This window comes from Parahoeflea olei (assembly GCF_001703635.1).
GTDB lineage: Bacteria > Pseudomonadota > Alphaproteobacteria > Rhizobiales > Rhizobiaceae > Hoeflea > Hoeflea olei.
Genome location: NZ_LQZT01000002.1, coordinates 8,898 through 63,082, shown reverse-complemented (window position 1 = coordinate 63,082; position 54,185 = coordinate 8,898). Strand labels below are relative to the sequence as shown.

Below are 54,185 nucleotides of genomic sequence, written 5' to 3'. Positions count from 1 at the left end.
GGACAGGGAGCCGCGGGGCAAAGGCCTGCGCTTCGTGATGCGGCCACACCGGACGAACCTTGATCCGGCCGCCCCACCCCCCATATCCTCCCCCATGCAGCGCCGGTCCTTCCTCAAATTCTCAGCCCTTGCCGCCGCGATCGGCGCCGGCGCAACGGGGAGCGCCATGGCCTACGCACGCACCCACAACCCATATTATTCCGGTCCGGAATCGGACCATTTCGACGGGACCCGGTTCTTCAACCCCGACGGTTCTGCGCCCAAGGGCTTTTCGGACCTGCTCAAATGGCAGTTCGGCGGCGGCCGCACGCCATGGCCGGACACGGCGAAAAGCGCGCATGCGCCGGCCAAGCCTGCCGAGCGGGTGGAGGGCGACGCGCTGACTGTGACCATGGTGGGCCATGCCACGCTGCTGATCCAGACGGCAGGCCTCAACATCCTGACCGACCCGGTGTGGTCGGCCCGCGCGAGCCCCGTTGCCTTTGCCGGACCGAAGCGCGTGACCGCGCCCGGCATTGCGTTTCAGGACCTGCCTCCGGTCGATCTCGTGCTCCTGAGCCACAATCACTACGACCATCTCGATGTCACGACGCTCAAGCGGCTGGCCCAGGCGCATGACCCGCTGATGATCACGCCGCTCGGCAATGATGCGATCGTCAAGACGGAGGCGCCGGCGATGCGGGTGATGACCGCCGACTGGGGCGAGGCGATCCGCTCCGGCCCGGCCACGATCCATTTCGAGCCCTGCCACCACTGGTCGGCACGCGGCATGAACGACCGCTCGATGGCGCTGTGGGCGGCTTTCGTGATCGAGACCCCGGGCGGCAAGATCCTGCATATCGGCGACACCGGCTTCGACAAGGGCCGGCCCTACGCCAATGCGCGGGCGCGGCACGGGGATTTTCGCCTGGCGATCCTGCCGGTCGGCGCTTACGAGCCACGCTGGTTCATGAAGGACCAGCACCAGAACCCGGCCGAGGCGATCGAGGGCTTTCTGCTGTCGGGCGCCAGCCACGCGCTCGGCCACCATTGGGGCACGTTCCGGCTGACCAACGAGGGCCGCGACGCGCCGCGCGAGGTGCTGGAAGCGGAGCTTGCGCGCCAGGGCGTGGCGCCCGAACGGTTCCTGCCGATGGAGCCGGGCCAGGTCTGGAACGCGCCCCGGCCGGCCTGAAGCCATCGCGCCTTGCGCCGCCAGCTTGAGGCCCGGGTGGCGCCCATGACGGCGCGCGAAGGTGCGCGGCACTGGTAATCGCCCGCAAATTCCGCCATATAGGCCCGGAACACAACAGGGTTGATGAGCATGGGATCGATGGTTCCCTTCGCCAAGATGAACGGGCTCGGCAACGACATCGTCGTCATCGACATGCGTGGCCGTTCCGACGCCGTGACCGCCGAGGCCGCGGTGGCGCTGGCACGTGGCGACAGGACCGGCTTCGACCAGATCATGGCGATCCACGACAGCAAGACCCAGGGCGTGGACTACCGCATCGACATCTTGAACCGCGACGGCTCCCGCGCCCAGGCCTGCGGCAACGGCACCCGCTGCGTGGTGCAGGCGCTGGCCGCCGAAACCGGGCGCAAGAGCTTCACCTTCAAGACGCTTGCGGGGATTCTCACCGCCGAGGAACATGCGGACGGGCTGGTCTCGGTCGACATGGGCCGGCCGGAATTTGCCTGGGACAAGGTGCCGCTTTCGGAAGAGTTTCACGACACCAGCCGGATCGAGCTGCAGATCGGCCCGATCGAGGCACCGGTGCTGCATTCGCCCGCGGTGATGTCGATGGGCAATCCGCATGCGATCTTCTGGGTGTCCGAAGATGTCTGGAGCTACGATCTCGAGCGCTTCGGCCCGCTGCTCGAAAACCATCCGATCTTTCCCGAGCGCGCCAATATCTCGATCGCCCGGGTGACCGGCGACGCCTCGCTCGATCTGAGAACCTGGGAGCGCGGCGCGGGCCTGACGCGCGCCTGCGGCTCGGGCGCCTGCGCGGCGGCCGTCTCCGCCGCGCGCACCGGGCGCACCGGCCGCACCGTCACGGTCACGCTGCCGGGCGGGCCGCTCCGGATCGAGTGGCGCGAGGACGACCACGTGATCATGACAGGGCCGGCGGAATGGGAATTTTCCGGCCGGGTCGACCCGGTAACCGGCGAGTGGCAGGCCGACGAGGTGGCGGCGTGAGCGGTGTGCGCGTGCTCACGCTGGGCTGCCGGCTCAACACCTTCGAATCGGAAACCATGCGCCGGGCCGCGGAAACCGCGGGCCTCAACAACGCGATCCTGGTCAACACCTGCGCAGTGACCGCCGACGCGGTCCGCCAGGCGCGCCAGACCATCCGCCGCGCGCGGCGCGACAATCCGCATGCCCGCATCGTCGTTTCCGGCTGCGCCGCGCAGGTGGAGCCCGAGACCTTCGCCGCCATGGCGGAGGTCGATGCGGTGATCGGCAATGACGGCAAGGGCCGGGCCGAGAGCTACCGGTCGCTGCCCGATTTCGGCGTGTCGGAAAGCGAGAAGATCCGCGTCAACGACATCATGGCCGTGCGCGAGACCGCGCCGCAGATGATCGAGGCCGTGGAGGGCCATGCCCGCGCCTTCGTGCAGGTGCAGAACGGCTGCGACCACCGCTGCACCTTCTGCGTGATCCCCCATGGCCGCGGCAATTCGCGCTCGGTGCCGATGGGCGCGGTGGTCGACCAGATCGCCCGCCTCGTGGGTAACGGCTACCGCGAGGCGGTGATCACCGGCGTGGACGCGACCAGCTACGGCGCCGACCTGCCGGGCAAGCCGTCGCTCGGGACGCTCGCCGCCACGATCCTGCGCCAGGTGCCGGAGCTCGAGCGCCTGCGCCTGTCCTCGATCGATTCGGTCGAGGTCGACGAGACGCTGATGGGGCTGATCGCCGACGAGCCGCGCTTCATGCCGCATCTGCACCTGTCGCTGCAGCATGGCGACGATATGATCTTGAAACGCATGAAGCGCCGCCACAGCCGCGAGGACGCGATCCGCTTTTGCGAGACGGTGCGGGCCTTGCGCCCCGGTTTTGCCTTCGGCGCCGACCTGATCGCCGGTTTTCCGACCGAGACCGAGGAGATGTTCGCCCGCTCGCTCGACATCATCGATGACTGCGGCATAGCGTTCACGCATGTGTTTCCCTATTCGCCGCGGACCGGAACGCCGGCCGCGCGCATGCCGCAGCTCGACCGCGGGCTCGTCAAGGAGCGGGCGGCGCGGCTGAGGCAAAAGGCGCGGCAGAGCCAGGACGCCCATCTCGACGCCATGGCCCGCGACGGCGGAACCCATTCGGTGCTGGTCGAGTTTTCCGGCGTGGCGCGGACGGAAAATTTCACCCCCGTGGTTGCGGCGAACGCGCCAAGGGGCCAGATGGCCCGGATCCGGGTGACCGGCCGCGACGGCGAGCGGCTGACCGGCGAGCTGGTTCACGAACCGGCGGGCGAGGCACCGGGCAAGGCGGCCTTGGGCAGCTTCGCACGGACAGGCATGACAGGATAGGCCCGCGCCCCCGGGTTGGACACGAAAAGGACGACAGGCAGGCATGGCGCTCAACTTCATCAAGAAGGTTTTCTCCTTCGGACGGCCGGCGGAAACCGCACCGGAGACCGAAACGCCGGACCAGGCAGGCGCACCCGCCCCCGGGGCACCCGTGCCGGACCCCGAAAGCGCGTCCGAAACCACCGCTGCCCGGACGGACGCCGCGCCGGCAGCCGCGGAAGAGGCCCGCGACGAGGGCGCCCCACCGGAGGAGCTGCAGGCCGATCCCGGCATTGCGCCGACGCCCGAGCCCGAGCCCACGCCTACCCCCGAAGCGGCGGATGCGGAGACCGGTGACGACGACAAGCCCGAGAGCTTCCCCGCCGACGGCGCCATGCAGTTCACGCCCGAGACCGCGCCGGACGCGGCGGCACTGACGACCCCCGAGCCCGCCGGCGAAGAGCATTCCGGCGAGCCGCTGGTGGCCGAAGAGACAGCTGCCGAAGCCGAACCGCCGCTTGACGAAGGCCTGATGCCCGACGAACTGGCCGCCGATCCCGGCATCGATGCCGTCCCCGAGGCGTCCGAGAGCGCCACCGAAGCGGAGCCGGAACCCGCCACTGCCGCGCTGGACCCCGAACCCGCAGAGGAACCGGGAGAGCCCGAGCCGGAGCCTGGCCCAAAGACCGTCGATGAGGCCGAAGCAGAGCCCGGACCAGCCATAGAGCCCGCGCAGCCTTCCTTAGCCGCGGCCGCGCCGCGCCGGCTGGTGGTGCGCGACACCGTGTCCGAGGCGGAAGCCGCGGCTGCACCGGCGCCGGCAGAAGCCGTGCGCGCCGGCTGGTGGGCGCGGCTGCGCCAGGGTCTGTCGCGCACCTCCGGCCAGCTCTCCGGCCAGATTTCCGGCATCTTCACCAAGCGCAAGCTCGACGAGGACACGCTGCAGGATCTCGAGGACGTGCTCTTGCAGGCCGATCTCGGCGTCGAGACCGCGCTCCGCGTGACCGATGCGCTGGCATCGGGCCGCTATGGCCGCGACATCTCGCCGGCCGAGGTGCAGAAGGTGATGGCCGATGAGATCGCCCGCGTGCTCACCCCGGTGGCAAAGCCGCTGGAACTCGACCTCAGCCACAAGCCGCATGTGATCCTGGTGGTCGGCGTCAACGGCACCGGCAAGACCACCACCATCGGCAAGCTCGCCGCCAAGCTGTCGGCGGGGGGGCTCAAGGTGATGCTCGCCGCCGGCGACACCTTCCGCGCCGCCGCGATCGAGCAATTGAAGATCTGGGGCGAGCGCACCGGCTCGAAAGTGGTCTCGACCAAGCTCGGCGCCGATGCGGCGGGGCTTGCCTACGAGGCCTTCGAGACCGCGCGCGCGGACGGCGCCGACGTGCTGATCATCGACACGGCCGGCCGGCTGCAGAACCGCACCGAGCTGATGGACGAACTCGCCAAGGTGGTGCGCGTGATCGGCAAGCTCGACCCGGATGCACCGCACACCGTGCTGCAGACGCTCGACGCCACCACCGGACAGAACGCGCTGAACCAGGTCGAGATCTTCAGGAACGTGGCCGGGGTCAACGGGCTGGTGATGACCAAGCTCGATGGCACCGCGCGCGGCGGCATCCTGGTTGCCATTGCCGCCAGGCACAAATTGCCGGTCTATTTCATCGGCGTGGGCGAAGGCATCGACGATCTCGAACCCTTCGAGGCGGCCGACTTTGCAGCGGCGATTGCCGGAGAGCCGAAATGAACGACCGCAAGCAGGCCGACCGTCCCGCGCCCGACGACGAAGAGCTGCAGATCTTCGAGCCCGACCCGAACGATCCGCAGCGCAAGCACATGAACCCGCTGCTCAAGCTGGTGCTCGAGCTCGGGCCGCTGCTGGTGTTCTTCTTCGCCAATTCCCGCGGCGACTGGATCGCCGGCCACGTTCCGTTTCTCGCCAATATCGGCGGGCCGATCTTCGTGGGCACGGCCTGTTTCATGATCGCCACCGCGATCGCGCTCACGGTGTCATGGATGCTGACCCGGACACTGCCGGTCATGCCGCTTCTGTCGGGCGTGATCGTCCTGGTGTTCGGCGCGCTGACGCTGTGGCTGCAGGACGAGACCTTCATCAAGGTCAAGCCCACCATCATCAACACCATGTTCGGGGTGATCCTGCTGGGCGGGCTCGCCTTTGGAAAATCCTTCCTGGGCTATGTGTTCGATTCGGCCTTCCGGCTCGACGCCGAGGGCTGGCGCAAGCTCACGCTCCGCTGGGGCCTGTTCTTCCTCGCCATGGCCGTGCTCAACGAGGTGGTGTGGCGCAATTTCTCGACAGATTTCTGGATCGCCTTCAAGGTCTGGGGCAACATGCCGCTGTCGATCGTCTTCACGCTGATGCAACTGCCGCTGATGCAGCGGCACGCCCTGCCCCCGGAAGACCAAGAGGCGGACGCGGAAAACCGGGGCTGAGTCGCCAAGCCGCCGGCACCGCGGGGCCAACCCCAGATCACACGGTCCCCCCAGTCCGCCGCCGCGGAGTCATTGTGCTGCCGTGCAGATGCTTGCGCGTCTCCCGCTCCGATTGCATACTCAGGGCGCGGGGGTGAGGCCTGTCGGCGCCGGCAACATTAAGTAAGAATAACTTATAAGTTATATTAACCTTGATTTTGGGGCATTACATGACATATGATGCATACAGGATCGTGATCGAGGATGACGGCGAATTCGACCGGGCCTTCACGACCTATGCAATGAAGCGCCCTCACGGCGCGTCGCGGCTGGTCATGCGGCTGGAAGCCTTTGCCGGCAATCCGCAGGGGCAGGGCGAATATTTGAGGGGCGCGGGCAGGCTGGCGTTTTACGTGGTGCCGCCCCGCGCCCGGCTGGACGCCGATGGCGAGGCCGGGTTTCTGGCCCGGGTCGACGACAGCGACCGTAGTGTGTGCCCGGTGCGGTTCCTGGCCCCCGACGCAAAGCGGCGGTGGAGCGAGCACGAAAGCTGGGCGGAGCGGATACTGGGCATCTGAGGCCCAGCAACACCGGAGACGGCATGAGCGACAAACCCGCACTGACCCTGGACCAGTTCACCCGCAAGGTGAGCGCGCAAGCCCCGAACTTCACCAAGGCCCTCAAGCAGGAGCAGGCCCATCTGCGCTATTGCGCAAAGATCCGCGAAGACCTCAAGCGGCTGCGCGAGGACATGGGCATGAAGCAGTCGGAGGTGGCCGAGCAACTCGAGATGTCGCAGCCCGCCGTGTCCCGGATCGAAAACGGGGAGGGCGACATCGGCCTCGTCACGCTGTGCCGCTACGCGGCTGCGCTTGGCATGGAGCCGACCATCAGTTTTGCCCCCGCCGCCTCAACCTATGGGCACAGGGACCATCTTGCCCGCACCGTGCGGGCCATCGGCAAGCTCTCCGAGACCCGGCTGGCAGCGGCCGATTCCTCGGCGCACGACCAATACCGCGAGCTTGCGGCCATCGTCGGGGGCACGGAAGCAGGCGTGCCCGGGCCGGCGATCATTCCCGGACCGGCAATCATGGGCGCGATGGCCTCGGCGATGAGCGGGGCCATCACCCAGTCCCTGTCGACCGAGATCGCCAGCATGATGTCGGCTTTCTCGGGGATGGAGGAACTGGGACCGGGGGAGGCCCCGGATCAGGGAGGTGCGCCGGAGGAGCCGTCCGATGTGGCTGCCGGCTGAGAATCTCTGCGGGCTGATCGGCTCCGGCCTTTTGCTGTTCGCGCCCGCCCGCGACCAGCTGTTGCGCCAGCTCAACTGGAAGGCGGCGCGACGCGCGCAAAAGGGCGGCGCTACCCGCAAATACTGGGACATCATCAGCTCCGGCTACGAGACCGAACGAAACGCCTGGAGCTTCTGGGATTCCGCGACAATGGCCGCCGGCGCCCTGCTGATCGGCGCGTCCTACGTGATCAACCCAGGCGGCTGAGCCATTCTTGCGGCTCGCCTGACATTCGGTCAAGCGGCTTCGGCGATACGGGCGAGCTTGCCGAGCGTCTGGTGGCCGAGTTCGACGGCGCCGAAGCCCTTGGCGGTGTCGTATTCGTCGCGGCTGGTGAACACCATGGCGAGCGTGACGCGGGTCACGGGCTTGCCGTCCGTGCTTTCCTGCTCGAACAGCGCCCAGGCCTCGGCATGGGGCGGGCCGTTTTCGCCCCAGAGCAGCGTGTAGGCAAGGCTCCGCTCGGGTTTGATCTCGCGGTAAAGGTGGTGGTTCGGATAGACCGTGCCGTCCGGGCCGATCATGTCGAACACCCATTCGCCGCCGTTTCTCAAATCAATGCGTTGTGTGCGGCAGGAGAATCCGTCCGGGCCCCACCAGCGTGGCAGCGCATCTTCATTGACCCAGGCGCCCCAGACCAGCGAGCGCGGTGCCGCGATCAGCCGGGTGAGCACCATGGTTCGCTCGGCAACCGCGGCGAGATTGGCGATTCCCGCCGCGAAGCCATCCCGGTAGCCCGCCTCCATGTCCGCGGCGAGCGACGACAGCTGCACCGTGAGCGCAATGCGGCTGCCGGTTCCGGTCCTGGAGAACCGCGCCGTCACCAGCGCCGCCGATTGCGCGACGCCGTCGCACGAGATCAGCTCGGAATTGATGCTCACCCGCTCCGGCTCGAGCGCCAGCCAGCGCACCTCGCAGGTCACGTCGGGCCGGCCCTCGACCTTGCACAGCGAGACCTCGCGCCCGCCCGGGCGCGTGTCGGCCTCGATGAATTCGACGGTGACGCCCCTATCGGGCGACGCCCAGAGCTTGCGCGCGGCCGGCGCGGTCCAGGCGGCCCAGAGTGTCGCCAGCGGCGCGGACACGTCGCGGTCGAACGTGAGCGTGGCACAGTTTTGGGCGCTCATGCGGCAAGACCTTTGGCATAGGCTTCGAGCTGGGTCGCGACCGTGCCCCAGCCGTCGAAGAAGCCCATGTCCTGGTGGGTCTTGCAGCTCTCGGGCGAGCGGTGGCGGGCGATCGCGGTGTAGAGGGTGCCGCCACCGGGCGCGTCGGACAGCAGCAGGATCGCCGTCATGAACGGCTCGGGCGCGGGCTTCCAGCCTTCGGTATAGGCATCGGTGAAGACGAGCTTCTGTTCGGGGACCACCTCGAGATAGACGCCGCGGTTCTCCATGAGATTGCCCTCGACCTCGAAGATTGTGTCGAAGCGGCCGCCGACGCGCAGGTCGATCTCGACCGATGTCACCTTGTGCGGCGCGGGCACGAAGAAATGCGGGATATGCCGGGGCTCGGTCCAGCACTGCCAGATCAGGCGGCGCGGGGCGGCGAGCGTGCGGGTGAAGCTCAGGTCGGTGGCGGGATCGAGCTGTATTTCGGGATCGGGGTGGGGGGCAGGCGTCATTCCGGTTTCTCCTCCATCAGGGTTTTCACATAGGCATCGAGCCGGTCGAGCCGCTGCTCCCAGATCCGGCGCTGCTCGGCGAGCCAGGCCTGCATCGGCTGAAGTGCCTCGGGCACGATGGCGCAGGTGCGCACGCGCCCGTCCTTGGAACTGGCAATCAACCCCGCCTCCTCGAGCACCGAAAGATGCCGCATCACCGTGGGCAGGCGGAGCCCGGTGGGTTCGGCGAGATCGCTCACGGGCGCGGGCCCGGCCGCAAGCCGCGTGAGAATCTGCCGCCGCGTCGGGTCCGCGAGCGCGTGAAACAGGGCGGAGAGATCGGTGTCATGCTTAGCCATAAGGCTAACTAACAGCAGCGGACACCGTCGTCAACAGACAGTTTGCCGATTTGCTAAGTATTGTCGCTGGTACGCCCCTTCCCCCGCCCGTCGCGGGCGGTTGCCCCGCCCGTCGCCCCGGCCGGCCACACGGCGCGGGCGCGGATACCCGGGTGGCGCGAGACAGGGGGGATTGCACCCATCGTCATTTGCTGGGATCTAGGCGGACCAATTCGACGTCGCCCGGGCGCGCCTGCCCGTCCGACCCGCACCACCGTTCCCGGAGACCGCCATGCGCATCACCCATCTCGTCACCCACTCCGGCGGGTTTCACGCCGACGAGCTTCTGTCGAGCGTGGTGCTGACCCGGCTTTATCCGCACGCGGAGATCAGACGCAGCCGCGACCGCGACTGGATCAGCCCCGCCGCCGACCGCATCGTCTTCGATGTCGGCGGCGCCTATGATGCCGAACGGCAGATCTTCGACCACCACCAGAAGCCCGGGCCTAAGCGCGCCGGCGGCGAGCCGCTCAGCTCCTTCGGGCTGATCTGGATGCATTACGGACGCGCCTATCTCGCAGCGCTTGCCGTGCCCGACGCCGACATCGAGGCGATCCATGCCGAGTTCGACGCGCGCTACGTGCTGCCGATCGACCTGCTCGACAACGGCGCGATGGAGCCCTCGGTGGCGGGGCCGCTTGCGGGGCTGACCCTGCCGGCGCTGATCGAAAGCCTCAAGCCACCGTTCGACGACCCCTCGCCCACCGCCGACGACGATGCCTTCGCCCGCGCGCTTGGTATCGCCTCGCGCTTCGTCGAGGCGCTGGTCGGCACGCTCGCCGCCAAGGTGCGCGCCGAGGGGATCGTCATCGACGCCATCGCCCGCGCGGGCTCCTCGGCCATCCTCGAACTGCCGACCGGCATGCCCTACCGCCCGGCGCTGGAAAAGGCCGGAGCCGACCACATCCTGTTCGTCGTCCACCCCCGCGGCGACGACTGGACGCTCAACGGCATCAAGCTCGCCGAGGACACTTTCGAGCAACGCGCCGACCTGCCCGCCGCCTGGGCCGGCCTCACCGACGCGGCGCTGGAAGAAGCCTCCGGCGTCAAGGGCGCCAAATTCTGCCACACCGCCCGCTTCATCGCCGTGGCGAGCTCGCGCCCGGCGATCCTAGAGATGGCGGAGATCGCGGTGCGGGAAGCGCGGGGGTGAGTCGGCTAACTTTCGCGTATTTGAAACACGGGAAAGTTAGAAATGCTTGACATCGCCGCAGATATTTCCAACTTTTGCGCAGGTCGAATACGCGAAAGTTGGAAACGTGCTCTATCTCGTCGGCGAAAACCTCGACAAGACCCGTGCCCACTATCAGGCCGAAACCGGCAGGATCGTGCAGCTGATGCGCGGCATCTATGTCGATGCCGACGCCGATGCCAATGCGGAAGTGCTCCGGCATTCCATCCGGATCGCCAACTATCTCTATCCGCGAGCCTATCTCTCGGCGGCCAGCGCGGTCCTGCTTGCCCCGACCCGCGATGGCCGGCTCTTTGTCAGCGGGCCGCGCAACCAGCGCACCCGGATCAGGACGCTGGAAATCGTCCAGAACGTTGCACCCGGTCACCCGGCCCTTGCGACCGCTACCATTGATGACGGCCTGGGAGAATTCCACGCCAATGTCTCATCCATTCGCCAGCGCTTTCTCGAAGCTTTCCGGATGCGCAGCGAACATGCGTCCTCCATCGACGAGGCGATGCGCGCCGACATCGCACAGAGGCTGATTGCAGAGTACGGCGATCCCAGGGCCGCCGCCGATGCGCTATGGGTGCTGGCCCGCGAAAACGAATGGTATCGCGAGGGCGAGCTGGCCGAGCGGTACCTGCTCCGTGAACCTGTTGAATTCGATTTTCGCAATGAAGCGGCACTCGACTTTATCGTCGCCTGGCATGGGACGACCATCGGGCATCTTTTGCATGACGGCTTTGAATGGCGCTGGAAGGCGGACACAGGTTTCGGTCTGCCGCTTATCCAACAACGCGTTCCCGGCAAGCTTCCGCCGTTTGTTCTCTCGCTCTTGCCCGAAGGGTGGCTTGAACGCATTCTCAAGCAAAGCGACGAACGCGCCATGCTGCGTTCAGGCAGGCGCTACATGTCGAACATAACCATCGGCACCACAGCCGCCGAACTTGAGGCATTGCCGGCGGACTTGCTGGTCGGTCGCCTGGCCAATTTCACAGCCGGCGGCCTGTTCACGGGCACCTATACCGGCCCGGGTCGCGGGACCTTCGAACAGAGTTTCGAGGAAAAGCTCGCGCGCCTCTATGCCAGCGCCGGCACGCCGCGCTTGTCCGGCGTGCAGATCAAGGCGCCGATGTTTTTGGGCGAGGACGGGATACTCGTGCCCGGCACCCACCTGCCTTTCACGCACATACTCAAGCCGGCGGGGACCAGCGGCTTCCAGGCGTTGCCGGTGGTCGAGTTTCTTGCCCTGGCGCTTGGCCGCCATGCCGGGCTCGACACACCACCTTCAGCATTGACAGAAATGCCGGACGGCATGGCGCCAGCCCTGATCGTCGAGCGCTTCGACATTCGCATTTCGGCTGCCGACCCGCGGCTCCTCGCGCTCGAAGATCTGTGCTCGGTTCTCGATTTGCCCCCTGAAGCCAAATATGACGGCACGATAGAGCGGATCGCCCGTGCCATCAGGCCGCTGGCGACCGATCCGGAGGCGGATTTGCTGCTTGTGCTCAAGCGGGCCTTGTTCGCCTGGCTCATTGCTGACGGAGACATGCATCTCAAAAATCTGGCGCTGCTGAAGATCGCGCGGCCGGGCACAGGCAGCTTTGAGAAGGTGGGACTCGCACCGCTCTATGACGCTGTCACCACAACCGTCTTTCCCGGTCTCGACCATGACCGCATGGCGCTGAAGATAAACGGCAAGGACAACCGCTTGCGCCGCGACGATTTCGTCAAGATGGCGGCTGTGGCAGGCCTGACGGCCAAGGCCGCGAACCAGGCAATTGAAGACCTGCTTGCAGGGCTGCGCGCGGGCCTGGATGCTCTCACAATTCCGGACATCCCCGGTCTCGACGATGAGATCGTCGGCACAGCAGAGCGGATGATCGCGACCTGTCGCCAGCGCGTCGGCGCGTTTGAATGATGCTGGACGTTTTAGGCGGGTGAACGCCCGCCTTATGCCGATCCAATCAAGCTCGAAAGCGCCCTCACTCCGGATTCCCGAACGGCCCCCGATAGCCTTTCGCCATCACCTCGCGCTCATGCTTGAGCATCCAGTGCACCGTCGGGAAGGCGATTTCGTCGGTGGGCAGGTTGTCCCAGTCGAACAGGGCGACTTCGAGGCTTTCCTCGCCGGCGCCGAACAGGGCCGTGCCCGTACCCGGAGTATTGAGTTCGGCGCGCCAGATCAGCTGCACCTGGCTTAAGTGCGGGACGGAATAGATCGCGAGCAACTCGCCGAGCGCAAGATCGGCCAGCGCTTCCTCGCGGGCCTCGCGGCGGGCGCCGTCCTCGGGGGTTTCGTGAAGTTCGAGATAGCCGGCGGGCACGGTCCAGAAGCCGCGGCGCGGCTCGATGGCGCGGCGGCACAAGAGCACCTTGCCCGCGTGGCGCACCACCGAGCCCACGACGATGCGCGGGTTTTGGTAATTGACGAAGCCGCAGGTGCGGCAGACGTCGCGCTCATGGGTGTCGCCGGTGGGAACGAGGCGGTCGAACTGCTTGGGTGTGCTCATGACCGGGACTATAGGACGGCAAACGGGCAAGGGCGAGACGGGTTGGCCGCGCAGCGCGCGAAAAATCCGGGCCGGCATGGAGCGGTGAGACCACGGGTCTCGAAAAGGAGCCGCGGGCTGGGCCGCCGGCGGATCGGCCAGGTGGCGACGGAGCGGCAAGCGGGCTGCGCAGTGGCGCAGCCGGCGCCACAGCCGGTGTCAGTCGAGCGCTCGAGCGGAGGATCGTTCGACAGCCTGGCCAGAGAACTGGCCAGTTCTCTGGCCAGCCGGTCAGTCAGTCGGCCAAGGGACCCCGACAGCCGGGCTGTCAGAGCGTCACCTGCCAGAGAGACCGGGGGCGAACCTACTTGCTGCCGCCGAGGGCGGCTTCGATGGCGGGCAATAGCTTGTCGCGCAGCGCGGCGGGCGTGAAGGGGCCGATCTGCTTGAACAGGATCTCGCCGTCCGGGGCGACCAGATAGGTCTCGGGCACGCCATAGACCCCCCAGTCGATCGCGGCCTTGCCGTTCGGGTCGATGCCGACGGCGGCGAAGGGATTGCCGAGCTCACCCAGGAAGCGAAGCGCGTTCTCGGTCTTGTCCTTGTAGTTGATGCCGACCAGCGTGATCCGCGGATCACGCGACAGCTCCAGCAGGATCGGGTGCTCCTGCCGGCAGGGTACGCACCAGGAGGCCCAGACATTGACGAGCGCCAGCTTGCCGTCGATCACTTGGTCGGTGAGCGCCGGCACGGGTTCTCCAAATTTGGTCAGGCCTTCGAGCGGGGCGAGATCGAGCGCGGGCGCTTTCGAGCCGATCAGCACCGAGGGGATCTCGCTCGCGTCCTTGCCGGAGCCGAGCTGGTAGAGAAACACGCCCGCCAGCGCCACGAACACGATCAGCGGCAGGAAGGCGAGAAGCAGCCGGCGGCCGCTCGAGGGCGCGGCCTCCTGTCCCGAGGCGGCGTCGCTTTCAGCATCACTCACGATTTGCCCCCTTGCACGGCCTGCGAGCGCCGCCTGATCCCCTGCGCCTCGAGTTCGGCGAGTTCGCGCTTGCGTGCGCGCCCGTCGGCGAGCGTGAAGGCCAGCAGGCCCAGAAGCACCGCGGCGGTGGCCGCATAGGAAATGAACACGAAGGCTTCATGGCTCATCATCAGCGTGTCTCCCCGCCACCGATTGCCCCGCCGCCGATGGCCCCGCCACCAATGGATTGCGCGGCCTGGCGGCGCATGGCCTGCACGCGGCGGCGCAGGATCTCGTTGCGCATGGCCATGAAATGCAGCGTGAAGAAGATCAGCGTGAACGAGATTGCCATCACCAGCAGCGGATAGAGCAGCGTCGGGTGGATGGTCGGGCCGTCGAGCCGCATCACGCTTGCCGGCTGGTGCAGCGTGTTCCACCAGTCGACTGAGAACTTGATGATCGGGATATTGATGAAGCCCACCAGCGTGAGCACGGCGGCGGGCCTGGCGGCACGGGCCGGATCGTCCATCGCCTTGTGCAGCGCCATCAGCCCCAGATACATCAAAAACAGCACGAACACCGAGGTAAGCCGCGCGTCCCACACCCACCAGGTGCCCCACATCGGCCGGCCCCAGAGCGAACCGGTGAGCAGCGACAGGAAGGTGAAGGCGGCGCCGATCGGCAGTGCGGACTTGGCCGCCACGTCGGCGAGCGGATGGCGCCAGACCAGCGTGCCGAGTGCCGCCACGGCCATCACCGAATAGCACATCATCGCAAGCCACGCCGCGGGCACGTGGATGAACATGATCCGGACGGTGATGCCCTGCTGGTAATCCTCAGGCGCGGCGAACGACATGTAGAGCCCGACCACGAGCGTGATCGCCGAGGCGGCGGCGAGCCAGGGCAGCAGCTTGCCGGAGAGGGCGAGGAACCGGGTCGGATTGGCGAGGCCGGTAAACCAGCCCTGGGAAACGGTGGTATCAGTCATGGGGCGTTTTCTATTCCTTGCCGGAACCTGAAACAATGCGCCAGATCAATGTGGCATGGCGATGGCCCGAGTCAAATGACCCGTGTCAAATCGCCCGTGTCAAATCGCCTGTGTCAATCGGACGCTCCCTTCAGCGCCGCGGCCGCGGCGACCGGACCCAGCGCCGCGAAAAACAGCGCGATCGCCGAGAGAATCATGAAGGGCGGGAGAAACGGATCGGGATCGGTGACCGCGGCATAGGAGGCGCTGACCCCGAAGATCAGGATCGGGATCGCCAGCGGCAGGATCAGGATCGACACCAGCAGTCCGCCGCGCGGCAGCGCCACCGCGATCGCAGCCCCCACCGCGCCGATGAAGGAGATCGCCGGCGTGCCGGCGACCAGCGTCAGCATCACCGCCCCGGTCGAGGTCGCGCTCATGTTCATGAGCAGGCCCAGCAGGGGGGCTGCCAGCACCAGCGGCAGGCCGGTGGCGAGCCAGTGCGCCAGGCACTTGACGAACACGGTGGCGACCAGCCCGAACCAGTCCTGCATCACCAGCATGTCGAGCGAGCCGTCCTCGCGGTCGGCCTGGAACAGCCGGTCGAGCCCCAGAAGCGAGGCGAGCAGCGCCCCGATCCACAGGATCGCCGGACCGATCCGTGACAGGAGGTTCAAATCCGGACCGATGCCGAAGGGAATGACGGCGACGACGGCCAAGAAGAACAGCACGCCCAGCATCGCCGCGCCGCCCGAGCGGGTGGCAATCGCCAGGTCGCGTTTGAGCAGCGCCATCATCACCACACCTCCCCGGCGCCCGTCGCGGCGCGGTGAATGCCGGTGAGTTCGAGCGGGATCACCCGGTCGAGCCCGAGCGGCTGGTGGGTGGCGGCGATCGCGAGCCCGCCTTCGGCGAGATGCGCATGCACGAGATCGGCAAACAGCCGGTCGGAGCGGCTGTCGAGGGCTGCGGTGGGCTCGTCGAGCAGCCACAGCGGCCGCCGGGCGACGAGAAGCCGGGCGAGCGCGATGCGCCGCTGCTGCCCCGCCGACAGATAGCCGAACGGCAGATGCGCCACGCCCGACAGGCCCACGGCCTCGATCGCCGCATCGACGGACAGGCCCTGGCCATCCTCGGGCCGCTGGAAGCGCTGCCAGAAGGAGAGGTTTTCCGACACGCGCAGTTCGCGCTTCATGGCGTTGCGGTGGCCGAGATAATGGGCGAACTCGGCGACCGGCAGGTCGGCGCCGTCGTCCCCCTGAAGCGTGAAGCTGCCCGAATCAGCCGCGAGCAGGCCGGCGAGCATGCGCAGCAGCGTGGATTTTCCCGCCCCGTTGGGTCCGGTCACGACCAGCGCCTCGCCCCTGCCGACGGAAAAGGAGATATCGTCGAACAGCACGCTGTCGCCGCGCCGTCCCTTGAGTTTCGTGGCTGTCGCCCGCATCCGGTCCCCGCTTCGGACCGCCAGGAAAGGCGGCGATCCGGTCCAAAACATGCCGCTCAAAAAAATGATCGATGAGCCATTGGTTGATCTGGCACGTTCTTACGAAATTATCTATAACCCCCGCAACCACGCCAGCGGTCGGCGTGAATTCAATATTGCGCCGAACATGATGCCCTTCGCGTCACGGGCGGACAGCGGAAATGACCGTACCCGCATCCTTTACGCAAAAGCGTGCAGGGGTTCGCCTTGAAACATCGGCTGAACTGATGAAAGCGGGTTGCCTGTGGCCAAATCACTCGACAGCTTCAAATGCCGTTCCACGCTCAAGGTCGGGGACACCGACTATGTCTATTACAGCCTCACCGAGGCCGAGAAGAACGGTCTGACCGGCATTGCCGCGCTCCCCTTCTCCATGAAGGTGATTCTCGAGAACCTGCTGCGCAACGAGGACGGCCGGACCGTCAAGAAGCAGGACATCGAGGCCGTCGTCGCCTGGCTCACCAACAAGGGCAAGGCCGAGGCCGAGATCGCCTATCGCCCGGCCCGCGTGCTGATGCAGGACTTCACCGGCGTGCCGGCGGTGGTCGACCTCGCCGCCATGCGCGACGCGATGGTCTCGCTCGGCGGTGATCCGCAGAAGATCAACCCGCTGGTGCCGGTCGACCTCGTCATCGACCACTCGGTGATCGTCGACGAATTCGGCACCGCCACCGCGCTCTCGCGCAATGTCGAGCACGAATACGAGCGCAACGGCGAACGCTACCGCTTCCTCAAATGGGGCCAGCAGGCGTTCAAGAACTTCCGCGTGGTGCCGCCCGGAACCGGCATCTGCCACCAGGTCAATCTCGAATATCTCGGCCAGACCGTCTGGACCCGCGAAGAGAACGGCGAAATCACCGCCTATCCCGACACCTGCGTGGGCACCGACAGCCACACCACCATGATCAACGGCCTGGGCGTTCTGGGCTGGGGCGTGGGCGGCATCGAGGCGGAAGCCGCGATGCTGGGCCAGCCGATCTCGATGCTTCTGCCGGAAGTGATCGGCTTCCGCCTGACCGGCGCGCTCAAGGAAGGCGTGACCGCCACCGACCTGGTGCTGACCGTGGTGCAGATGCTGCGCAAGAAGGGCGTGGTGTCGAAATTCGTCGAATTCTACGGCCCCGGCCTCGATTCGATGTCGCTTGCCGACCGCGCCACCATCGGCAACATGGGCCCGGAATACGGCGCCACCTGCGGCTTCTTCCCGGTCGATTCCGAGACCGTCAACTACCTGACCATGTCGGGCCGCGAGGAAGACCGCATCAAGCTGGTGGAAGCCTATTGCAAGGCGCAGGGCATGTGGCGCGAGACCGGCTCGGCCGATCCGGTGTTCACCGACACGCTCGACCTCGACCTGTCGTCGGTCGTCCCCTCGATGGCCGGTCCGAAGCGCCCCGAAGGCCGCATCCCGCTCGAAAACATCGCCTCGGGCTTCGCCAAGTCGCTCGAGGACGAGTACAAGAAGCCCGGCCAGCTTGAGAAGCGCTACCAGGTCGAAGGCGAAGGCTACGATCTCGGCCATGGCGACGTGGCGATCGCGGCGATCACGTCGTGCACCAACACCTCGAACCCGAGCGTGCTGATCGGCGCGGGCCTGCTCGCCCGCAACGCGGTTGCCAAGGGCCTGAAGACCAAGCCCTGGGTGAAGACCTCGCTGGCCCCCGGAAGCCAGGTGGTGGCGGAATATCTCGCCAAGTCGGGCCTGCAGGAAGATCTCGACAAGCTCGGCTTCAACCTGGTCGGCTTCGGCTGCACCACCTGCATCGGCAATTCCGGTCCGCTTCCCGAACCCGTGTCGAAGACCATCAACGACAAGGGCCTGATCGCCGCCGGCGTGCTGTCGGGCAACCGCAACTTCGAAGGCCGCATCTCGCCCGACGTGCAGGCCAACTACCTGGCCTCACCGCCGCTGGTGGTGGCCTATGCGCTGGCAGGCTCGGTGCAGAAGGACCTGACCTCCGAGCCGATCGGCGAGGACAAGGACGGCAACCCGGTCTATCTCAAGGACATCTGGCCCTCGTCGAAGGAGATCCAGGAGTTCATCATGAAATACGTCACCCGCGAGCTCTATGCGGCCAAATATGCCGACGTGTTCAAGGGCGACGAGAACTGGCAGGCCGTCGAGGCACCTGAAAGCCAGACCTATGCCTGGGACGACCAGTCGACCTATGTGCAGAACCCGCCCTATTTCGAGGGCATGGGCAAGAAAGGCGCGGGCATTTCCGACATCAAGGGCGCGCGCGTGCTCGGCCTGTTCGGCGACAAGATCACCACCGACCACATCTCGCCGGCCGGTTCGATCAAGGCGCAATCGCCCGCCGGCAGCTACCTGATGGATCACGGCGTCGGCGTCGCCGATTTCAACCAGTACGGCACCCGTCGCGGCAATCACGAAGTGATGATGCGCGGCACCTTCGCCAATATCCGCCTGCGCAACCACATGCTCGGGCCGAACGGACGCGAAGGCGGCTACACCTTCCACTATCCAAGCCGCGAAGAGATGTCGATCTTCGACGCCGCCATGAAGTACAAGGCCGAAGGCGTGCCGCTGGTGATCTTCGCCGGCGTCGAATACGGCAACGGCTCGTCGCGCGACTGGGCCGCCAAGGGCACCAACCTCTTGGGCGTCCGCGCCGTGATCGCCCAGTCCTACGAGCGCATTCACCGCTCCAACCTGGTCGGCATGGGCGTGATCCCGTTCGTGTTCGACGAGGGCGCGAGCTGGGAGAGCCTCGGGCTCAAGGGCGACGAGACCGTCGAGATCGACGGGCTGTCGAACCTGCAGCCGCGCGAGAAGAAGATCGCCCGCGTGACCTATGCCGACGGCACGGTCAAGGAGGTGCCGATCATCTGCCGCGTGGAAACGCTCGACGAGCTCGAATACCTCAACAATGGCGGCATCCTGCAGACGGTGCTGCGCGATCTGGCGGCCTGAGCCTCCGCACGCGTCTCGTTGATCAGCCCGCCGGCTTGTCTGCCGGCGGGCTTTCTTTTTGACGATCAGTGGCCTTTTGGACGGTCAGCGGGGCAGTCGATGCCCTCGGCACCTCAGACCGTGATTTCCAATGCGTCGAAGTGGAGTTCTCCCTCGAAGGCGACGGCGATCGAATCGAACTGCTCCACGCTTTCCAGCTCCGCTTCGAATCTGACGGGCCCTTCGAAGATTGCCTTCTGGCAGGCGCCGGGAAGCCGGGCCTTCAGTTCCACGAGCAGAGTCCGTCCGGTAAACCCGAAGCTGCCCTTGTTCTCGAAGTCGAAACTGTAGTTGATGCAGGGCGCGAAAACATTGACGACGGCGATCACCTTCGGCCGCCCCGGCGGCATGGCATTGATCCACCCATTGACGGACTGGATCCGCACCCCGCTGGGCTGGCTCACGGAGGCAAGCATCGAGAGCGCCTTTTGCTCCGGCTGCGGGATCATTTGGCTGCCGACCCCCACCACCTTGTCGCTCACGACCGCAAAGGCCACCAGCATTGTCTTGCCGTCCACCAGCGGAATGCCCGGGATTTTGAACCGCAAGACCTTCAACGCCTCCGTGCACGGGCCGTCATTCTTAACGATGTTCAGAACAACGCCTTCCGTTTCCGCTGTAACCGCGTGACCATCCGGAACACCAAGCATTGCCCCGGCAGCCATGTAGCAACCATTCGGCGCCACAACTGTTGCATACATGGTGTATGATTTCTGGCTTGCATCGACCTTAAGTCGGATGACTGGTTTGAATATTGTCACGTTCAGCTCCTCCCCATACTTGTGAGCAGGAATACTGTATCACGACACACCCGATAAGTGCATTCGAATTCCGTTCGCGGAAAGAGGGCTCCGCGCCGCCCGGCGTTTTTCGTTTGAGTGCCTCACCGCAACGTGATTTGGTCGTGTCCGTTGTCGCGGAGTAGGATTTTCCCATCCTCGGAGCCGACCTTTCAAACACCGGATCGATGCCATGACCGTGAGTGCCTATTGTCTTGCCTTTGCCCTGTCGGGGCTGATGGGCGCGGCCTGTCTGGCCAGCGCGGGCAAGACGCAGGCCGGCGAACTCAACGGCGTCGTCGAGCTGTTCACCAGCCAGGGATGCGCCTCCTGCCCGCCCGCCGATGCGGAACTGGCCCGGCTCGCCAAGCGCGACGACGTGCTGGCCCTGAGCTATCACGTCGACTACTGGAACTATCTGGGCTGGGTCGACACGCTGTCGAGCCGGGCCAACACCGAACGGCAATACGGCTATGCGCGCACCCTCAAGCGCAACAATGTCTACACGCCGCAGGCCGTCATCAATGGCCAGGACCATGCCAATGGCGCGGAGGGCGACACGATCGCCGAGCTTCTCGGCCGGCTCGCGGCGTCCGGCAACGGCCTGACGGTCCCGGTCAGCGCCAGCAGGAGCCCCGACGGGCTCAGCATCGCGGTGGGCAGCGGCGAGGGCAAGGCCAATATCGTGGCAGTCTATTTCACCGACGAGAGCACGGTGAAGATCGAACGCGGCGAAAACGCCGGCCAGACGGTGACCTATCACCACGCCGTCGAGGCGCTGGAGACCGTGGGCATGTGGGGCGGAGAGGCGGTGACCCTGAAGCTGCCCGCCTCGGTGATGTCGGCACGTCCGGGCCGCGGCTGCGCCATCCTGCTGCAGCAGGTGGGCCACGACGGCGCGCCCGGCAGGATCCTCGGCGCGGCGCTGATCGAGCCCGAAACGCCTGCCTGAAGCCCCGGCGACGCCGGTCGCCGGTGTGACGGGCTTTGCGCCGGCGGTCCCGGCGGCGCGCGGTCAAGCAGGGATGGACAAAAAAAGACCGGCGCAGCGCCGGCCCAGATCCTGGAAGCAAGGAGGGTGCCTACCGCACCGGGGCGCGGGAACGGCCCGATGCGGCTGATCCGTTCCGGGGACCCCGAAGGGGGGCTTGGGGGGTTGGGTATTCGAGGTCCCCGGACCGAACCGTCTTAGGCAACGGCTGCACCATCGAAGCCAAATCGGGCGCGGATGGGGCCGAATTGCGGCCCAATTGAGCCACGGTCCGGATTTCGACCGGCCACTGGTCAACAACGGCAACGGCCTGACTCGTTTCGTGATGCTGCACCGCCGAAGGCGCGCACCGGGTGCCGCGGCCCGTCGCGGGGAACAGGCCCGCATCGGCCGCCCGGCCAAAAAATGCAGGTTTCGTGCTTGAAATCGGTCCCATGTCAGGCACACTGGCCCGATGAACGATGACAACCACTCGAGACCAGATGACTGAGGGCGCCGAGGGGCCTGCGCGCCGCGGGACGGGTGCTGCAGAGGCGCCGTCGCAGGCCGTCGACCTGGCGGAGCTGCGCCGCCGCACCACCCCGGAACCTGTGACCTTCCGCCGACCCGAACTCGATGCGATCCTGCGCATCTACGGCCGCATGGTGGCCGAGGGCCACTGGCGCGACTACGCGATCGACCACCTGCGCGACAAGGCGGTGTTCTCGGCCTTCCGCCGCACCAGCGAGGTGCCGCTCTACCGCATCGAAAAGGATCCGTCGCGGGCGCGCAAGCAGGGCGCCTTCGCGATCATTTCCGGCACCGGCCTGGTGCTCAAGCGCGGCCACGAGATCGATATGGTGCTGCGCTATTTCGACAAGGCGCCGCGGCTGGTGCGGTAGATCCCAGACACAAGCCGCCATTCCGGACGCCCGGGACGTCAGGCAGGGCGCCGCGCGCCTTGCCGGCTCAGCCGGCAAACAAGCTGCCCGGATAGACGCGCGGATCGGGATCGGTGGCCGTCCCCTCCCCGAGCGCGCGCTGCATGAACACCGTGTCGAGCCAGCGGCCCTGCTTGAAACCCGAGCCGCGAATGAGGCCTGCGCTCGAAAACCCCGCCTTCTGGTGCACCGCCACCGAGGCCGGATGCGCCCCGCCGATGACGGCCACCATCTGCCGGAAGCCCAGCGCCTCGCAGCGCGCGACGAGCTCGGTCAGAAGCGCGAGCCCCACGCCGCGGCCACGCGCGCCGGACGCGAGATAGATCGAATCCTCCACCAGCCAGCGATAGGCCGGCCGTGTCCGGAACGCCGAGGCATAGGCATAGCCCAGAAGCGTGCCGTCGCCGTCGGTGGCGGCGAGATAGGGAAAGCCATTGTCCCGGATTGCAGCCATGCGCCGCCCCATCTCGGCTTGGTCGGGAGTGACGAGCTCGTAGCTCGCGACCCCGTTTTCGACGCTGTCGGCATAGATGCGGGTGATGGCGGGAAGGTCGGCCGCGGTGGCGTCGCGCAGGATCATCGGCAGAAATCCGGAAGAGGGAAACCGGACCAAGATCTAGCGCCGCAGCCGCCTTGGCGGCAACAAAAAAGAGCGACCCGCAGGCCGCCCTTTCGTGTGTCCGTTCCGGATGCGTCAGTCGCGGTTGCCCAGGAACTGCAGCAGGAACATGAACAGGTTGATGAAGTCGAGATAGAGACGCAGCGCGCCCATGATCGCCTTGCGGCCGGCGGTCGCTTCGCCATCGCCTTCGTAATACATCTCCTTGATCTGCTGAGTGTCGTAGGCGGTGAGGCCCGCGAACACCAGAACGCCGATCGCGGAGATCGCGAATTCGAGCGCGCTCGACTGCAGGAAGATGTTGACCACCATGGCGATGACCAGGCCGAACACGCCCATGATCAGGAACGAGCCCATGCCGGACAGGTCCTTCTTGGTGGTGTAGCCGTAGAGCGACAGCGCGCCGAACGAAGCGGCGGTGACGAAGAAGGTCTGCGTGATCGACGAGCCGGTGAATACCAGGAAGATCGACGACAGCGACACGCCCATCATCGCGGCGTAGATCCAGAACGTGGTCTGCGCGGCGGAGACGCTCATCTTCTCGATGCGGAAGCTCAGGAAGAACACCATCGCCAGCGGCGCCAGCATCACCACCCACTTGAGCGGCGAGCCATAGAGCGCGGCGCCGAGGCTGGTGACCATGGTGCCGTTGCCCATCGTCGCCACGGCGCTGGCCGGATCGTTGGTGGTGGCCAGCATGGCGATCGCATAGGCGGCCACGCCGGTGATCCCGAGACCCATTGCCATGATGTTGTAGACGCGCAGCATATAGGCGCGAAGGCCCTCGTCGATCGCGGCACCAGCCTGCGCTCCGGTCGCTACGCGGACATTCGAATTGCGAAAGTCAGCCATGTTTTCCTCTTTATAAGCCCCGGAGTTGAGAACGGTGTCGGGTCAATGGATCCCAGGCGCCGCTGCGGGGCTCCAGCATGCCTGCCTTGCAATATGAGGATGAAGCGCGGCCGCGACAAGACCCCGCACCCCGCAAAATGGGGCCAAGACCGCGTATGTGCTTAACAAACGCCGCAGATGCGGGATTCAAAGCTCGCGCAGCACGGGTGCGGCTTTTTGTCCGAGGACGCGCCATGTGCCCGCCAGTCCGATGCCCACGGTCAGCACCAGCGCGCCCGCAAGCGTGGCGAGCGCGATATCGGGCATGAACCGGGACGGCAGCGTCATGATCCGGCTCACCACGAACCAGGACGCGACCGCGCCGAAGCCGAGCGCGAAGGTCGCGGTGGCGAGCCCGAGCAGGCCGTATTCGTAGACATAAGCGCGAATCAGCGTGGCGCGCGTGGCGCCGAGCGTCTTCAGCACCACCGCATCGTGGATGCGCGACCGGTTGCCCGCGGCCAGCGCGCCGGCAAGCACCAGCACCGAGGCGATCAGCGCCACCAGCGCCGCGGCGCGGATGGCCACGCCGATCTGGCCCACCAGCTGGTCGGCGAGTTCGAGCGCATCCTTGACCCGGAGGCTGGTGATCGTCGGATAGGCCTGGGTGACCGACCGCAGGATCCCGGCCTCGAGCGCGGCATCGGCGCCGGGATCGGTGAGCGTCGCCATCCAGGAATGCGGCGCGCCGGCGAAGGTGTTGGGCGAGAACACCATGACGAAATTGATCGACAGCGATTCCCACTCGACATCGCGCAGATTGGCGATGCGCGCGGTGATCTGCCGGCCGAGCACCGAGACGGTGACCGTGTCGCCGACGGACAGGCCGATTTCGCGGGCTTCCTGGGCCGAGAACGAGACCAGCGGCTCGCCGGTGTAGTCGGGCGCCCACCATTTTCCTTCGGCAAGCCGCGAATTTTCCGGCAGGTTCTTCGCATAGGTAAGGCCGCGGTCGCCGCGCAGCACCCAGCGCGCCTGCGGCGGCACGTTCTCGGCATTGACCGGTTCGCCGTTGAGCGCGGTGATTCGCCCGCGCAGCATCGGCACCTTGATCACCTTGCCCTCGGGCGCGAGTCCGGTGACGAGTTCGTCAAAACCGTCGATTTCGCTCGCCTGGATGTCGACGAAGAAGAAGTTCGGCGCCCGCTCCGGCAGGTTGCCCGACAGTTCGCGCCTGAGATTGGTGTCGATCAGCGCCAGCGTGACGAGCAGCGCAAGCCCGAGCCCGAGCGACAGCACCACCGAGGGGGTGAGCGCGCCGGGCCGGTGGATATTGCCGATCGCAAGCCGCAGCGGCGTCGAGTTGACCGCCGGCCAGCGCCGGGCAATCAGCTGCACCAGCCATCCCACGAGCCGCAACACCACGAAGGCGGCGGCGACAGCGGCAACGAAAATCGAGGCGATGCGGCGGTCGTCGGCAAAGAAGATCGCCGCACCGCAAAGGACGGCGAGCGTGAGTCCGGCGGTCAAGAGATAGGGCCAGCGCGCAAACCCGCCTGCCTCGAACCCCTGCTGGCGGAACAGCGCGGTGGCCGGCACCTCGCCGGCGCGGCCGAGCGGCAGCACGGCGAAGGCAAAGGCGGTCATCAGCCCGAAGCCGGCGGCGATCAGCAACGAAGCCGGGTAGAACGAGACCGTGACCGCGATCGGGATCACCCCCGCAAGCGCACCGGCGGCAAGCCAGGGCGTGAGCGCGCCGAGCACGAGGCCGAGCGCGACGCCGAAGCCTGCGATCAGCATGACCTGGATCAGGTAGATCGCCACCACCAGCGAGGCGGGGGCACCCAGGCACTTGAAGGTGGCGATCACGCCGCGCTTGCCCTCGAGCCAGGCGCGCACCGAATTGGCGATGCCGACGCCGCCGACGATCAGCGCGGTGAGCCCGACCAGCGTCAGGAACTGGGAGAAGCGCTCGATATTGCGGGTGAGCGCAGGCGCGGCATTGCGGCTGGTGCGGATCTGCCAGCCGGCATCGGGAAAGCGGGTTTCGGCCTCATCGCGGATATCATCCAGGGAGCGGGCAGCTGCGGCCCCGTCGAGCCGGACGCGATAGCTGTATTCGATCAGGCTGCCGGGGCGGATCAGGCCTGCGGCATCGAGCGCGGCCCGCGAGATCATCAGCCGCGGCGCGAAGCCGAAACCTTCCGACAGCGCATCCGGTTCGGTGGCGATCACGCCGCGGATCTGAAATTGTGCCTGTCCGACCAGAAGCGTGTCGCCGACCGCGATGCCGAGACGGTCGAGCAGGATCTGCGCGGCGGTCGCGCCAAAGACCCCGTCGCGCTCGGCAAAGGCGTCAGCGACCGAGAGGGGCGGCGTCGTTTCGAACGCGCCATAGAGCGGATAGGCCTCGTCGACGGCGCGCAATTCGACCAGCGACTGGTCGGAGCCATCGGGCTTGCGCGCCATGGTGCGCAGGTTTGCGCCCGCCGAGACCGCGCCGAGCCCCTCGACATAGCTGCGTCCGGCGGCGCCGATGTCGCGGTTGTCGATCTCGAAGCGGATGTCGCCGCCGAGAATGGTCTTGCCTTCCGACGCAATCGAGCCCGTCATCATTTCGGACACGGAATTGACGCCGGCGATCGCGGCGGTGCCGAGCGCGACGCAGGCGAGGAAGATATAGAAACCCGACAGCCCGCCGCGCAACTCGCGCAGCGCGAGCCTTGCCGCAAGCCCGAGCCTGAGCCGGTTGGCGCCGGCCGGCGCTGCACCCGCGGCCATCAGGCGACCACCCCGCCGGGGGCGGCTTCGACAGGGCCGGCGATCCGGCCCGAGCGCACGCCGACCTGCCGGTCGCAGCGATCGGCCAGCGCCGGGTCGTGGGTGACGAGCAGCAGCGTGGCGCCGCGTTCGGCCTGCTTGGCAAACAGCAGATCGGCGATCTGCCGGCCGGTCTCGCCGTCGAGATTGCCGGTCGGCTCGTCCGCAACGATCAGCACCGGGTCGGGCGCCAGCGCCCGGGCGATCGCTACCCGCTGCTGCTCGCCGCCCGACAACTGCCCGGGATAATGGGTGAGCCGTTCGCCCAGGCCCACGGCCACGAGTTCGGCGCGGGCGCGCTCGAAGGCGTCGGTGCGACCGGCGAGTTCCAGCGGCACGGCCACGTTTTCGAGCGCGGTCATGTTGGGAATGAGGTGGAACGACTGGAACACGATGCCGATCGAGCGGCCGCGCACGGCCGCGACCGCATCTTCATTGAGGGCATGCAGCGCATGGCCGTCGACATGGACTTCGCCCGAATCGAGCCGCTCGAGCCCGGCCACCACCATCAGAAGCGTCGACTTGCCCGATCCCGACGGGCCGACGATGCCGACCGACTGGCCTTTCGGGATGTCGAGATCGATGCCCTTGAGCACATGCACCGACGAGGCGCCGGCGCCGAGCGTCAGATCCGCCCGCCTCAGAGTGACAATGGATGGGGCGGCGGATTGAGACACGGGCTTTTCATCCTATATGCAGGGGACGGACGGGCGCGGATCGCCCGATGAGGTGCACTTAGGAGCATGCCCATGGGTTTTAAAGGTTTGGCGCTCGCCTTGTTTGCCGCGATCGGCCTGGCGGCGGGTGCCGCACAGGCCGTGGCGCAAACGCCGGTGAAGATCGTGGGCTTCGGCGACAGCCTGATGGCCGGCTACAACCTGGAGGCCGGCGAGGGCTTTCCGGCCCGGCTCGAAGCGGCGCTGCGCGCGCGCGGCCACGACGTGACCATCGCCGATGCGGGCGTGTCGGGCGACACCACGTCCGGCGGGCTCGCGCGGCTCGACTGGTCGATTCCCGAGGGCACCGACGGGGTCATTCTCGAACTCGGCGCCAATGACGCGCTGCGCGGGTTGCCGCCCGAAACCACGCGCCAGAATCTGGAAGCGATGATCGTGCGGCTTCAGGAGCGCGGCATCGCGGTGCTGCTGGCCGGCATGCTGGCGCCGCCCAATCTCGGCGCCGACTACGAGGCGGCCTTCAACGCGATCTATCCCGACCTCGCCGCCAAATACGGGCTTCTGCACTATCCTTTTTTTCTCGACGGCGTGACCGGCGACGCGGCCATGGTTCTCGACGACGGCATGCATCCCAATGCAAAGGGAATCAACAAGATGGTCGACGGCATGCTGCCGCTGGCCGAGGAATTCGTGACCGCGATCGAGGCGCGATAGCGCGCCGCGCCGGCCCGGATCCGGGGCAAACCCGAGATCTAGGTGCTTGCTCCGGACCGCGGCTCGTGATTCGTTCAACCTGTTCGATGATTCGGGGGACTAGCGATGCCACGCCTCTTTACCGCTCTCGAAATCCCGCGCGAGGCAGCCCTGTCTCTCTCGCTCCTGCGCGGCGGACTCCCCGGCGCCCGCTGGATCGATGTGGAGAATTACCACATCACCCTGCGCTTCATCGGCGACATCGACGCGCCGACCGCCGACGAACTGGTCAATGCCTTCGACCGCATCGACCGCCCCTCCTTTTCGCTGTCGCTGTCGGGCATGGGCTCGTTCGGCTCGAAGAAGCCGCATTCGATCTGGGCCGGCGTCTCGCCTTCGGCCGAGCTCAAGGCACTGCAGGCCGAGATCGAACGGATCTGCCAGCGATTGGGCCTCGATCCCGATCCGCGCCGGTTCTCCCCGCATGTGACGCTGGCGCGGCTGCGCAATGCGCGGCTCGGCGATGTGGTGGACTATCTGGGCGGGCGCGGCAATTTCCGCACCGAACCCTTCGAGGTCGGCCGCTTCGTGGTGATGTCGTCGCGCGATTCGGTCGGCGGCGGCCCCTATCTGGTCGAGGAAGCCTATCCCCTGGGCTGGCGCAATTCGCCGCAGAGCCTCGACGCCAGCGCCTGGCAGCCCTCGCGCAGCAACTGATAGACGCTCTCGAACCCGTCGGCGCCGCCGTAATAGGGATCGGGCACATCCGCACGGGTGCCGAGCGTGTGGTCGAGAAACAGGAAGATCCGGTCGCGGCGCGTGGCCGGCGCGCGCGCGAGCAGCGTCGCCTCGTTCGACCGGTCCATGGCGAAGATCATGTCGAACCGGTCGAAATCCTCCTGCGCCACCTGACGCGCGCGCTGGGCGGAGATGTCGATGCCATGGCGCCCGGCGGTCTTGATCGAGCGGGGATCGGGCGCATCGCCCTGGTGCCAGTCGCCGGTTCCGGCCGAATCAACGGTGACCAGGCCGGCAAGCCCGGCCTCGGCCAGCGCGTGCCGGAACACGCCTTCCGCCAGTGGCGAGCGGCAGATATTGCCCATGCACACGAACAGCACGGCCGGTTGCGTTGTCTCGGCGCGGTCGGTTACGCTGGGGTTCGCCATGATTTTTCCCTGTGAATGCCGGAGGACACGATGACGCGTCAGAAAATGGATAGCACAGCCGTTGCCGAAAAGCTCGCCTCCGTCGCGGGTTGGGAGATCGACGCGGGCGAAACCGCGCTATCCAGGCAGTTCGTCTTCAAGGATTTCAGCGAGGCCTTCGGCTTCATGGCGCGCGCGGCGCTGGTGGCCGAAAAGCTCGACCATCACCCCGAATGGAAGAATGTCTACCGCACGGTGGATGTGCGGCTGACCACCCATGACGCCGGCGGACTCACGCCGCTCGATTTCGAGCTGGCGACGGCCATGGACAGGATCGCCGCGAGCACCGGCCTCCAGGGCTGAAAACGCCAGTTATTGAAGCGGACGCCACGGAGAACCATATCAGGGGGCATGAGACACTCCCGGGAGGACAGCAGATGAGCGGTCTGGAAGGCGAAATTCTCGGGCCGGGCTCCAAGGCCGGCCCAGGCGCGAACGGCACCAAAGGCGCGGACGAGGCCTCCGTCCGGGCCGGGTTCTGGCGCACCTTCCGCAAGGCGGCGGGGCAGATCCCCTTTGCCGAGGACCTGGTGGCCGCCTATTATTGCGCGCTCGACCCGGAGACGCCGGGCCGGGCCAAGGCCGTACTGCTGGGCGCGCTCGCCTATTTCATCCTGCCGGTCGATGCCATCCCCGACATCCTGGCCTTCGTGGGCTTTTCCGACGACATCGCCGTGCTGACGCTCGCCATCGCCACGGTGCGCACGCACATGACCGACGCCCACCGGCTGGCCGCCCGCCGCGCGCTCGAGGATTTTTCCGCAGACACGCGGTCCGCACCGAAAGGCGGCCGCAGCACCGCCTGAGCCGGAATCATTCCGGGCCGGCGGCAAGCGCTTCGGCAACGCGCGCGACCAGGTCGTCGGTCGGCCTGTCGCCTTCGAGCCTGAGCACCGGTGCGGTCTGCCGGCCGAGCCAGCTTTCGTGCTGGGCGAGGTTGCGCCCGGAAAAGGCGGGATCGTCATAACCCGATGCCCAGTCCCGGAACGCCAGATGCGCCGCGTGCATGTCGCCGCCGGGGAGAATGCGATCGCCGTGGCGCTGCGCCTCGCGCGCGTCGAGACGCTGCAGCCGCACCGCCGCCGGCGTGTACAGGAAGACGATCAGATCGACGTCGTCGATCAGGGCCTCGCCCCATCCCATGAAAGAGCCGGTCAGGATCCATCCGTCGGAGCGGCGTTGCCGTTCGGCGATCAGCCGGACGCGGTCCTCGGGCGGACGCTTGACGCTGAACGGCGGGTCGGTCGGCATCCAGTAGACCTCGTCGACGTCGATTTGCGGGGTCTCGAAGTGCCCCGCGAGCGCCGCGCCCAGCGTCGAGACCCCCGAACAGGAAGCGCCGGTGATGTAGATTCTCGGCTGATCGGTCATGGTCCGCTCCTTCGTCAGCATCTGTCGGGAAGGGTCGTCCGGGCCGCAACCGGTGGCCTGGACAGAGCCCGGGCCGGGCGCCCTGCCCGGCCGCGCGGGTCTTCGGCCGCCACCGCGTGGAAGTCAATGCAGGGTGAGGCCGCCGCCATCGCTTTCGAGCGTGCGGCGCAGCCTCGAAAAGGCGAGCCGGATGCGCGACTTGACCGTGCCCAGCGGCAGGCCGGTCTCCTCGGCGATCTGGCTATGCGAACGGCCGAGAAAAAACGCCTGGCGTACCAGCACCGCCTGCTCGTCGGGCAGGTCGAGCATCGCCCGGCGCACGCGCTCGTCGCGCTCTTCGGCGTCGTAGATGTCATCCGCGGCTTCGGGCTGGGCGGGGTGCAGCGCCGGATCCTCGGGATCGATGAGGCCGCTGCGATCACGCCGAAGCGCATCGATGCGGCGGTTGCGGGCGACCCGGAACAGCCAGGTGGCGAGCGAGGATTTGGCCGGATCGAACAGCGCCGCCTTGTGCCAAAGCACGATCATCACCTCCTGGACCAGTTCCTCCGCCTGGGAGGGCTCCATGCCGAGCCGCTGCAGATAGGATTTGAGCCGGGGTGCGAAATGGTCGAACAGTTCCGCGAACGCCGCCTGGTCCCGCCCCTGGGCAACCGCCGCGGCGAGACGGGCAAACCGGTCTTTCAAGTCATCGGACATAAGGTGCGCAGAACCTCGCATGCTGACGCGATCAGTCGCCGCCCCGGCGTTTATACATCAACCCGCGCCCAATTTAACAGAGGACAAACTGTTGCCGGATTCACCTTGTTACAAAAGGTGAGGACGGGGCGTCCTGCCCCCACCCCGCGACGAGAACACGGCACCGTTTCGGGATTCATTGACGGTTTGGTAACCAGGATTAAGTCAAAATGAACCAATCACCTCGCAACGAGCGGGAACAGTCACGCCATCTCGGCTGTGACACAGGACCACGAACCGGTAGGAAAGCCATGTTTGGGAAGACACTCGCAACCGCAGTGACGGCGCTCTTTGCTTTGACCGCTGCCGCGGCGGCGCAATCGCCCACCAGGATCCAGCAGTTTGATTCCTGGGGCGCATATTCATACGACGCCAATGGCGGCAAGGTCTGCTACGTCCTGTCCGTGCCGATCAGTTCGGCGCCGACAAATGTCGATCACGGAGACATCTTCTTCCTGGTCTCCCAGCGTCCGGGCCAGAACGTCAGCTACGAGCCGCATGCCATGATGGGATATCCGCTTCAGGAATCCTCGAAGGTCACCGTCAATGTCGACGGCCGCGACTTCACCTTCTTCACGCGCGGCAGCTCCGCCTGGGTGGAAAACGCGGCGCAGGAACCGCAGCTGGTGGCCGCGATGAAGGCGGGCTCGTCGATGACGGTCAAGGCGAAGTCGCGCCGCGGCACCGACACCTCCTACAGCTATTCGCTCAAGGGCATCACCGCAGCGCTCAACAAGATCGCCGATTGCCGCTAAGCCTTTACGGCCCAACGGACTGAAAAATGCACGAAGGCCCGGGTGTCGCCCGGGCCTTCCTGCGTCTGCATGTGCGGCTTTGCGCCGCCGGCGTCAGATATGCCCGAGCGCGCGGTGGCACAGCGCCGCCACATAGGCGGCCAGCATGAAATCGAGACTCTCGATCAGGCCGAGCAGCAGCGGAATCGGATCGGGCGAGCGCGGAAACACCGCGCCGAGATCGAGCAGCACCACGAACACATAGCCCCATGAAGCCGCGATCGCGAGCCAGGCAAAGCCGAGGCTGCCGCGCACCAGCGTGATACCGGCGGCGATGGCGATGAGGCCGAGCGCCACCAGAAACACGTTGAACCCCCAGAACACCGTGCCGCCGAGCGCCGAGAAATCCCGCGTTTCCACCGGTCCTCCGGGGACCAGCGTGGCAAAGCTCGCCACCAGCAGCAACAACAGCCATCCGGCGGTAACGCCGGGGCGGCGGGCGTGGGGCGAAACAGTCATGTCGGTCTCCAATGTCCGAGGCAAAGTTCCATACTTGAAGTATGGAAAACACTTTTGGCTTGAACCTGTCAATACTTCGGGTATGGAATGCCATGGCCAAAAAGGACACGCTCACCCCCGAAGACTGGATCAAGGCGGCGTTCCGGCTGCTGACGCAGTCCGGTCCGAAAGCCATCCGCGTCGATTACCTGTGCCGCGAGCTGGGCGTGACCAAGGGCTCGTTCTACTGGCATTTCGAGGATCTGGCGGGTTTGCGCGCGGCGATGGTCGGCCACTGGCGCCGGGTCGCCACCCGCGACGTCATCGCCGCCATGAGTTCGCGGGAGCTCGGGCCACGCGAGTTGTTCATCCGGCTGTTCGAGACGGTGCTGGCGATCCCGGCGCAGGACTATGGCGGCCCGATGGCCGAAGCCGCGCTGAGGCACTGGGCGGCGGGCGACCCTGCGGTGCAGGCGGTGGTGCGCGACGCCGATGCCGAGCGGCTGGCCTTTTTAAGCCTGCACCTGCGCAGCGCCGGCCTGTCCGGCGCCGAGGCGCGCTCGCGCGCGGCCTTCCTGTGCGCGACCCTGATCGGGCTCGAACAGCTCGCAAGCGAACCGGCGCTGCCCAGGCTCGACATTGCCGGCTTCGTCGACGCCATGCTGACGCCGGCCGATTCCGCCACCACCGCGACCCCGACCCCGGAACCGGCGCCCGGCAACGGCGGCAATGTCTCCTAGGCTCGTTCCGACATCGCCCGCGCGGCCGCGTCCCAGCGATTCTGATCGGGCCAGAGCGCGCGCAGCGTGTCGCCCTGCCCTGTAAACCGCGCCTCCAGCACCTCGCAGCCATGGATCCTATCGGTGCGGAAATGCCGGAAGCCGGCGCGCAGCTCGCACCAGCAGGCCAGCATCACGCATTCGAGATGATAGACCAGCGCCAGCGGCCGCACGATGCGCACGCTGCGCGCGCCGCGCTCGTCCTCATAGGTGATCTCGAGCTTGCGCTCGCCGCGGATCGCATCGCGCAGAAGCGCCACCGACACGCAGCCCTTTTCGGGGTCATCGACCGGCGCGCCCCAGGGCGCCACCTGCAGCCAGTCCGCCGGCCCGTGCAGCGCGTCGACCTTGTCGTGGATCCGCTGCGCCGCGCGCTGCAACGCGCTGTCGCCGGTGCGCGACAGCAGCGCCAGCCCCACTCTCAGCGCCTCGATTTCCTCAAGATCGAAATTGAGCGGCGGCAGGTCATAGCCGCGACGCATGACATAGCCCACGCCCGGCTCGCCCTCGATCGGCGTGCTCATCATCTGCAGCGCGGCGATGTCACGATAGATGGTCCTGACCGAGACTTCGAGCTTCTCCGCCAGCGCCTGCGCCGTCAGCGGCCGCGCGGCGGAGCGCAGGATCTGGATGATTTCGAACAGACGGTTTGATCGGCGCATCGCCCGGTTCCTCGTGGCCCCGCATCCCCGCACGGCACTGCTGACACCTTACCACCCCCTGCTGACAGCAGCATGTCAGCAGCGTCCGGCTATGCAGGGATGCTAACGCAAGGACACGCCGATGAGCTACTACGATCATGCCACCATGATGGCGTTGCGGCTCGGCCCCTGGGCCGACCCGCATGCGGCGCATCCCGCGACACGGCAAGAGGAGCTCCGTCCGGGGGCAGATCCGGCGTCGAAAGCACGGCCACCGGTCGCAAGCCTGTTTCGCGCCGCCTGCCGCCGCGTGCGCTTCGGGCGAGCACGCCCCGACGCGGCAGCGCGGCCCGATGGTGACGCGCGGCAGAAAACCTGATACAGGGCTGGCCTGCCGCACCGGTCGGGACCCTGAAAACCTGCGTCCCGGGCTGAAGATCGGCAATTTTCACGACTGAAACCGTGCCCGCGCGCCGCAATCGCGCGCGCAACGTCAGCCAACAAGAGTTCCGTATCCGATGGCCGTCACGATCGACCTGACAAACCCCGCCGCGCGTCCCGCCCGCACCGTCCGCCCGGACTCCGACGGCAAGCCGACGCTGATCGGCCTGACCCGCCCCGAGATGGCGCGCGCGCTGGCCGAGGCCGGTGTGCCGGAGAAACAGCTGAAGATGCGCGTGAGCCAGATCTGGCACTGGCTCTATATCCGTGGCGTCTCCGATTTCGACGACATGCACACGGTCTCGCGCGAACTCCGCGACACGCTCAAGGCCCGTTTCACCATCGCAAGGCCCGAGATCGTCGAGGAGCAGATCTCCAACGACGGCACCCGCAAGTGGCTGATGCGGTTTTCGCCGCGCGGCGCCGGCCGCCCGGTCGAGGTCGAGACCGTCTATATTCCCGAGGAAGGCCGGGGCACGCTGTGCATCTCGAGCCAGGTCGGCTGCACGCTGACCTGCAGCTTCTGCCACACCGGCACGCAGATGCTGGTGCGCAACCTCGCGCCCGACGAGATCCTGGCGCAGCTGCTGGTGGCCCGCGACCGGCTCGGCGATTTTCCGCACAAGGACACGCCGCAGGGCGCGATCGTGCCGGCGGAAGGCCGCAAGGTCACCAACATCGTCATGATGGGCATGGGCGAGCCGCTCTACAATTTCGAGAACGTCAAGAAGGCGCTGCTGATCGCCGCCGATGGCGACGGGCTTGCACTGTCCAAGCGCCGCATCACGCTGTCGACCTCCGGCGTGGTGCCCGAAATCGCCCGCACCGGCGAGGAAATCGGCGTGATGCTGGCGATCTCGCTGCATGCGGTGCGCGACGAATTGCGCAACGAGCTGGTGCCGATCAACCGCAAATATCCGCTCAAGGAGCTGCTCGACGCCTGCCGCGCCTATCCGGCCCTGTCCAACGCCCGCCGCATCACCTTCGAATATGTGATGTTGAAGGGCGTCAACGACAGCCTGGCCGACGCCAAGGAACTGGTGCGGCTGCTCAAGGGCATTCCCGCCAAGATCAACCTCATTCCGTTCAACCCCTGGCCGGGCTCGCCCTATGAGTGCTCGGACTGGGAAACGATCGAGCGCTTTGCCGATTTCGTCAACGCCAACGGCTATGCCTCGCCGATCCGCACCCCGCGCGGCCGCGACATCTTCGCCGCCTGCGGCCAGTTGAAGAGCGAATCCGAGCGCATGCGCAAGGCCGACCGGCTGGCGCTGGAAGCGGCGATGATCGCCGGCCACGGCGCCGACTGATCCGGCACGATGAGCGACATCCTCCGCCTGGTGCTGCGCCTGTTCGCGATCTGCTTCGGCTTTTTCGCGGGCTGCCTGGCGGCGGGCCTCGCCTATGCCTTTCTCGCGCGCCTCGTGCTGCCTGAGGATTTCGGCCGCTTCGACGAACTGGAACTCACGGTGACGCTGGTGGTCGGCGTCCTTGGCGTGGCGAGCCTGTTCGCGCGTGCCGTGCTGCTGCCGGCCTTCGCCGTGATCGCGGTCTTCGAACTTCTCAGGCGGCGCGACTGGCTGAGTTACGCGCTGGCGGGCGCGGCCCTGGCGCTTGTCGCAACCGTCGCCCCGCTTGCGGGCCAGGGGCCCGGCCCGGCCCCGGTGACGGAGCCCGCGCACGTGATCGCCATCCACATCGCCTGCGCGATCATCGGCGCAAGCCTCTACTGGCTGCTGGTCGGCCATTCCGCCGGGCGCTGGCTGCCGAGCGAGCGGGCCAAGCCTTCCGTTCCGGCCGATCCCGAGCCCTGATCAGCGCGCCTGCGCCATCAGGATCCGGACCGCAAACAGCGAAAACACCCCCGCGAACACGTAGTCGACGACCCGCATCACCTGCGGCTTGCGCCGGAGCCAGGCCGAAAGCCCATGCGCGCCCAGCACAACCAGAATGCCGATCGGCAACCCGATGAACACGAACAGCACGCCGAGGAAGATCAGCTTGCCGGTCACATGCGGGTCGCTGACGCTCACGAATTGCGGCAGGAAGGTCATGAAGAAGATGATGATCTTCGGGTTCAGAAGATTGATCGAGAGGCCGGCGAAGAACGCCCGCGAGAGCGACGCGCCGGCCCCCGCCGCGGCCGCCTTGACGTCGCCCGCATCGATCGTGAGCCCCGAGCCGCGCCTGAGCGCCTGAATGGCGAGCCAGAGCAGGTAGGCCGCCCCAAAGGTCTTGAGCACGACGAAGGCCAGCGGCGAGGCGACGATCAGCGCCGAGATCCCGAAGGCCACCAGCATCGTGTGCACGCCGATGCCGAGACTGGTGCCCGCGAGCGTCATCAGCCCGCTCGCGCGTCCCTCGCGCAGCGTCCGGCTCAGCCACAGCGTCATGTCCGGGCCGGGCGTGAGCGCGAGCAGCAGCGAGGCCAGGACGAATGTGAGCAGATCGGAGGCGGCAGGAACGAAGATCATCGCGGAATTCCGGGCGTGAGAAAGCGGTCGCATGGATATCCATGCCGGACGGACACGGATTCGATTCCATGCGCGGAGGCGAAAGGCAAGGCCGAACCGGTCAGCTTGCGGCGGAAGGCCGGGCCTTATTCCCCGGACCCCAAACACAAACGCCCGGTCCATGCAGATGGACCGGGCGTTTGCCGGGGATTGCCCCCGCGGTTCGCGACGGGATCAGAAGCGGTAGGTCAGACCCGTGCCGATCAGCCAGGGATTGAGCTTGGCCTTGCCGGAGATCGCCGTGCCGCCGGTGACCCCGTTCCATTCGGGTTCCAGGAACAGCTTCTTGACGTCGAAGTTGACGCCCCAGTGGTCGTCGATCATGTAGTCGAAGCCGACCTGCACGGCGGCGCCGAAGGTGTCCTTGACCTTGATGCTGGACAGCGAGCCGGCCGCATCCTGGCTGTAGAACATCGTGTAGTTCACGCCCGCGCCGACATAGGGCTTGAAGGCGCCGAAGTCGGTGAAATGATACTGCAGCGTCAGCGTGGGCGGCAGAAGCCAGGTCTCGCCGACCTTGCCCAGTCCGGAAATGGCATCGGTACCGGTGATGTTGGCCTTGGTGGTGCCGAGGATCAGCTCAGCGGCGATGTTGTCGGTGAAGAAATAGCTGATATCGAGTTCCGGCACGACCGTGTCGGAATATTCGAGGCCCGAGCCCGGGATCTGGCTGACATAGCCCTTGTCCTCGGTGATCACGCCAAGCGCGCGCACGCGGATCTGCCAAGGGCTGGTGGCTGCCGCCGGTCCCATGCGCTCGGAAAGGTCGGCGGCACCAGCCGTCGTTCCGGTCGCCGCCAGAAGTGCCAGCACCAGTGCCGAACCGCCGGCTGCGAGTGTGAATTTGTGAAGTCCCATTTCAAGCCCCTGAGGTCATCGTTAGTCGATGATCCTTCCTAGTCGAGCAGGTCGCGAGTTTCTTGATCTGCATCAAGTGATTTGGAGTTTCCGGGGCCGGATACGCGCGAATATAGTTACATTTTCAGATGGTTAGAATGGCGGGCCGGAGCGCTGTCGTGGACCCGGACCGGGGGCACCCGGAAATTCGACACCGCGCGCGGCGACCTGCCGCGACGCAGGTCTTCGCGGTGTGCGTCAGCCCCTTTCGGCCGGGTCAATCCCCTTGCGATCCCAGGATGGTCGGATCGACGACATCGACGCGTTCGCCCGGCTCGATCCCGAACACCTTGTAGAAGTCCTCCGGACCTAACAGCGCCGCCGCCTGGTCGAGCAGATGCTGGTTGCGGGCATTGAGAAAATCCGCATCCGGCGGATAGAAGCCCGGCATCCGCCGCGCCGTATAGGCGGTCACATCGCTGCGCAGCGCCATCAGCCGGGCGAGCAGTTCGGGCTTGTCGGACAATGCCGCCCGCGCGGTCTCCTCGAAATCGTCGGGAAACTCCTCCATCCTCTCCTCCGCCGTCCGGGGCATGCTGCGCAGCGGCTTGATCCCCGCACAGTTTTCAAGTTTGCTCTGCCAGGCCGCCTGTTGCAATCCATAGGTGCCGTACAGGAATGTGCTGACGGCGTAGCCCCGGACCCCTTTCACCGTCAGCGGTGCCTTGCCCTTCGTTCCCGTCGCGGAAAGCACCTGGTTGGCGAGCTGGTGACAGACGCCGTCAATGCCGTATTTGAAGATCGTGCCGCGCGCGGCCGGGCTGTCATTGCAGCTCCGATTGGGCTGCACCAGGCAGGTGGCGACCGGGTCGGCCCCTTTGCGGCTGCCGACGAAGCCGTCGGGGTGGCCCGACGCGCCGCCGCTCGCATGAAAATCGCCCCAGCAATACCAGTTGGACTGGCCCGCCTTCTTCACCGCGGCAATGTCCGCATAGGGATGGGCGCGATTGTCGTAGCTGGTGACCCAGGTGTGATCCACGGGCGAGCCGCTGAAATAGGCCGGGACGACCCATGCATAGAAGGTGGTCATGACGCTCTCTCCTGCCGGATGCAGGACAGAGTATGGGACATCCCACAAAGGTTGTGAAGACAGGAAATTACCCTTTCAGGTAGGCTTTGAACCTGTCGGCGAAATCCGGATGCCAGCGCGACAGCGGCGGCCGGTTCTCGATGATGTCGCCGGCGGCCCAGGCGATTCGCTTCTCGTCGGTCGCCCGGTCGACATCGTTGTCCGGGCACAGGATGTAGAAATCGCCGCGGCCGAGGCTTTCCACCATGAAGGCCACCGTCTGCTCCGGCGTCCAGGCGGCATCGGGCTTTTCGGTGCGGCCGTTGGCGGTGAGCGGCGTGTAGACGAAGCCGGGGATCAAGAGATGCGCGCTCACGCGGCAGCCTTCGGTGGTGCGCAACTCATGCGCCAGCGCCTCGGTAAAGGCTTTCACCCCGGCCTTGGCGACATTGTAGGCGGGATCGCCGGGCGGGGTGGTGATGCCCTGCTTGGAGCCGGTGTTGATGATCATCGCCGGCTTGCCGTGGGCGATCATGCCGGGGCCGAACACCCGGGTGCCGTGGATGACGCCCATCAGGTTGACGCCGAGCACCCGGTCCCAGTTCGCCTGCGGGCCGAACAGCGAGCTGCCGGGCTGGATGCCGGCATTGTTCATCAGCAGATGCACGCGGCCGAACCGCTTGATCACCGCATGTTCGAGCGCCTGCACCGCATCGGGATCGCTGACATCGGTCTGGATCGACACGACATCGGTGGCCGGGCTTGCCGCGTGGCGCCCAACTTCCGCCTCGGCGGCGGCCAGCCGCTCGCGGTCGACATCGACCATCACCACGCACATGCCGCGCGCCGCGAAGATTTGCGCTGCGGCGAGCCCGATACCGGATGCCGCGCCCGTGACCAGTGCCACCTTGCCGGTGTCCGCCACTTCATCAAAATGGGTCATTGCTGTCTCCTCCATGCCTGCGGCAAGCCGGATGCCGGGCCTGTTGCCGCCCGGCAGGCGCACCGCGAGCGGGCTTGACCCTTGCATGGCGGCGCAAACCGGCTAAAAGTGCCGCGAAATCCAAGCCGCCCGAAAGCCAGCGCCTTCGGGACCGAAGCATCTGAACAGGAAGACAGTATCCATGGCATCGCACAAGGACGTCAAGAAAGTCGTTCTCGCCTATTCGGGCGGTCTCGACACCTCGATCATTCTCAAATGGCTGCAGACCGAACTCGGCGCCGAAGTCGTCACCTTCACCGCCGATCTCGGCCAGGGCGAGGAACTGGAGCCGGCGCGCAAGAAGGCCGAGATGCTCGGCATCAAGGAAATCTATATCGAGGACGTGCGCGAGGAATTCGTGCGCGACTTCGTGTTCCCGATGTTCCGCGCCAATGCCGTCTATGAGGGCGTCTACCTGCTCGGCACCTCGATCGCCCGGCCGCTGATTTCCAAGCGGCTGGTCGAGATCGCCCGCGAGACCGGCGCCGACGCGATCGCCCATGGCGCCACCGGCAAGGGCAACGACCAGGTCCGCTTCGAGCTGTCGGCCTATGCGCTCAACCCCGACATCAAGATCATCGCGCCCTGGCGCGACTGGTCGTTCAAGAGCCGCACCGATCTGATCAACTTCGCCGAAGCCCACCAGATCCCGGTCTCCAAGGACAAGAAGGGCGAGGCCCCGTTCTCGGTCGACGCCAACCTGCTGCACTCGTCCTCCGAGGGCAAGGTGCTGGAAGATCCGAGCGTCGAGGCGCCCGAATATGTGCACATGCGCACGATCTCGCCCGAAAGCGCGCCCGACACGCCGACCGTCATCAAGATCGGCTTCGAGCAGGGTGACGCCGTGTCGATCAATGGCGAGCGCATGAGCCCGGCGACGCTGCTCGCAGCACTCAACAATTACGGCCGCGACAACGGCATCGGCCGGCTCGATCTGGTCGAGAACCGCTTCGTCGGCATGAAGTCGCGCGGCGTCTACGAGACCCCGGGCGGCACCATCCTGCTCGCCGCGCACCGGGCGATGGAATCGATCACGCTCGACCGCGGTGCGGCGCATCTCAAGGACGAGCTGATGCCACGCTATGCGGAGCTGATCTATTACGGCTTCTGGTTCTCGCCCGAGCGCGAAATGCTGCAGGCGGCCATCGACCACAGCCAGAAGCACGTGGAAGGCGAAGTCACGCTCAAGCTCTACAAGGGCAATGTGATGGTGACCGGCCGCGAGAGCGCCAAGTCGCTCTATTCCGACGCGCTGGTCACCTTCGAGGACGACCGCGGCGCCTACGACCAGAAGGACGCGGCGGGCTTCATCCGCCTGAACGCGCTCAGGCTCCGGACGCTGGCTGCACGGGACCGCAAGGCCTGACACCGGAAGCAGGCGCATCAATCTGCGGGGCGGGGCCGGACGGGTCCCGCCCCGTTTGCGTTTCGGGCCGATCGGCCCCCGCCGCCTTGTCCCCGGACGGCAGCGGGCTTACATGAAGGGCGACCACAAGGAGCCCTTCATGACCGCATCCGCTTCCCCCGTGTTCGACTGGTCCGGCCCGCTCGGCCTGCCGCAGTTCGACCGGATCACCGACGCCGATTTCGCCCCGGCCTTCGAAACCGCCTTCGCCGAGCATGACGCCGAAATCGCCGCGATCGCGGACAATCCCGCCGAGCCCGATTTCGAAAACACGCTCGAGGCGCTGGAACGCGCCGGCGACAAGCTGTCGAAGGTTTCGGCGCTGTTCTGGAACCGGGCCGGGACCGACACCAATGCGGTGATCCAGGCGCTCGAACGCGAGATCGCGCCGCGCATGTCGCGGCATTACTCGAAGATCGCCATGAACAAGGCGCTGTTCGGACGGGTCGACGCGCTGTACCAGGCGCGGGCGGAGCTCGGCCTCACGCCCGAACAGGACCGGCTGCTCGAACGGATCTGGAAATCCTTCATCAAGTCCGGCGCCGGGCTCGATGCCGACGGCCAGGCGCGGCTCGCGCAAGTGGGCGAGACGCTTGCCGGGCTCGGCGCCAAATTCGGCCAGAACGTGCTCGCCGACGAAAGCGATTACCTGATGCTGCTCGAAGACGGCGACGACCTCGCCGGCCTGTCGGAGGACCTGCGTGCGGCGATGGCCGCCGTCGCCGAAGACCGCGGCCACCCGGGCAAGTATGCCGTGACCCTGTCGCGCTCGATCATCGAGCCGTTTCTCGCCGCAAGCGCGCGGCGCGACCTGCGCGAGACCGCCTTCAGGGCCTGGACCGCGCGCGGCGCGAAGGGCGGGGTCACCGACAATGCGCCGCTGATCTCGGAAATCATCGCGCTCCGCGCCGAGAAGGCAAAGCTGCTCGGCTACGAGAGCTACGCGGCCTACAAGCTCGACGACACCATGGCCAAGACGCCCGAGGCAGTGGAAGAGCTGCTCGGCGACGTCTGGAGCCGCGCGGTCAGGTCGGCCGAGGCCGACCAGTCAGATCTCGCGGCTCTGATCGCCGAAGAGGGCGGCAACCACGAGGTCGCGGCCTGGGACTGGCGCTATTACGCCGAAAAGCTGAAAGCGCAGCGATTCGCCTTCTCGGCCGATGAGCTCAAACCCTATTTCCCGCTCACCCGCATGATCGAGGCCTGTTTCGACGTCGCCAACCGGCTGTTCGGCGTGACCATGACGGAACGCAAGGAGCTGCGCGGGCCGCACCCGGAGGCGCGGGTGTTCGAGGTCAAAAACCGCGATGGCGCCACCATCGCCACCTTCATCGCCGACTATTTTGCCCGGCCCTCCAAGCGCTCCGGCGCCTGGATGAGCGCGCTGCAGAGCCAGGACGGCCTCGCCCGGCCCGAAGGCATCGGCCGCAACCCGATCGTCGTCAACGTGATGAATTTCGCCAAGCCGGCCGCGGGCCAGGAGGCGCTGCTCTCGCTCGACGACGCGCGCACGCTGTTTCACGAGTTCGGCCATGCCCTGCACGGCATGCTGTCCGACGTGACCTATCCCTCGCTTTCGGGCACGTCCGTGAGCCGCGATTTCGTGGAACTGCCCTCGCAGCTCTATGAGCATTGGCTCACCGTGCCGGAAATCCTCGAAAAGCACGCCCGGCACTACCGCACCGGCGAGCCGATCCCGAAGGCGCTGCTCGACAAGGTGCTGGCCGCGCAGACCTTCAATGCCGGCTTCGCCGCGGTCGAATTCACCGCCTCGGCGTTGGTCGACATGGCCTGGCACACGGCGGGCGACAAGCCGGAGCCGGCCGCCTTCGAGGCCGAGACGCTGAAAAGGCTCGGCATGCCCGAGGCCATCGTCATGCGCCATGCGAGCCCGCATTTCCTGCATGTGTTCTCGGGCGAAGGCTATTCGGCGGGCTATTATTCCTACATGTGGTCGGAAGTGCTCGATGCCGACGCCTTTGCCGCCTTCGAGGAGACCGGCGACCCGTTCGACGCCGGAACGGCGGAAAAGCTCAAGACCCATGTCTATGCGGCCGGCGGCTCGCGCGATCCGGCCGAGCTCTACCAGGCCTTCCGCGGCCGCATGCCGGACGCCACCGCGATGCTGGAAAAGCGCGGGCTCGCCTGAGCCCGGGCCGCGCCCGCCCTACCAGGCCTGTTTCGGCTCCCGGTCGTCCGACAGCGACGACCGGGTACGCCGGACGATCGCCTCGATCGCATCCGCGAGATGGATGTCGGCAATAGCCCGGTCGCCGCGCGCGACCCGCAGCTTGTGGGCTTCGTTGAGGACCTCGGCATGTGTCGACCCGTGAGGCGGCTCGAACCGGTAGCTCGCAAGCTCGATCAGGAGGCCGAGCGGATCGGTGAAATAGATCGAATCCATGAAGCCGCGGTCCTTGACGCCGGAATGGCGGATGCCGCGCTCGTCGAGCCGTTCGACGGCCTGGGCGAAGCTGGCGCGTGAGACATTGAGCGCCAGGTGATGCACCGCGCCGGGCTCGGTCGAGGTGCGGCGGCGGTCCGGCTTCCGCTCTTCATTGGTGAAGATGGTGATCAGCCTCCCGTCGCCGGGATCGAAATAAAGATGGCTTTCCGTCTCGTCGTCGAGATTGGGCTGCTCGAAGACGAAGGGCATGCCGAGCACGCCTTCCCAGAAATCGATCGAGGTCTGGCGGTCCGCGCCCACCAGGGTGATGTGGTGAATGCCCTGCGCCTGCAGTTTCCGCATGGTTTCCTCCCGCTGGCTGACACGCATCCGTGATACACCATCGCCCCGGGATCGGCAAAACAGGTGCGCCAGCCAGCCCCGTCGCTTGCGCCGGATCCGGTCCGCCGGCCCCGTGATTTTATTCCGTTTCCGGAACGACGAAAGCGAAGCGGGCATTCGCTGCCCGTCCTTTTCGGCATTGAACCGGTGTCGCGCAGGCCCCTTTCGCATCTGCAAGAAACCCTGTATAAGCCGCGCAAATCCCGGCCCCTGCCGGCTTCCGCCGGATCCTCATCCGGCGTTTTGTATTCTCCAGAACGAGACCTGATCCATGTCCCTGCGCAATATCGCGATCATCGCCCACGTCGACCATGGCAAGACCACGCTTGTCGACGAACTGCTCAAGCAATCCGGTGTCTACCGCGAAAACGAACGCGTCCAGGAACGCGCGATGGATTCGGGCGACATCGAGAAGGAGCGCGGCATCACCATTCTCGCCAAGGCCACCTCGGTGGAATGGAAGGGCACGCGCATTAACATCGTCGACACGCCCGGCCACGCCGATTTCGGCGGCGAGGTGGAGCGCATCCTGTCGATGGTGGATGGCGCGATCGTGCTGGTCGATGCCGCCGAGGGCCCGATGCCGCAGACCAAGTTCGTGGTCGGCAAGGCGCTGAAGGTCGGTCTCCGCCCGATCGTCGCGATCAACAAGATCGACCGTCCCGACGGCCGCCCCGACGAGGTGATCAACGAGGTCTTCGACCTGTTCGCAGCCCTCGACGCCACCGACGAGCAGCTCGATTTCCCGATCCTCTACGGCTCGGGCCGCAACGGCTGGATGTCGGACGGCCACGAGCGCCCCGCCGATGGCGGCAGCCTGGCGCCGCTGTTCGACCTCGTGCTCAAGCACGTGCCCGAGCCCACGGTAGCCGAAGGTCCGTTCAAGATGATCGGCACGATTCTCGAAGCCAACCCGTTCCTGGGCCGCATCATCACCGGCCGCATCCATTCCGGCTCGATCAAGCCGAACCAGTCGGTCAAGGTGCTCAACGCCGAAGGCAAGCAGATCGAAAGCGGCCGGATCTCCAAGATCCTCGCCTTCCGCGGTCTCGAGCGCAAGCCGGTGGAAGAGGCCCATGCCGGCGACATCGTCGCCATTGCCGGGCTGTCCAAGGGCACCGTGGCCGACACCTTCTGCGACCCGGCCGTCGCCGAGCCGCTGACCGCGCAGCCGATCGATCCGCCGACGGTCACCATGACCTTCATGGTCAATGATTCGCCGCTCGCCGGCACCGAGGGCGACAAGGTGACGAGCCGCGTCATCCGCGACCGGCTGCTGAAGGAAGCCGAAGGCAATGTGGCGCTCAAGATCGAGGAATCGGAAGGCAAGGATTCGTTCTACGTGTCGGGCCGGGGCGAATTGCAGCTCGCCGTGCTGATCGAGACCATGCGCCGCGAGGGCTTCGAGCTTGCCGTCTCGCGTCCGCGCGTAGTCATGCACAAGGACGACTCGGGGCAGCTGATGGAGCCGATCGAGGAGGTCGTGATCGACGTCGACGAGGAGCATTCCGGCGTGGTCGTGCAGAAGATGTCCGAGCGCAAGGCGGAAATGACGGAACTGCGCCCCTCGGGCGGCAACCGCGTGCGCCTGGTCTTCCATGCGCCGACCCGCGGCCTGATCGGCTACCAGTCGGAACTGCTGACCGACACCCGCGGCACTGCGGTGATGAACCGGCTGTTCCACGGCTACCAGGCCTACAAGGGCGAGATCGGCGGCCGCACCAACGGCGTGCTTCTGTCCAACATGGCCGGCGAGGCCGTGGCCTATGCCATGTTCAACCTCGAGGACCGCGGTCCGATGATCATCGAGCCGGGCGACAAGGTCTATATGGGCATGATCATCGGCATCCACACCCGCGACAACGACCTCGAGGTCAACGTGCTCAAGGGCAAGCAGCTCACCAACATCCGCTCGGCCGGCAAGGACGAGGCGGTGAAACTTACCCCGCCGATTCGCATGACGCTGGACCGGGCGCTGTCCTGGATCCAGGACGACGAGCTGATGGAAGTCACGCCGAAGTCGATCCGGCTGCGCAAGCGCTATCTCGACGCCAACGACCGCAAGCGCTTCGCCAAGGCCGGCGCCAGCGCGGCCTGACCCGAACCGTGGCGGGCGCCCGCGAGATCGATCTCGACACCTGGTCGCGGGCCGGGCAATACCGCCTGTTCCGCGGCTATGACCGGCCGCATTTCGCCACCACGGCGCGGATCGACGTGACCGCGCTGATGACGCAGGCAAAGCCCGCGGGCGTTTCGCCCTACCGGGCCTTCATGCACGCCATCGGCACCGGGATCCACGCGGTCCCGGAATTCCGGATGCGCTTCCTTCGCTCGGGCACCGGCGCCGAGACCGTGGTGGAATATGACGCCATCGCGCTGTCGGCGACCGTGCCGCGGGCGGGCGACACCTTCGGCTACGCCTATATCCCCTTCAGTGCCGACTGGGCCACATTCGACGCCGCCTGCAAGGCGGTAATCGAGGAAACCGCCCGGGGAACCGACCTCGGCGCCAACACCGGCGAGCGGGTCGATCTTGCCTATCTCTCCTGCCTGCCCTGGATCGATTTCACCGCGCTCGACAATGCCCTTCCCGGACCCGACGATTGCATTCCGCGCTTCTCCTGGGGGAAATTCGTCGGGGATGGCCAAGGCCGAATCAGCTGCGCCATGGCCGTTCAGGTGCACCATGCGCTGATCGACGGATTGCAGGTGGGGCGTCTTTTCGAGGCCGTGCAGGCCCGCCTCGACCAGTTCCGGGGCTTTTCCGACGCCGCCTGATGCCCGGTTCGGCCTTCGCCGGACTTGCATAATTCGTTAACAAAAGGTTAACTCATTGCGTGCCGTCCACAGAACAATGCTGTGGGCAGACGGAGGAGCGGACTCATGCCCGCTTCCCCCCGGAATCTCGGTAACGGTAGTATGAGACCATGACCACGTTAACCATCGACATACGGCATGCCGAGCCGCATGATGCGCTCGCGATTGCAGGCGCGCATCGCGCCGCCTGGAGCCATGCCTATGCCGGAATCCTGCCCTACAAGGCGCTCCGGCAGATGCTCGAGCGCCGCAATCTCGGCTGGTGGGAACGTGCCATCAAGGGCTCGACCTCGATCCTGGTGCTGGATGTCGGCGGCCAGGTGGCCGGCTATGCCACGCTCGGCCTCAACCGCGCCCGCTCGTTGCCGCAGGAAGGCGAGATCTACGAACTCTATCTGCGCCCCGAATACCAGGGCGTGGGCCTCGGCAAGCGCCTGTTCGGCGAGGCCCGGCAACTGCTTGCCTCGCTCGGCTGCAAGGGCGTGGTGGTGTGGTGCCTCGAAGACAATCACACCGCGGTCGATTTCTACCGGTTCCAGGGCGGCCGCGACATCGCGGAGGGTCATGAGACCTTCGACGGGAAGACCCTGCGCAAACTCGCCTTCACCTGGTCCTGAGCCATCCCGCCGAAGTTCGGCCGGCTTCATTCCTGCCTCAGGCTTTCCGGCAGGTGGCTTGACGTCATGGCGGCCAAGGCCCCTCTTTCCCCGTACCAGGCCGCCTCGGTGTAGCCGCAGGCGAAGTCCGCCGCATCCTGATCGGCGACCCGCCTTGCCAGCTCGTTGGCATTGTCGTTGGAACGCGCATCCACATAACCGACCACGCAGGAGAGGCCGTCATCCGCCTGGGCGACGCGCGAGACCACCAGCACCTGGCCGCCATTCGCGGCCGTTTCCGGATCGGACACGAAGTAGCGCAGGATTGCGGCAATCGGCTTGCCGCTGTCGTCGAGCCGCCACTCGATCTTCTTGCCGGTGGAGTTGAATGGGCCGAAGGATTCGAAACCATCCTCGATCAGGACTTGCGCCACATGTCCGAAGAACACGGAGGCGCGCAGATCGCCTTCCTTGAAATAAACCGGATAGTCCCGATAGCCTTCGCATTTCCAGGTGCCGCCGGCGATGTCGCTTGCGATCGTCTCGCAGCCTGCAAGCTCGGGGTCGAGATCGGTATAGGCGCTCGAGTTGGCGAGCGCCGCTCCCGGCGCTAAGGCAAGGAACATGGCCGCGACCACCAGGCTGGCCAACGGGCTGATACGTGGTAACATCGGGCACCCCCCAGATCGGGAATCTAAGACCATGGTACGGATTCCGGCGCCGGAATCAAAATATTCGACGGCCATCGGCGCGAAAAGGCATCACATTTGTTGCGTTGCACCAGAATTGCCAGTATCGAACGCCCACCATCACGCCAAGCTTTGAAGGATGTCAAATGCGTATCGATGCAATCAGCATTGGCAACAACCCGCCCCACGACGTCAACGTCATCATCGAGGTTCCGGTCGGCGGGCAGCCGATCAAATATGAGATGGACAAGGAGGCCGGCACGCTGGTGGTCGACCGCTTTCTCTACACGCCGATGACCTATCCCGGAAACTACGGCTTCGTGCCGCACACGCTCTCCGAGGATGGCGACCCGATCGACGTGCTGGTGTGCAACACCCGTCCGCTGGTGCCGGGATGCCTGATCAATGTGCGCCCGATCGGCGTGCTGGTGATGGAAGACAATGCCGGCCAGGACGAAAAGATCATCGCCGTGCCCGCTCCGCACCTGACCCAGCGCTATGCCGGCGTGCACGACTACACCGACCTGCCCGAGATCACGCTGCAGCAGATCGAGCACTTCTTCGATCACTACAAGGATCTCGAGCCCGGCAAATGGGTCAAGATCGGCGGCTGGAGCAATGCCGAAATCGCCCGCACCCTGATCGTCGAGGCGATCGAGCGGGCCAAGGCCAAGAAGGCCTGAGCGCCACGCTGCAGGCGGACCGGAGGCCGGTCAGGGCCGGGCGAGCGCCTCGAGCGCCCCGGCCAGGTCTTCGGGATCGCCCGATATCCGGATCGTCTTGGAGCGGCTGGTCTCGCCCGAAATCACGGTGACGAGCGTCTTGGCGAGGCCGAGACGCTTGGCGATCAGCTTTTCGATCGCCCGGTTGGCCTTGCCGCTTTCGGCCACCGCGCGCACACGCGCCTTGAGCCGGACACTGCCGGCTGCATCTTCCACCAGGCCGTCGAGACCGTCGAGCGAGGCGCCGGGCGTGAGCCGGACGGCAATGTCGACGCCGCCGTCGCGGGCCTGAAGCCAGCCGCTCACCGTGCCCGTCCTGCGGAAATCAGAAGAACATCGGCGCGATCGAAGTCGCGATGAAGGTGCGCACGAAGAAGATCGCGATCAGAAGCACGATCGGCGAGATGTCGAGCCCGCCCAGATCCGGAATGATGCGGCGGATCGGCCTGAGCGCGGGTTCGGTGGCCTTGTAAAGGAACTCGCCGATCATGCCGACGAAGCGGTTGTTCGAATTGACCACATTGAAGGCGTAGAGCCAGGAGAAGATGGCGCTGGCGACGATGATCCAGGTGTAAAGACCGAGCACCAGGTCGATGGTTTGAAAGACTGCGATCATGGAGATCTCCGGCTGTTTTTCGCGTGACAGACATGTAGCCATTCCCGCTCCGGGCGGCAAGGGCAAGGCCGGGCTTGCGTGCTTGCGTCACGACATGACTGGCGCGGCGGCCCGCGCTTCTGTAGCATGACGGCAAGACCGTGGCGCAGCGCTTCCTTGCGGAGGCGGCGGTGGCGCGGTCCCCCCTTCCAAGATCCATCGGCCGCGGGTCCCCTAAGATACCCGTCCTGAGCCGGCGCCAGCGGATGAATGCCAGATGCAAGTTGCCCCCGAGGCGGATGACCGCTACGCCGCCTTTCGCCATCGTGCCTTCGCGCTCTATTTCTCCTCGCGTTTCCTGTCGACCTTCGCGCTGCAGATCGTCAGCGTCTCGGTCGGCTGGCAGATTTACGACCTGACCCGCGATCCCTTCGATCTGGGCCTTGTCGGGCTGATCCAGTTCCTTCCCGCACTGGTGCTGATCCTGTTCACGGGGGCTGCCGCCGACCGGTTCGGCCGCCGCACCATCATGCTCGTCTGCGAGATCGTGATCGCGCTCGCCGTAGCGATGCTGGTGCTGTTCGCCTGGCGCGGGCTCGCCTCGCCGCTGCCGATCTTCGCCGTGCTGCTGGTGGTCGGCACGGCCCGGGCCTTCTTCGCGCCGGCCTCGCAATCGCTCGCGCCCAACCTGGTGCCGGCCAGGGATCTGCCCAATGCGATCGCCTGGAACTCGACCTCCTGGCAGACCGCCACGATTGTCGGTCCCGTCGCCGGCGGCCTGCTTTACGGGCTCGGACCGACGGCGCCCTATCTGGTGGCGCTCAGCTTCTTGCTGGCCTCGATCGTCGCCGTGTCGCTGGTGCCCCCGCCGCTGCAGCGCAGCCGCGGCCAGGCCCAGAGCTGGCAGACCTTGATGGCGGGTTTCGGCTATGTCTGGAAGCAGAAGATCGTGCTCGGCGCGATCTCGCTCGACATGTTCGCCGTGCTTCTCGGCGGCGCCATCGCGCTGATGCCGGTGTTTGCCCGCGACGTGCTCGATCTCGGCCCCTGGGGCCTCGGGCTCTTGCGGGCGAGCCCGGGAATCGGCGCGATCGCCATGGCCATCCTGCTTGCCTCGCGGCCGATCCGCCGCCATGCCGGCCGCTCGATGTTCATCGCGGTCGGCGTGTTCGGCGCGGCAACCATCGTTTTCGGCCTGTCCAAATCACTGCCGCTCACCATGGCTGCGCTGATCGCCATGGGCGCGTCCGACATGATCTCGGTTTATGTCCGCCAGAGCCTGGTGCAGCTGTGGACGCCCGACGAGCTGCGCGGACGCGTCAGCGCCGTCAACATGGTGTTCATCGGCGCCTCCAACGAATTGGGCGAATTCCGCGCCGGCGTCATGGCCTCGCTGATCGGCCCGGTCGCTGCCGTGGTGATCGGCGGCGCGGGCACGCTCGCCGTGGCGCTGGGCTGGAGCCTCGGCTTTCCGCAGCTGAGGCAGATCCAGTCGCTCGACAAGGACGCCGAGGACAGCCGGCTGGCGCTGCAAACAGGCACCGGGCCGGGCGCGTCGCCTGCCCCGGACAAGACCTGAGCGGCCGCCCGGCTTCGGATACACGCCCCGGATTCCGGTTCCCGGCGTCCGGGACGGCTTCCAGCGGGAGATCGATCTGTGCGGTTTCGGGAAGGGGCTGCGGGATCAGTCCGCGTCGCCGGCCGCGTCTGCGCCGTCGTCGAGCCCGGAGGCGGCGAGCGCACGCTGCCGGGCAAGCACCCGCTCTCGGCTTGAGACGCCCATCAGGTCGGCGATGCGCCAGACCACGTGATCCTCGAGCTCGTGGCGATAGCCGTCCGCATAGGCGAGCAACCACAGCAGTTCGATGAAATGAACCTTGGCCTCGGGCGACAGCGTGCGGTTGAGCACGCTGGTGAAGGCATAGAGATCGACCGATTCGCGATCGGCCTTCTCGCCGGCCTCGACCAGCTTGCGGAACTCATCGCCGCTGACGCCGTATTCCTGGACGATCAGCGATCTGAGCTTGTCCTGCTCGACCTCGTCGACCACGCCGTCGGCGCCGATGACATGGAAGAACAGCGCAACGGCCGCGACATCGGGGTTGCGGGAATCAGGCTGCGCGGGGGTGTCCCCGCGCAGCGTTTCGAGAAAAGTCTTGATCTGTTCAAGCATGGCGATCCCTCTTGTCTCCCGCTCAGAACAGCCGGAACCTCCCCGGCTTTTCCGGTTCGGCACTGGTGTCGACCCCCGGATCGTCCGGGCGGTGCGCCATGAACACCTCTTCCTTGGCCTTGGCTTCGGCTTCCGGATCGGGTTCCGATCCCGGTTCGGCAACCGGGCGGGGCGAGGCGTAGGGCCGCGGCTTGCGGTCGAGCTCGGAGATCGCGCGGGCCGGGCGGACCACGGTCTTTACCGGTGTCACCCGGGCGGGTGCGTCGGAGGCGGCCGGCGCCGCTGCCCCGTTGGCCTTGGCGGCCGGTGCCGGCGCGTCGCCTGCCTTGGCTTCCGGCGCGGCTGGTTCCGGCTTGGAGACGGGGGCGGCGGTCTTGTCGACGCCGTTCGGCCTGGTCGCAGGCGGCTGAGCCGCCCCGGATGCCGGCTCCGCGGCGACCGCGGCTGCGGCGGCAGCAGGTTTGGACGGCGCCTCGGTCACGGCAGGCGCTTCAGCCTTGCCGGCATCGGCGGGCTTTGCCGCCTTGTCCGCTTCGGCAGGCTTTTCTGCCGGGGCCGCAGCCACGGCGGCCGTCTCCGGCTTCGCCGCGGTCTTGGCGGTCGAGGCTTCGGCCGGACCGGCGGGCTCGGGCTTGTCGTCCTTTGCCGCCGGGGCCACTGCGGGTTCGGACTTGGCCGCCTCCGCCATCGCCTGACGCCGCTCCGCGAGCGAGACCACCGGTTTCCGGCCGGCCTTGGCGAGACGGTCGGGCGAGAGCACCACATGCTTGCGTTCAGGCTGGGCCTCCCGGGTCGGGGACGGTGCACCGGCCTTGCTGTCGGCCTCCGCGGCTGGCTTGCCCGCCGCCGGCTTGTCCGCTGCCGCAGGCTTTGCCGATGCGGCGGACGGGACGGGAACGGCTTCCACTTCGGGCTCGGATGCCGCAGCCGATTCCGGCTTCTGCACCGGCGGCAGGCTCTCGACCGCCCTCTCGAAGCCCCATTCCGGTGCCTCGTTGTCGAGCGTCGGACCGCCAAGCTGTTCGACCGGCACCTTCCATTCGAAGGCATCGACCTTGCCGGTCACCGGCGAGATCGGCTCCCAGACCTCGGAGACGTAGCCATCCGCCGTCCAGGCCGGATCGCGCGGAGCGCGCACCGCCTGGCTCAGCCAGTGGCGGACACGGCCCTGATCGCCGGTCTGGGCTTCCTCGATATCGGCGAGCAGCAGATAGATGCCTTCGCAGGGCTGCAGCCGTGCTGCGGCTTCGGCCTTCTCGCGCGCCAGGTCGAGACGCCGCGCCTCGAGCGCCGCCCGGGCGACCGCATCGAAGGAGAGCGCATTCATGGGCTTGAGCTTTTCAAGCCGCTGCGCGCGCTTGAGCCGGTCGGCCGCGGTGTCGCCAATCCGCGCCCGCACATAGGCCTCGGCGATTTCGGGATGCGGGTTGGTCTTCCACGCCGTTTCCAGGATCCGCGCGGCCTTGCGCAGCTTGTCCTGTCGCAACAGCCCCTTGGCCGCGACCAGCACCGCCGGCGGGAAGGCCGGCACCAGCTTGAGCGCGGCGAGCGCATCCTCGCTCGCCCCTGCCGGATCGCTGTCGATCTTGTCGCGGCCGCGCGCGGTCAGCAGCACCGCCTTGTGGCGCACCGCCACCGCGGCCTCCACGGCACCGGCCTTGAGCTGGCGGTTGAGCAGGATCAGAGCCTCGTTCCATTTGCCTTCGCGGGTCCGGTAGGACAGCGCCGCAGCACCGGCCCATTGCAGCTGCGGCGCCTGCTCGGCGGCGGTTTCGGCATAGTGCTGCGCCGCCTCGTCGGCGCCCTGCCGGCGTGCTTCCAGATACAGGCCGCGCAGGCCGAGAAGCCGGGTTTCCGGATCTTCGGCCATGGCCTCGAACAGCTTGCGGGCTTCCTCGTTGCGGCCCTCGATCAGTGCCGCCTGAACGTGGAGAAGATGGATCAGCGGCTCCTGGTCGGCATTGAGCAAGCCCTTGCTGCGCTTGTTCATCTTGCGCGCCAGTGCGGCATCGCCGGCACCGGCGGCGATCAGTCCGGTCGACAGCGCCTGGTAGCCGCGGTCGCGCTTGCTGGCGCGGAAATAGCGCGACAGCGTGCGCGGGGAGTAGAGAATGGCGCGGATCAGCCACCAGCCGACCATGATGGCGACGATCAGCGACACCACCATGACGACGGCGGTCATCAGCGACATTTCGATGCGTTGGTTCTGCCAGACGATGAACATCTCGCCCGGCCGGTCGGCGAGCCAGGCGAAACCGAAGCCCAGCGCCAGGGTCAGAACCACGAAGAATAGCAAGCGGATCATGACGGATCTCCTAGTTGACCGGGGCTTCGGACTGAGCCGGTGCGGCGGGCGCCATGGCAGCGGCAACCAGCGTCTCGGCGCGGGCGCGGGCGGTCAGCGCCTCGCCATAGCCGGACGCGGCCGCCCGGGATGCCTCCGGCAGCGTGTTCCATTCGGCCAGGGCGGCCGCGATGTCGCCATCGACCAGCCGGGTCTCCGTGCGCGCGAGAATGGCCTGGACGCTGTCGCCCTCGACATCGCCGACCTGGCGCACCTTGACCGAGGAGAGCGCACTCGCCATCAGCCGGTCGACCAGGCTCTGGTCCGGATCGGCGGGTTCGGCCGCGGCAATGGCCTTGTCGGCGGCCGCGTTGAAATCCTCGATCAGCTTCGAACGGCTCGGCACGCCGCTTGCGGCAAGCTGCCTGAGCTCCGCCACCGCCGGATCGTCCGGCGCCACGGAGGCATAGGCCTCGAGCTCGGTCATGAACGAGCCGCCACGGTCGATCGCCGATTTCAGGCCGGCGGCCGCGATGGTCTGCGCCAGATCGACCTGGCGGGCCGGCGCGGCGACCTGGCTCGACAGCGTCGACTGGCGCTGTTCGAGCGCATCGAGACGCGAGGCAAGCTCGGAGAGCTTCGAGGAGGTGTCGGCCTCAAGATCGGCGAGCGCCCTCTGCAGGCCCGCGGCCGCTTC

General features: G+C 66.6%; 58 protein-coding genes and 1 pseudogene. 29 read left to right on the top strand and 30 right to left on the bottom strand.

Annotated features, from left to right (window positions below; all coding sequences use genetic code 11):
• Window positions 1-94 precede the first annotated feature (94 nt).
• The 8 genes from AWJ14_RS03345 (at window position 95) to AWJ14_RS03310 (ending at window position 7,433) form a co-directional block, all read left to right on the top strand.
• The gene (locus tag AWJ14_RS03345; RefSeq protein WP_083219985.1) at window positions 95-1,174 is read left to right on the top strand and encodes an MBL fold metallo-hydrolase; all 1,080 of its coding nucleotides are present in this window, start codon (window positions 95-97) and stop codon (window positions 1,172-1,174) included.
• Between the two features lie 129 nt (window positions 1,175-1,303).
• On the top strand, window positions 1,304-2,182 hold the full coding sequence (gene dapF / locus AWJ14_RS03340; protein ID WP_066175197.1) for a diaminopimelate epimerase: 879 nt from the start codon (window positions 1,304-1,306) through the stop codon (window positions 2,180-2,182).
• On the top strand, window positions 2,179-3,513 hold the full coding sequence (mtaB, locus tag AWJ14_RS03335; RefSeq protein ID WP_083219984.1) for a tRNA (N(6)-L-threonylcarbamoyladenosine(37)-C(2))-methylthiotransferase MtaB: 1,335 nt from the start codon (window positions 2,179-2,181) through the stop codon (window positions 3,511-3,513). Before dapF ends, mtaB begins: the two co-directional genes overlap by 4 nt.
• 43 nt (window positions 3,514-3,556) lie before the next feature.
• Window positions 3,557-5,245, top strand: a complete 1,689-nt coding sequence (ftsY, locus tag AWJ14_RS03330; RefSeq protein ID WP_066174984.1) for a signal recognition particle-docking protein FtsY — start codon at window positions 3,557-3,559, stop codon at window positions 5,243-5,245.
• The gene (locus AWJ14_RS03325) at window positions 5,242-5,952 is read left to right on the top strand and encodes a septation protein A (protein ID WP_066174982.1); all 711 of its coding nucleotides are present in this window, start codon (window positions 5,242-5,244) and stop codon (window positions 5,950-5,952) included. Before ftsY ends, AWJ14_RS03325 begins: the two co-directional genes overlap by 4 nt.
• 209 nt (window positions 5,953-6,161) lie before the next feature.
• Complete coding sequence (locus tag AWJ14_RS03320) at window positions 6,162-6,509, top strand: hypothetical protein (RefSeq protein ID WP_066174981.1); 348 nt, start codon at window positions 6,162-6,164, stop codon at window positions 6,507-6,509.
• Window positions 6,510-6,532: 23 nt separating this feature from the next.
• A complete protein-coding gene (locus tag AWJ14_RS03315) occupies window positions 6,533-7,186 on the top strand; it encodes a helix-turn-helix domain-containing protein (protein ID WP_066174979.1) in 654 nt (217 codons plus the stop codon).
• Window positions 7,170-7,433: a hypothetical protein gene (locus AWJ14_RS03310; protein ID WP_066174977.1), complete on the top strand. Its 264-nt coding sequence runs from the start codon at window positions 7,170-7,172 to the stop codon at window positions 7,431-7,433. Before AWJ14_RS03315 ends, AWJ14_RS03310 begins: the two co-directional genes overlap by 17 nt.
• A 29-nt stretch (window positions 7,434-7,462) precedes the next feature.
• Here AWJ14_RS03310 and AWJ14_RS03305 read toward each other — a convergent pair whose 3' ends face one another.
• Genes AWJ14_RS03305 through AWJ14_RS03295 form a run of 3 tightly spaced genes read right to left on the bottom strand, consistent with a single transcriptional unit; the run spans window position 7,463 to window position 9,188 of the window.
• Window positions 7,463-8,353, bottom strand: a complete 891-nt coding sequence (locus AWJ14_RS03305) for an SRPBCC domain-containing protein (protein ID WP_066174973.1) — start codon at window positions 8,351-8,353, stop codon at window positions 7,463-7,465.
• The gene (locus tag AWJ14_RS03300) at window positions 8,350-8,850 is read right to left on the bottom strand and encodes an SRPBCC family protein (protein ID WP_210183490.1); all 501 of its coding nucleotides are present in this window, start codon (window positions 8,848-8,850) and stop codon (window positions 8,350-8,352) included. The genes AWJ14_RS03305 and AWJ14_RS03300 overlap by 4 nt, the downstream gene beginning before the upstream one ends.
• On the bottom strand, window positions 8,847-9,188 hold the full coding sequence (locus AWJ14_RS03295; RefSeq protein WP_083219983.1) for an ArsR/SmtB family transcription factor: 342 nt from the start codon (window positions 9,186-9,188) through the stop codon (window positions 8,847-8,849). Before AWJ14_RS03295 ends, AWJ14_RS03300 begins: the two co-directional genes overlap by 4 nt.
• Window positions 9,189-9,459: 271 nt before the next feature.
• Here AWJ14_RS03295 and AWJ14_RS03290 point away from each other — a divergent pair, with 271 nt between their 5' ends.
• Entirely contained in the window at window positions 9,460-10,380 is a 921-nt protein-coding gene (locus tag AWJ14_RS03290) for an MYG1 family protein (protein ID WP_066174968.1), read from the top strand.
• A 184-nt stretch (window positions 10,381-10,564) separates the two neighbouring features.
• Window positions 10,565-12,322 (top strand): type II toxin-antitoxin system HipA family toxin, encoded by a 1,758-nt coding sequence (locus AWJ14_RS03285; protein WP_083219995.1) that lies wholly within the window; start codon window positions 10,565-10,567, stop codon window positions 12,320-12,322.
• Window positions 12,323-12,386: 64 nt separating this feature from the next.
• Here the strand turns inward: AWJ14_RS03285 and AWJ14_RS03280 are convergent, their stop codons facing one another.
• The 6 genes from AWJ14_RS03280 to ccmA all read right to left on the bottom strand — a co-directional run bounded on the left by AWJ14_RS03280 (window position 12,387) and on the right by ccmA (window position 16,268).
• Window positions 12,387-12,914 carry an NUDIX hydrolase gene (locus AWJ14_RS03280; protein ID WP_066174965.1) on the bottom strand — a complete coding sequence of 176 codons (528 nt, stop codon included), beginning with the start codon at window positions 12,912-12,914 and terminating at the stop codon, window positions 12,387-12,389.
• Window positions 12,915-13,257: 343 nt separating this feature from the next.
• On the bottom strand, window positions 13,258-13,878 hold the full coding sequence (locus AWJ14_RS03275; RefSeq protein ID WP_083219982.1) for a DsbE family thiol:disulfide interchange protein: 621 nt from the start codon (window positions 13,876-13,878) through the stop codon (window positions 13,258-13,260).
• Entirely contained in the window at window positions 13,875-14,045 is a 171-nt protein-coding gene (gene ccmD, locus AWJ14_RS03270) for a heme exporter protein CcmD (RefSeq protein WP_066175191.1), read from the bottom strand. Before ccmD ends, AWJ14_RS03275 begins: the two co-directional genes overlap by 4 nt.
• Before the next feature lie 2 nt (window positions 14,046-14,047).
• On the bottom strand, window positions 14,048-14,845 hold the full coding sequence (locus AWJ14_RS03265; RefSeq protein WP_066174963.1) for a heme ABC transporter permease: 798 nt from the start codon (window positions 14,843-14,845) through the stop codon (window positions 14,048-14,050).
• A gap of 113 nt (window positions 14,846-14,958) precedes the next feature.
• The gene (ccmB, locus tag AWJ14_RS03260; protein WP_066174961.1) at window positions 14,959-15,621 is read right to left on the bottom strand and encodes a heme exporter protein CcmB; all 663 of its coding nucleotides are present in this window, start codon (window positions 15,619-15,621) and stop codon (window positions 14,959-14,961) included.
• Window positions 15,621-16,268, bottom strand: a complete 648-nt coding sequence (gene ccmA, locus AWJ14_RS03255) for a heme ABC exporter ATP-binding protein CcmA (protein ID WP_066174959.1) — start codon at window positions 16,266-16,268, stop codon at window positions 15,621-15,623. The genes ccmB and ccmA overlap by 1 nt, the downstream gene beginning before the upstream one ends.
• 283 nt (window positions 16,269-16,551) lie before the next feature.
• On the opposite strand from ccmA, the gene acnA reads away from it, so the two are divergent.
• Window positions 16,552-19,242, top strand: a complete 2,691-nt coding sequence (acnA, locus tag AWJ14_RS03250) for an aconitate hydratase AcnA (protein WP_066174957.1) — start codon at window positions 16,552-16,554, stop codon at window positions 19,240-19,242.
• A gap of 113 nt (window positions 19,243-19,355) precedes the next feature.
• Here acnA and AWJ14_RS03245 read toward each other — a convergent pair whose 3' ends face one another.
• Window positions 19,356-20,042 (bottom strand): hypothetical protein, encoded by a 687-nt coding sequence (locus tag AWJ14_RS03245; protein ID WP_139112512.1) that lies wholly within the window; start codon window positions 20,040-20,042, stop codon window positions 19,356-19,358.
• A 211-nt stretch (window positions 20,043-20,253) separates the two neighbouring features.
• Between AWJ14_RS03245 and AWJ14_RS03240 the strand changes: the two genes are divergently transcribed.
• A complete protein-coding gene (locus AWJ14_RS03240; RefSeq protein WP_066174952.1) occupies window positions 20,254-21,012 on the top strand; it encodes a DUF1223 domain-containing protein in 759 nt (252 codons plus the stop codon).
• Between the two features lie 521 nt (window positions 21,013-21,533).
• Window positions 21,534-21,932, top strand: a complete 399-nt coding sequence (locus AWJ14_RS03235) for a DUF2794 domain-containing protein (protein WP_066174950.1) — start codon at window positions 21,534-21,536, stop codon at window positions 21,930-21,932.
• Window positions 21,933-21,999: 67 nt separating this feature from the next.
• Here AWJ14_RS03235 and AWJ14_RS03230 read toward each other — a convergent pair whose 3' ends face one another.
• The 4 genes from AWJ14_RS03230 to AWJ14_RS03215 form a co-directional block, all read right to left on the bottom strand.
• Window positions 22,000-22,557 (bottom strand): GNAT family N-acetyltransferase, encoded by a 558-nt coding sequence (locus tag AWJ14_RS03230; protein ID WP_139112519.1) that lies wholly within the window; start codon window positions 22,555-22,557, stop codon window positions 22,000-22,002.
• A 108-nt stretch (window positions 22,558-22,665) separates the two neighbouring features.
• Entirely contained in the window at window positions 22,666-23,442 is a 777-nt protein-coding gene (locus AWJ14_RS03225; protein ID WP_066174946.1) for a Bax inhibitor-1/YccA family protein, read from the bottom strand.
• A 186-nt stretch (window positions 23,443-23,628) separates the two neighbouring features.
• The gene (locus AWJ14_RS03220; RefSeq protein ID WP_066174945.1) at window positions 23,629-26,202 is read right to left on the bottom strand and encodes an ABC transporter permease; all 2,574 of its coding nucleotides are present in this window, start codon (window positions 26,200-26,202) and stop codon (window positions 23,629-23,631) included.
• A complete protein-coding gene (locus AWJ14_RS03215; RefSeq protein WP_066174943.1) occupies window positions 26,202-26,918 on the bottom strand; it encodes an ABC transporter ATP-binding protein in 717 nt (238 codons plus the stop codon). Before AWJ14_RS03215 ends, AWJ14_RS03220 begins: the two co-directional genes overlap by 1 nt.
• Before the next feature lie 72 nt (window positions 26,919-26,990).
• Here AWJ14_RS03215 and AWJ14_RS03210 point away from each other — a divergent pair, with 72 nt between their 5' ends.
• Together AWJ14_RS03210 and thpR are read left to right on the top strand one after the other, a co-directional pair.
• The gene (locus AWJ14_RS03210) at window positions 26,991-27,632 is read left to right on the top strand and encodes an arylesterase (protein WP_066174941.1); all 642 of its coding nucleotides are present in this window, start codon (window positions 26,991-26,993) and stop codon (window positions 27,630-27,632) included.
• A 105-nt stretch (window positions 27,633-27,737) separates the two neighbouring features.
• On the top strand, window positions 27,738-28,328 hold the full coding sequence (gene thpR / locus AWJ14_RS03205; protein ID WP_066174939.1) for an RNA 2',3'-cyclic phosphodiesterase: 591 nt from the start codon (window positions 27,738-27,740) through the stop codon (window positions 28,326-28,328).
• Here the strand turns inward: thpR and AWJ14_RS03200 are convergent.
• Complete coding sequence (locus AWJ14_RS03200; protein WP_066174937.1) at window positions 28,256-28,777, bottom strand: low molecular weight protein-tyrosine-phosphatase; 522 nt, start codon at window positions 28,775-28,777, stop codon at window positions 28,256-28,258. The two genes, thpR and AWJ14_RS03200, sit on opposite strands and share 73 nt — an antisense overlap.
• Window positions 28,778-28,807: 30 nt before the next feature.
• On the opposite strand from AWJ14_RS03200, the gene AWJ14_RS03195 reads away from it, so the two are divergent.
• Together AWJ14_RS03195 and AWJ14_RS03190 are read left to right on the top strand one after the other, a co-directional pair.
• Window positions 28,808-29,119 carry a 4a-hydroxytetrahydrobiopterin dehydratase gene (locus AWJ14_RS03195; RefSeq protein WP_066175189.1) on the top strand — a complete coding sequence of 104 codons (312 nt, stop codon included), beginning with the start codon at window positions 28,808-28,810 and terminating at the stop codon, window positions 29,117-29,119.
• A 74-nt stretch (window positions 29,120-29,193) separates the two neighbouring features.
• The gene (locus AWJ14_RS03190; RefSeq protein ID WP_066174935.1) at window positions 29,194-29,622 is read left to right on the top strand and encodes a YkvA family protein; all 429 of its coding nucleotides are present in this window, start codon (window positions 29,194-29,196) and stop codon (window positions 29,620-29,622) included.
• 7 nt (window positions 29,623-29,629) lie between these two features.
• Here the strand turns inward: AWJ14_RS03190 and AWJ14_RS03185 are convergent, their stop codons facing one another.
• Together AWJ14_RS03185 and AWJ14_RS03180 are read right to left on the bottom strand one after the other, a co-directional pair.
• Window positions 29,630-30,187, bottom strand: a complete 558-nt coding sequence (locus AWJ14_RS03185) for an ATP-binding protein (RefSeq protein WP_066175187.1) — start codon at window positions 30,185-30,187, stop codon at window positions 29,630-29,632.
• Between the two features lie 123 nt (window positions 30,188-30,310).
• The gene (locus tag AWJ14_RS03180; protein WP_066174933.1) at window positions 30,311-30,886 is read right to left on the bottom strand and encodes a sigma-70 family RNA polymerase sigma factor; all 576 of its coding nucleotides are present in this window, start codon (window positions 30,884-30,886) and stop codon (window positions 30,311-30,313) included.
• A 290-nt stretch (window positions 30,887-31,176) separates the two neighbouring features.
• Here AWJ14_RS03180 and AWJ14_RS03175 point away from each other — a divergent pair, with 290 nt between their 5' ends.
• Window positions 31,177-31,680, top strand: a complete 504-nt coding sequence (locus AWJ14_RS03175) for an invasion associated locus B family protein (RefSeq protein ID WP_066174931.1) — start codon at window positions 31,177-31,179, stop codon at window positions 31,678-31,680.
• A gap of 93 nt (window positions 31,681-31,773) precedes the next feature.
• On the opposite strand, the gene AWJ14_RS03170 is transcribed toward AWJ14_RS03175, so the two are convergent.
• Window positions 31,774-32,178, bottom strand: coding sequence for a DUF8051 family protein (locus AWJ14_RS03170; RefSeq protein WP_083219981.1), 405 nt, complete (start codon window positions 32,176-32,178; stop codon window positions 31,774-31,776).
• Window positions 32,179-32,270: 92 nt separating this feature from the next.
• On the opposite strand from AWJ14_RS03170, the gene AWJ14_RS03165 reads away from it, so the two are divergent.
• Window positions 32,271-32,897, top strand: a complete 627-nt coding sequence (locus AWJ14_RS03165; protein ID WP_066174928.1) for a TetR/AcrR family transcriptional regulator — start codon at window positions 32,271-32,273, stop codon at window positions 32,895-32,897.
• Here AWJ14_RS03165 and AWJ14_RS03160 read toward each other — a convergent pair.
• Window positions 32,894-33,598, bottom strand: a complete 705-nt coding sequence (locus tag AWJ14_RS03160) for a helix-turn-helix transcriptional regulator (protein WP_066174926.1) — start codon at window positions 33,596-33,598, stop codon at window positions 32,894-32,896. The two genes, AWJ14_RS03165 and AWJ14_RS03160, sit on opposite strands and share 4 nt — an antisense overlap.
• Before the next feature lie 121 nt (window positions 33,599-33,719).
• On the opposite strand from AWJ14_RS03160, the gene AWJ14_RS22125 reads away from it, so the two are divergent.
• The 3 genes from AWJ14_RS22125 (at window position 33,720) to AWJ14_RS03150 (ending at window position 35,832) form a co-directional block, all read left to right on the top strand.
• On the top strand, window positions 33,720-33,956 hold the full coding sequence (locus tag AWJ14_RS22125; protein ID WP_139112511.1) for a hypothetical protein: 237 nt from the start codon (window positions 33,720-33,722) through the stop codon (window positions 33,954-33,956).
• Between the two features lie 139 nt (window positions 33,957-34,095).
• A complete protein-coding gene (gene rlmN, locus AWJ14_RS03155) occupies window positions 34,096-35,328 on the top strand; it encodes a dual-specificity RNA methyltransferase RlmN (RefSeq protein ID WP_066174924.1) in 1,233 nt (410 codons plus the stop codon).
• Window positions 35,329-35,337: 9 nt separating this feature from the next.
• Window positions 35,338-35,832 (top strand): hypothetical protein, encoded by a 495-nt coding sequence (locus tag AWJ14_RS03150; RefSeq protein WP_066174922.1) that lies wholly within the window; start codon window positions 35,338-35,340, stop codon window positions 35,830-35,832.
• On the opposite strand, the gene AWJ14_RS03145 is transcribed toward AWJ14_RS03150, so the two are convergent.
• The 4 genes from AWJ14_RS03145 to AWJ14_RS03130 all read right to left on the bottom strand — a co-directional run bounded on the left by AWJ14_RS03145 (window position 35,833) and on the right by AWJ14_RS03130 (window position 39,380).
• Window positions 35,833-36,492, bottom strand: a complete 660-nt coding sequence (locus AWJ14_RS03145) for a LysE family translocator (RefSeq protein ID WP_066174921.1) — start codon at window positions 36,490-36,492, stop codon at window positions 35,833-35,835.
• Between the two features lie 213 nt (window positions 36,493-36,705).
• Window positions 36,706-37,389, bottom strand: a complete 684-nt coding sequence (locus tag AWJ14_RS03140) for an OmpW/AlkL family protein (protein WP_066174920.1) — start codon at window positions 37,387-37,389, stop codon at window positions 36,706-36,708.
• Window positions 37,390-37,645: 256 nt separating this feature from the next.
• Entirely contained in the window at window positions 37,646-38,458 is an 813-nt protein-coding gene (locus AWJ14_RS03135; RefSeq protein ID WP_066174918.1) for a hypothetical protein, read from the bottom strand.
• 67 nt (window positions 38,459-38,525) lie between these two features.
• The gene (locus AWJ14_RS03130; protein ID WP_066174916.1) at window positions 38,526-39,380 is read right to left on the bottom strand and encodes an SDR family NAD(P)-dependent oxidoreductase; all 855 of its coding nucleotides are present in this window, start codon (window positions 39,378-39,380) and stop codon (window positions 38,526-38,528) included.
• 181 nt (window positions 39,381-39,561) lie between these two features.
• On the opposite strand from AWJ14_RS03130, the gene AWJ14_RS03125 reads away from it, so the two are divergent.
• Together AWJ14_RS03125 and AWJ14_RS03120 are read left to right on the top strand one after the other, a co-directional pair.
• Window positions 39,562-40,785 carry an argininosuccinate synthase gene (locus AWJ14_RS03125; protein ID WP_066174914.1) on the top strand — a complete coding sequence of 408 codons (1,224 nt, stop codon included), beginning with the start codon at window positions 39,562-39,564 and terminating at the stop codon, window positions 40,783-40,785.
• A 139-nt stretch (window positions 40,786-40,924) separates the two neighbouring features.
• Complete coding sequence (locus AWJ14_RS03120; RefSeq protein WP_066175184.1) at window positions 40,925-42,973, top strand: M3 family metallopeptidase; 2,049 nt, start codon at window positions 40,925-40,927, stop codon at window positions 42,971-42,973.
• An 18-nt stretch (window positions 42,974-42,991) separates the two neighbouring features.
• On the opposite strand, the gene AWJ14_RS03115 is transcribed toward AWJ14_RS03120, so the two are convergent.
• Complete coding sequence (locus tag AWJ14_RS03115; RefSeq protein WP_066174912.1) at window positions 42,992-43,573, bottom strand: VOC family protein; 582 nt, start codon at window positions 43,571-43,573, stop codon at window positions 42,992-42,994.
• A 310-nt stretch (window positions 43,574-43,883) separates the two neighbouring features.
• Here AWJ14_RS03115 and typA point away from each other — a divergent pair, with 310 nt between their 5' ends.
• The 3 genes from typA to AWJ14_RS03100 all read left to right on the top strand — a co-directional run bounded on the left by typA (window position 43,884) and on the right by AWJ14_RS03100 (window position 47,046).
• The gene (gene typA, locus AWJ14_RS03110) at window positions 43,884-45,710 is read left to right on the top strand and encodes a translational GTPase TypA (protein WP_066174910.1); all 1,827 of its coding nucleotides are present in this window, start codon (window positions 43,884-43,886) and stop codon (window positions 45,708-45,710) included.
• Between the two features lie 8 nt (window positions 45,711-45,718).
• Complete coding sequence (locus AWJ14_RS03105; RefSeq protein WP_066174907.1) at window positions 45,719-46,390, top strand: CatA-like O-acetyltransferase; 672 nt, start codon at window positions 45,719-45,721, stop codon at window positions 46,388-46,390.
• A gap of 149 nt (window positions 46,391-46,539) precedes the next feature.
• Window positions 46,540-47,046, top strand: a complete 507-nt coding sequence (locus AWJ14_RS03100) for a GNAT family N-acetyltransferase (RefSeq protein ID WP_066174906.1) — start codon at window positions 46,540-46,542, stop codon at window positions 47,044-47,046.
• A gap of 26 nt (window positions 47,047-47,072) precedes the next feature.
• Here AWJ14_RS03100 and AWJ14_RS03095 read toward each other — a convergent pair whose 3' ends face one another.
• Entirely contained in the window at window positions 47,073-47,696 is a 624-nt protein-coding gene (locus AWJ14_RS03095; RefSeq protein WP_139112510.1) for a hypothetical protein, read from the bottom strand.
• Window positions 47,697-47,860: 164 nt separating this feature from the next.
• Between AWJ14_RS03095 and ppa the strand changes: the two genes are divergently transcribed.
• On the top strand, window positions 47,861-48,397 hold the full coding sequence (gene ppa / locus AWJ14_RS03090; protein ID WP_066174905.1) for an inorganic diphosphatase: 537 nt from the start codon (window positions 47,861-47,863) through the stop codon (window positions 48,395-48,397).
• Window positions 48,398-48,427: 30 nt separating this feature from the next.
• Here the strand turns inward: ppa and AWJ14_RS03085 are convergent, their stop codons facing one another.
• Window positions 48,428-48,742, bottom strand: coding sequence for a DUF167 family protein (locus AWJ14_RS03085; protein ID WP_066174903.1), 315 nt, complete (start codon window positions 48,740-48,742; stop codon window positions 48,428-48,430).
• Window positions 48,743-48,761: 19 nt separating this feature from the next.
• Window positions 48,762-49,052 carry a YggT family protein gene (locus AWJ14_RS03080; protein WP_066174901.1) on the bottom strand — a complete coding sequence of 97 codons (291 nt, stop codon included), beginning with the start codon at window positions 49,050-49,052 and terminating at the stop codon, window positions 48,762-48,764.
• Between the two features lie 256 nt (window positions 49,053-49,308).
• Here AWJ14_RS03080 and AWJ14_RS03075 point away from each other — a divergent pair, with 256 nt between their 5' ends.
• Window positions 49,309-50,610, top strand: coding sequence for an MFS transporter (locus tag AWJ14_RS03075; RefSeq protein WP_066174898.1), 1,302 nt, complete (start codon window positions 49,309-49,311; stop codon window positions 50,608-50,610).
• 105 nt (window positions 50,611-50,715) lie between these two features.
• Here AWJ14_RS03075 and AWJ14_RS03070 read toward each other — a convergent pair whose 3' ends face one another.
• From AWJ14_RS03070 to AWJ14_RS23075, 3 genes and pseudogenes are all read right to left on the bottom strand, one after another.
• Window positions 50,716-51,204 (bottom strand): tellurite resistance TerB family protein, encoded by a 489-nt coding sequence (locus tag AWJ14_RS03070; RefSeq protein ID WP_066174897.1) that lies wholly within the window; start codon window positions 51,202-51,204, stop codon window positions 50,716-50,718.
• Between the two features lie 766 nt (window positions 51,205-51,970).
• A pseudogene (locus tag AWJ14_RS22670) lies at window positions 51,971-53,509 on the bottom strand (heme biosynthesis HemY N-terminal domain-containing protein); the annotation flags it as partial.
• A 10-nt stretch (window positions 53,510-53,519) separates the two neighbouring features.
• A complete protein-coding gene (locus tag AWJ14_RS23075) occupies window positions 53,520-54,170 on the bottom strand; it encodes a COG4223 family protein (RefSeq protein WP_425349608.1) in 651 nt (216 codons plus the stop codon).
• Between the last annotated feature and the right edge of the window lie 15 nt (window positions 54,171-54,185).

Excerpts from the sequence above, each read along its gene's own strand:
- AWJ14_RS03225 (WP_066174946.1), bottom strand. The coding sequence starts at position 23,442 with ATGGCTGACTTTCGCAATTCGAATGTCCGCGTAGCGACCGGAGCGCAG.
- AWJ14_RS03070 (WP_066174897.1), bottom strand. The coding sequence starts at position 51,204 with ATGCTTGAACAGATCAAGACTTTTCTCGAAACGCTGCGCGGGGACACC.
- AWJ14_RS22125 (WP_139112511.1), top strand. The coding sequence starts at position 33,720 with ATGAGCTACTACGATCATGCCACCATGATGGCGTTGCGGCTCGGCCCC.
- AWJ14_RS03265 (WP_066174963.1), bottom strand. The coding sequence starts at position 14,845 with ATGACTGATACCACCGTTTCCCAGGGCTGGTTTACCGGCCTCGCCAAT.
- AWJ14_RS03160 (WP_066174926.1), bottom strand. The coding sequence starts at position 33,598 with ATGCGCCGATCAAACCGTCTGTTCGAAATCATCCAGATCCTGCGCTCC.
- AWJ14_RS03285 (WP_083219995.1), top strand. The coding sequence starts at position 10,565 with ATGCGCGGCATCTATGTCGATGCCGACGCCGATGCCAATGCGGAAGTG.
- AWJ14_RS03165 (WP_066174928.1), top strand. The coding sequence starts at position 32,271 with ATGGCCAAAAAGGACACGCTCACCCCCGAAGACTGGATCAAGGCGGCG.
- AWJ14_RS03210 (WP_066174941.1), top strand. The coding sequence starts at position 26,991 with ATGGGTTTTAAAGGTTTGGCGCTCGCCTTGTTTGCCGCGATCGGCCTG.
- AWJ14_RS03315 (WP_066174979.1), top strand. The coding sequence starts at position 6,533 with ATGAGCGACAAACCCGCACTGACCCTGGACCAGTTCACCCGCAAGGTG.
- ccmA (WP_066174959.1), bottom strand. The coding sequence starts at position 16,268 with ATGCGGGCGACAGCCACGAAACTCAAGGGACGGCGCGGCGACAGCGTG.
- thpR (WP_066174939.1), top strand. The coding sequence starts at position 27,738 with ATGCCACGCCTCTTTACCGCTCTCGAAATCCCGCGCGAGGCAGCCCTG.
- AWJ14_RS03095 (WP_139112510.1), bottom strand. The coding sequence starts at position 47,696 with ATGTTACCACGTATCAGCCCGTTGGCCAGCCTGGTGGTCGCGGCCATG.
- AWJ14_RS03280 (WP_066174965.1), bottom strand. The coding sequence starts at position 12,914 with ATGAGCACACCCAAGCAGTTCGACCGCCTCGTTCCCACCGGCGACACC.
- AWJ14_RS03310 (WP_066174977.1), top strand. The coding sequence starts at position 7,170 with ATGTGGCTGCCGGCTGAGAATCTCTGCGGGCTGATCGGCTCCGGCCTT.
- AWJ14_RS03125 (WP_066174914.1), top strand. The coding sequence starts at position 39,562 with ATGGCATCGCACAAGGACGTCAAGAAAGTCGTTCTCGCCTATTCGGGC.
- AWJ14_RS03345 (WP_083219985.1), top strand. The coding sequence starts at position 95 with ATGCAGCGCCGGTCCTTCCTCAAATTCTCAGCCCTTGCCGCCGCGATC.
- dapF (WP_066175197.1), top strand. The coding sequence starts at position 1,304 with ATGGGATCGATGGTTCCCTTCGCCAAGATGAACGGGCTCGGCAACGAC.
- ppa (WP_066174905.1), top strand. The coding sequence starts at position 47,861 with ATGCGTATCGATGCAATCAGCATTGGCAACAACCCGCCCCACGACGTC.
- AWJ14_RS03305 (WP_066174973.1), bottom strand. The coding sequence starts at position 8,353 with ATGAGCGCCCAAAACTGTGCCACGCTCACGTTCGACCGCGACGTGTCC.
- AWJ14_RS03130 (WP_066174916.1), bottom strand. The coding sequence starts at position 39,380 with ATGACCCATTTTGATGAAGTGGCGGACACCGGCAAGGTGGCACTGGTC.
- AWJ14_RS03195 (WP_066175189.1), top strand. The coding sequence starts at position 28,808 with ATGACGCGTCAGAAAATGGATAGCACAGCCGTTGCCGAAAAGCTCGCC.
- AWJ14_RS03300 (WP_210183490.1), bottom strand. The coding sequence starts at position 8,850 with ATGACGCCTGCCCCCCACCCCGATCCCGAAATACAGCTCGATCCCGCC.
- AWJ14_RS03135 (WP_066174918.1), bottom strand. The coding sequence starts at position 38,458 with ATGACCACCTTCTATGCATGGGTCGTCCCGGCCTATTTCAGCGGCTCG.
- AWJ14_RS03175 (WP_066174931.1), top strand. The coding sequence starts at position 31,177 with ATGTTTGGGAAGACACTCGCAACCGCAGTGACGGCGCTCTTTGCTTTG.
- AWJ14_RS03290 (WP_066174968.1), top strand. The coding sequence starts at position 9,460 with ATGCGCATCACCCATCTCGTCACCCACTCCGGCGGGTTTCACGCCGAC.
- AWJ14_RS03115 (WP_066174912.1), bottom strand. The coding sequence starts at position 43,573 with ATGCGGAAACTGCAGGCGCAGGGCATTCACCACATCACCCTGGTGGGC.
- AWJ14_RS03100 (WP_066174906.1), top strand. The coding sequence starts at position 46,540 with ATGACCACGTTAACCATCGACATACGGCATGCCGAGCCGCATGATGCG.
- AWJ14_RS03235 (WP_066174950.1), top strand. The coding sequence starts at position 21,534 with ATGACTGAGGGCGCCGAGGGGCCTGCGCGCCGCGGGACGGGTGCTGCA.
- AWJ14_RS03325 (WP_066174982.1), top strand. The coding sequence starts at position 5,242 with ATGAACGACCGCAAGCAGGCCGACCGTCCCGCGCCCGACGACGAAGAG.
- AWJ14_RS03185 (WP_066175187.1), bottom strand. The coding sequence starts at position 30,187 with ATGACCGATCAGCCGAGAATCTACATCACCGGCGCTTCCTGTTCGGGG.
- AWJ14_RS03075 (WP_066174898.1), top strand. The coding sequence starts at position 49,309 with ATGCAAGTTGCCCCCGAGGCGGATGACCGCTACGCCGCCTTTCGCCAT.
- ftsY (WP_066174984.1), top strand. The coding sequence starts at position 3,557 with ATGGCGCTCAACTTCATCAAGAAGGTTTTCTCCTTCGGACGGCCGGCG.
- rlmN (WP_066174924.1), top strand. The coding sequence starts at position 34,096 with ATGGCCGTCACGATCGACCTGACAAACCCCGCCGCGCGTCCCGCCCGC.
- AWJ14_RS03320 (WP_066174981.1), top strand. The coding sequence starts at position 6,162 with ATGACATATGATGCATACAGGATCGTGATCGAGGATGACGGCGAATTC.
- ccmB (WP_066174961.1), bottom strand. The coding sequence starts at position 15,621 with ATGATGGCGCTGCTCAAACGCGACCTGGCGATTGCCACCCGCTCGGGC.
- AWJ14_RS03295 (WP_083219983.1), bottom strand. The coding sequence starts at position 9,188 with ATGGCTAAGCATGACACCGATCTCTCCGCCCTGTTTCACGCGCTCGCG.
- AWJ14_RS03145 (WP_066174921.1), bottom strand. The coding sequence starts at position 36,492 with ATGATCTTCGTTCCTGCCGCCTCCGATCTGCTCACATTCGTCCTGGCC.
- AWJ14_RS03170 (WP_083219981.1), bottom strand. The coding sequence starts at position 32,178 with ATGACTGTTTCGCCCCACGCCCGCCGCCCCGGCGTTACCGCCGGATGG.
- AWJ14_RS03150 (WP_066174922.1), top strand. The coding sequence starts at position 35,338 with ATGAGCGACATCCTCCGCCTGGTGCTGCGCCTGTTCGCGATCTGCTTC.
- AWJ14_RS03220 (WP_066174945.1), bottom strand. The coding sequence starts at position 26,202 with ATGGCCGCGGGTGCAGCGCCGGCCGGCGCCAACCGGCTCAGGCTCGGG.
- AWJ14_RS03080 (WP_066174901.1), bottom strand. The coding sequence starts at position 49,052 with ATGATCGCAGTCTTTCAAACCATCGACCTGGTGCTCGGTCTTTACACC.
- ccmD (WP_066175191.1), bottom strand. The coding sequence starts at position 14,045 with ATGAGCCATGAAGCCTTCGTGTTCATTTCCTATGCGGCCACCGCCGCG.
- typA (WP_066174910.1), top strand. The coding sequence starts at position 43,884 with ATGTCCCTGCGCAATATCGCGATCATCGCCCACGTCGACCATGGCAAG.
- AWJ14_RS03190 (WP_066174935.1), top strand. The coding sequence starts at position 29,194 with ATGAGCGGTCTGGAAGGCGAAATTCTCGGGCCGGGCTCCAAGGCCGGC.
- AWJ14_RS03200 (WP_066174937.1), bottom strand. The coding sequence starts at position 28,777 with ATGGCGAACCCCAGCGTAACCGACCGCGCCGAGACAACGCAACCGGCC.
- AWJ14_RS03120 (WP_066175184.1), top strand. The coding sequence starts at position 40,925 with ATGACCGCATCCGCTTCCCCCGTGTTCGACTGGTCCGGCCCGCTCGGC.
- AWJ14_RS03140 (WP_066174920.1), bottom strand. The coding sequence starts at position 37,389 with ATGGGACTTCACAAATTCACACTCGCAGCCGGCGGTTCGGCACTGGTG.
- AWJ14_RS03240 (WP_066174952.1), top strand. The coding sequence starts at position 20,254 with ATGACCGTGAGTGCCTATTGTCTTGCCTTTGCCCTGTCGGGGCTGATG.
- AWJ14_RS03180 (WP_066174933.1), bottom strand. The coding sequence starts at position 30,886 with ATGTCCGATGACTTGAAAGACCGGTTTGCCCGTCTCGCCGCGGCGGTT.